The sequence below is a fragment of the Alteromonas profundi genome (genome assembly GCF_010500865.1).
In the GTDB taxonomy this organism is placed as follows: Bacteria; Pseudomonadota; Gammaproteobacteria; order Enterobacterales; family Alteromonadaceae; genus Alteromonas; species Alteromonas profundi.
On record NZ_JAAAWN010000008.1, the window covers coordinates 1 to 57,671 of the forward strand.

A 57,671-nucleotide genomic window follows, 5' to 3' on the forward strand; every position below is an offset into this window, starting at 1 on the left:
TAGACATTTGCGCATATGCTGTAATGAGCAATCATACCCATGTAGTTTTACATGTTGATAAACAAAAAGCCGAAGCATTAAGCCATGAAGAGGTGCTTAGGCGGTGGCATAAGCTTCATAAAGGTACGCTGCTGACCCGAAAGTACGTCGATGTGCGCATGCGTAACACAATGTCAGAGGCAGAGCGGGATAGTGTAATACTGTGTGCGAATATATACCGCAAACGATTACATGATATTAGTTGGTTTATGCGCCATCTAAATGAGTATATTGCGAGAATGGCGAACAAAGAAGATGAATGTACGGGCCGTTTTTGGGAAGGCCGATTTAAATCTCAAGCCTTATTGGATGAGGCCGCATTACTGGCGTGCATGGCCTATGTTGACTTAAATCCAATCCGAGCAGGTAAAGCCGCCACACCAGAAAAAGCAGCGTATACCAGTGTCAAACGGCGTATCAAAGCAGCGAAGAATAACCAACAGCCCCGCAAGCTAATGCCATTTACGGGCAACCAGCGCACCACTAACGTAAAAGGGCTTCCCTTCGTTTTGGCCGACTACCTCGCCCTTGTGGAGCACACGGGGCGTCAACTTCGTTGTGATAAACCAGGCGTAATTCCCTCTCACTGCGCCCCCCTCTTGCAACGAACAGGGTTACAACTGGATTGTTGGGACAAACTCGTCAACGGCATAGAATCAGAATTTTCGACCCGTATAAGCGTCGCAATAACCCACAGCAAGTTAGCAGGTTAGGAAAATAACGCTATATCCTATCAACATTTATAGTACACACCCTCTATCAAGCCTCACACTCAATCGAGATATACACCAAACTCTGTTCCTAAAACGAAGATAAACAATGCACTGCCAATACGAAGCGTTTCAATGAACCGTGTACTTAATAGCGCTAGCTACAGCTAATAGACACCCACCAATCTAATTATTTAACTTGCTCACCAAAGAGAATTTAAGACAGCCACAAACTCCGCCTATGTACAAATAGTTTGTAAGGGGAGGGGGGAGGTGGATGTCCATTGGTGAGGTGGGTGTCTAAGGGAGGGGTGGGTGTCCATGAGGGGGGAGGCGTCCGCGGTTTCTGCCGGACAGTCAAAAGTGTCCGCTGCGGACACTTTTCTATTTCCTGTATTTAAAAAATCACTATTTATCAGTGCTTTAAATTATGGCATGTAAATCGTATTAGTCGTTGTAAGAAAAATAAAACGGCTAATGAGCGTACGTGTTCTTGTGTAACTGGATTGCATTGACTCGCAACAAGGTAAGCAAGGGGCTATGTCTGTTAGCGAACCCATTCACTATTCAGAGGGCTAGACCATGATGATGATGCTTTTTCACTACATAAGTCTTCCAATTTTGGTTTTGATTGTTGGCTTGGTTCTCGCCAATGTCGAAAAACAAGGGATATAGGGCAAAGCGATGATTAAGGATACAAGTAGTCAAGATGTCGTGGTAAAGCAGCAGCGTCGCCGCACGCCTTGGATAGTTTTTAGCGTGTGTGTGATTGCCATTGTCTGCATGGGGTACGTGGCCGTTTCTGCGCCTCCTGCGGCTATTTCTGTAGCGAAATCCTCATTAAAAGTACACAAGGTGTCAAAGGGCGACTTGGTCCGAGATATTGTGACCACGGGTAAAATAATTGCCGCTAACGCGCCGCAGGTTTATAGCCCAGAGCAAGGCTATGTGTTACTCAAAGTGACCCCCGGGGATTTTATTGAAGTGGGAGACACTGTGGCCATTGTTGACTCCCCTGAATTGCAAAGCAACCTGAAACAGGAGCAACTGGTACTTGCAAGCTTACGCAGCGATCTCGCCAGACAGCAATTGGATGTTAGGCGTCAAACGTTGCTACTTAACAAGCAAGCAGATTTGGCAAAAGTTGAACTTGATGCAGCAATGCGTGAAGACAAACGGGCGTCCTTATCCATTCAAAACCACCTTATTAGCCAAATTTATTTTGAAGAGGCACAAGATAATTTAGCGCGAGCGAAAGTGACCCACAAGCATGCGCTTGCCGAAATTGAATTGGCAACCGATACCCTGGCTTTTGAGCTTAAAACCACCGAAGAGAAAGTGGCTAGGCAGGAGCTAGTGGTAGCAGAACTAGCCCGTCAATTGGCCAATTTGCAGATAAAAGCCACTGTGTCTGGCGTGGTGGGGAATGTGCGTATTCAACCCAATGCCCTTGTTGCCAAAAACGAATTACTCATGACACTAGTGGACCTTTCCGCCTATGAAGCACAGCTTAATGTGGCCGAAAGCTACGCGGGCGATCTTGGTATTGGCATGGACGTTGAGCTCACCATGGGAGGGCAAACAGTACTTGGTACCCTGGTTTCTATTTCCCCAGAGGTGGTAGAACGGCAAGTAACAGCAAGGGTTCGCTTTCCTGAGAACAGTGTGCAGTCTATTCGTCAAAATCAGCAGGTATCTGCTCGCATTCTGCTGGAAAGCAAAACAGATGTATTAAAGGTGGCGCGAGGTAGCTTCTTGCAGGCAGGGGGACATACGGCCTATTTAGTGAATGGCGATGTAGCTGAACGTGTGGCTATTCAAATAGGGGCAACCAGTATGCGCGAAATAGAGATTTTAGGCGGCCTGAATGAAGGCGACGAAATAGTCATTTCTAATTATGAAAAATTTAACCAAGCGCCTTCGGTGCTGTTACGCTAAAACAAGGAACACACAATGTTAACCATGCACAACGTAGGCAAAATATACCAAACAGACAGTGTACAAACCCATGCATTAAGAGATTTTTCTCTTACGGTGAACGAAGGCGAATTTATTGCGGTAACGGGGCCATCGGGTTCGGGGAAAACCACCTTTTTAAATATTGCAGGGTTATTAGAACCCTTTACGTCAGGGCAATATACATTAGACGGTATAGACATTGGTGGTTTGTCTGATAATCAGCGCGCGGATATTCGCAACCAAAAAATAGGCTATATTTTTCAGGGTTTTAACCTAATTCCTGATTTAAATATTTACGAAAATGTGGAAGTGCCTTTGCGATACCGTGGGGTACCAGCAAAAGAACGTAAAGTGCGAATTTTAGAATGTTTAGAACAGGTGGGGCTAGCTAGCCGCGCCAGGCACTTACCTCAGCAGCTATCTGGTGGGCAACAACAACGGGTGGCGATAGCCAGAGCGCTCGCCGGAAAACCCCGTTTTTTGCTGGCAGATGAGCCTACGGGTAATTTAGATACCCTTATGGCGCGCCAAGTTATGGAGTTATTAGAAGAGATTAACCAAAATGGCGCCACCATCGTTATGGTCACCCACGACCCTGAATTGGCCCGTAGAGCCCCTCGCAATATTCAAGTGGTAGACGGGGAATTGGCCGATTTAACCTTTTATCAAGGGAAGCCAGCAACGCCTGCCTCAGCCCCTGAAAAAAGCGCCCATGAAAGCGTAGTGGGAGGCTAATATGTTTCTTCACTATATCGATTTAAGCATCAGAAGTATCAAGAGTACGCCTGTAATCAGCGTATTAATGGTGTTTGCCATTGCAATAGGTATTGGCTTAACCATGACAAGCCTTTCTGTGTTTCACATGATGTCGATGGATCCTATCCCTCACAAAAGTCAGGCCATTCATTTTCCTCAGTTAAACATTATGGATGAAGGCGGCGAATGGCATACAGATGATAATATTCCTTACCAACTGACTTATCAGGATGCCATAAACCTCTACAACGCAGACGCAGACTTTCCTAGAAGCCCGAGTTTTCGTAGTGGTTTTTCGGTGCACCTAAATACCCCTGACGTTAAGCCCACCATGGAACCTGCCCGTCTTGTTTATCAAGAGTTTTTCTCCATTTTTGAGCGGCCCTTCATTTTTGGGGCGCCTTGGTCGAAGGAAGAACAACAAAGCAAACCCTATGTCGTGGTTATTTCCGAATCCATTAACAACCGCTTATTCAATGGCCAGAACTCTGTGGGCAAATCCATCTATTTAGACAATAAAAGCTATCGTATTGTCGGTGTGGTTGAAGACTGGGATCACCACATCAAGTATTACGATTTAAATAACGGTGCGTTTAATAGCCCAGAAAAACTTTATGTGCCTTTTTCTATTGCGCCTTTAGAAGAAATAGGGACGTGGGGAAATACCAATGGGTGGAAACACGAAACCTTAAATGGCTACCAAAGCTTATTGCAATCTGAATTGGTCTGGGTGCAATTTTGGGTACAGCTTAATACGGCGGCCGAAAAAGAAGCGTTTAGTGCGTTGATAATGGCCTATATGGAAGATCAGCAATCGAAAGGCCGGTTTAATCGCGATAACTTGCAATACGCCCTTCGTAACGTCACCCAATGGTTAAAATACAATCAGGTGGTCTCAGAGGACAATCGTATTCTCGTTGGCTTGAGCTTTATGTTCTTGCTTGTCTGTGTAGCGAATATATTGGGCTTATTACTGGCTAAATTTCTAAAACGAGCGCCTGAGGTTGGCGTACGCCGTGCCCTTGGCGCCAGTAAGAAGCACATATTTGCGCAGCATATTGTGGAAGTGTCTGTTATTGGCTTAGCCGGTGGCATTTTGGGTATTGTGATTGCGCAACTTGGTCTGTGGGGCGTTCGTACTACCAACAGATATTATGAAGCCCTAGCTACCATGGATGTCTCTCTGCTGTTAGCGGCGCCTACCATTGCCTTAATGGCAAGTTTCATAGCGGGTTTGTACCCTGCATGGCTGGTGTGTAGAACCCAACCTGCCATTTACCTCAAAAGCCAATAGGAGCGTATCATGCTAGAAATTAAACCTATATTTAATGCACTGCGTCGCTCAAAAGTGGGGGCTATTTTATTGTTTTTACAAATAGCGCTAACAACGGCTGTGGTCAGCAATGCCGCATTTATGATTAACGATCACCTGTCGTATTTGAAAGAAGATACCGGCTTTGTGCAGCAGGAGATATTTAGCTTTGGTCTTATGACATTTGGCAAAGACATCGATTTGCACCAACAAGCAGAACGAGATGAAGACATGATTCGCCGTATTCCAGGCGTGATAGATGCCGTGTTTATTCAAGCGGTGCCGTTAACCGGGGGCGGTTCGTCCACCTCAAGTCATCTACGCCCACCGCCAGAAGAATCGAAATCATTGTCACTGGCCTACTATTACGCCGATGAACATACACTTGACACCTTTGGGGTTACCTTGCTGGAAGGGCGGAATTTTCGGCCGGAAGAGGTGGTTATTGGAAGCGATTTTGACGGACATGGTCCCAACACCGTTATTGTTTCTCAAGCCTATGCGCAAGAGATGTTTGAAGGTGAGTCGGCACTGGGTAAAACTATTTATGTGTCGAGCAGGCCGCTAGAAATTATTGGCGTGGTTGAGACAATGAAAAGCCCCTGGCCGAGAGGCGATCGAAGTAGCAGAACCAGCATTATTCCTTTTATTAATGTGCAAAATTTTCACCGCGTGATGGTGAGAACCGAGGCGTCTGAGCGCGACAGTGTGATGAAGGTGATTGAAGACAAAATGCTAAGCCAGTATGACCAGCGGGTGATAATCAATATTGAAGGGCTGGAGGAAAGCAAAAATAGCTACGATGCCACCGATGTGCTGATGATGCGTATGTTGATGGTTTTAGTGGTTATTTTAGTGCTAGTTACGGCGCTGGGTATTCTTGGCCTTACGCAATTCAATATAAGTAAACGGACGAAGCAAATTGGTACACGTCGGGCATTAGGGGCAAGAAAGTCGGATATTATTCGCTATTTCTTAGTAGAAAATGCCATGATATGCACGGTAGGTTTGGTGATAGGGTCATTTGCGGCGTTCTTTTTAGGGCGCGTATTAATGAACGCCTATTCCATTAATGCCCTAGAAATGCAATTTGTTATCGGTACGGCTGTTGGAATATGCGTAATGAGCTTACTCGCCGTTATTGTGCCGGCAATGCGTGCCGCCAATTTTTCACCGAGTATCGCCACTCGTAGTATTTAAGAGCGCAGATGAATGAAAAAAATCTTAATTGTTGATGACAACGCTGCGGTGTTGGAAGCCTTGTCATTACTTTTAGAAATCCACGGCTACCAGGTTGTTACGGCTAGTACACCGAAAGAGGCGTTACAAATCGTAAACTATCAAGCGATTAGCCTAGTGCTTCAGGACATGAATTTCAGCGCCGATACCACGTCTGGCGAAGAAGGCAAAACGCTGTTTTTTGCGCTAAGAGAGCTAAACCCTCTATTGCCGATTATCCTTATTACCGCATGGACCGAATTGGAGCATGCGGTGGCGTTGGTGAAAGCCGGCGCAGCAGACTACATCCCAAAGCCGTGGGATGACGTGAAGTTAATCACCACTGTAAACAACTTAATCGCCCTCGGTGAAGCCTCGGCCACTCATCAATCAGTTAAACAGCAGTCTACCCTTTACGATAGCGCTAAACAGGCCGCTCGCAGTGTGGGATTGGTGTATGAAAGCGCAGCAATGCAGCGAGTGGTAGATATGGCGTTGCAGGTGGCCAAGTCCGATGTACCCGTGCTTATAACAGGGCCAAACGGTAGCGGCAAAGAAAAAATCGCCGAACTCATACAGTCTCAATCTCCGTTGCGTCATGCGGCTTTTGTTAAGGTCAATGCGGGCGCGCTGCCTCAAGAACTGATTGAAGCTGAATTGTTCGGTGCTGAAGCCGGCGCATTTACCAGTGCGAACAAGTCCAGAATAGGGCGCTTTGAAGCCGCTAACGGGGGCACTCTATTTTTAGATGAAATTGGTACCTTACCCTTATCGGGGCAGGTCAAGCTGTTGCGCGTATTGCAAACCGGCGAGTTTGAAAAATTAGGCTCGGTAAAAACTCAGCATACCAACGTGCGTATTATCTCGGCCACGAACGCAGATTTAGCCAGTGATATCGCAAACGGGCATTTTCGTGAGGATTTGTTTTATCGCCTTAATGTTATCGAAATTAATGTGCCCCCACTTAGCGAGCGGGGTGACGATGCATTGGCGCTGGTTCAACACTTTTTGCCTAACCGGGAAATTAGCTTAACGGGAAAGCAGGCCATTACTCAATACCCTTGGCCCGGTAACGTGAGAGAGCTAGAAAATGCATGCCGCAGAGTGGATATCTTACATCCACATGGCCCGTTAAACGCCGACGCGTTTGGTTTACCCAGTAGCCATAGCGAAGACACCGTTTTGGTTAAAGTCGGAAGCGAGCCTACCAAGGCGGAAATTCAAGCCGCCTTAGTGCGTTACAATGGGGTAATTGCGCAAGTGGCGAAACATGTAGGGCTGTCGCGACAGGCGCTTTACCGGCGACTCGATAAATACAAAATAAGCTATAAATCGTGAAATCTATTAGAACCAAGCTGGTAGCAGCGTCACTGAGTGCGACGGCTATAGGGTTGTCGCCTATGCTCTATCTGACCCCGCTGTCTCTAGGGGTTAAGATACTTTGTGTGTTGGGTGCGCTTGGGCTATGTGCCATTGTTGTGTACAAGGCCACTGAATCGATGAGCCAGAATATTCAAGCGTTAGAGGTAGGGTTACTCAACTTTAAAGACGGGGAATATGCCGCCACATTGGCATGTTCCACCACCGACGAATTCGCTCACCTCTGCGCCCTTTACAATGCATCAGCGCAATCACTTCGCAAAGAAAAGCAATGGTTGCATCAGCGGGAATTAATGCTCGATAAAGTATTGCAAAGCTCACCTGATGTATTGCTATTAGTGAACGATAAAAACGACGTGGTGTTTAGTAACCATCAAGCCAGAGACTTTTTTGCGGTAAATCAGCGCCTTGAAGGGCTTTCTTTGCCCCGTTTGCTTTCAAAGCAACCCAGCGCTTTAGTTGAAGTCATGCTAGACAGCCGCGAAGGGTTGTTCACCTTACCGCAAGATGAAAAGGGCGTCGAAACCTGGCATTTGGCGCAGGGCACATTTTTACTTAATAACCAGCAGCACACCCTTTATATTCTCAAGCAAATGACCCGCGAGCTAAACCGTCAAGAAGTATCAGTTTGGAAAAAAGTGATCCGCGTGATTAGCCATGAACTCAATAACTCGTTAGGGCCAATATCCAGTCTGCTGCATAGCGGAAAAATCGTCGCCAATCAAAACCAAGACCCCCGTTTAGAGCGGGTGTTTCTAACCATTGAAGAAAGAATTGCTCATCTTAATCAATTCGTCCAAGGCTACGGAAAATTCGCTAAGTTACCCACACCTGTGTTTGCCCCCATTGAGTGGACAAGTGTGATAGCACAGTTAAAACAGCAATATGAATTTACCCTGGATATGCCAACGCCGGTGAATTTGCACGCCGATGCCGTGCAAATTGAGCAATTACTTATTAACTTGCTGAAAAATGCCCATGAAGCGGGTGGTTCACCAAGAGACATCCACTTAGTCATTAAACAGCAGAATTCCCACGTGGTATTAGAAGTGTTAGATGCTGGCAAGGGTATGAGCGAACAGGTGATGACAAATGCCCTTGTACCTTTTTATTCTACCAAAGCGAATGGCAGCGGATTGGGGTTGGCCTTGTGTCGTGAAATATGTGATGCCCATGGTGGCCATCTTGTTATCCAAAACAGACAACAAAAAGGGCTATGCGTAAGGGTTATTTTCGAGGGCGATGCAGGCAGGTAAATCTAGGTTGCATTAGATTTTAAAAAAAAGGGGGAAGACGGGCGTCTTCCCCCTACGACGCTAAGCCAAGACCGTTTTTTACCCAACGTCGAACAGGCAGGAATCATACTATTGTAAATGATAATTATTTGCAATAGCGTTTGGCCAAGTTTTTCATTTATTCTCTCTTTCTTACTTATTGATTCAGATCAACAGAATAACGGGGGCTAAATAAGATGAATTCCCTCTTTGATCTAGATCAGATTCGTTTCTTTTTACAGTAGCTAACATAGCGATGTCAGCTAATCGAGGAGAACGAATCATGTTGCTAACTATGCTTAAAGACCCTGTGGTATGGGGCTCTCTACTGGGTATTGGCATTATTGTAGGTATGATGGTGTATTATACGTACCTGTTTATGCACAACAGCGCAGATGCAGATAAATAAAATATAAAAGCGGTTACATCAAAGTTTGCTATTGGGCAGGGGAACGTCAATTAGTACTAATAATGAGGCTTGTCCCCCGTATTCTAATGGCGCCTGATGAAATGCTTTTACATAAGGATGTTGTATTAAGTAATGGGGCAAAGCTGCTTTTAATACGCCCTGCCCAAAGCCGTGCATAATGGATACGCAATCGATGAGTTCTTTGCGGGCCGTATGAATAAGCGCAGCTATTTCAGCTTTCGCTGTTTCTCGCGTCATGCCGTGTAAATCCAGCATAAACTCTGGTGAGAAATCACCGCGTCTTAGTTGTTTTAATACATGAGTAGCGACATCTTCGCGGCAATACCGCATAGGCCCTTCAGTAGGTAATGCAGCTTGATACATATCAGAAAAGCTAAAGCTAGCAGCTAAGTGCTTGCTTCGCTTTACATTATGCACTCCTGCTTGGCGCTTCTTCTGGGCCAAGGCCGCAACCTTATCGGGTGATATTTTGTCTTGCTCTATGGGTGTCACGCCTTTCATGGCATCAGCAAACGAAAAGTTGGATTCTTCCACCTTTGTGGGTGTCTGCTGTTTCTTCATGGCTTTTAGTTCTTTTTTAAATGCTTTCATTCTGAACCATTTGGCAAATTAACGTGGGCGCGAGCGTTATCTTTGGGTATGATACCAGTTTTCATATTCCTGATGTACCCAAGCCTCATGACCGACAAGTTTTACTTAGAAGAAGCCATCGAAGATTTGCACACTATACAAGACATGGTGCGATGGGCCACAAGCCGCTTTAATGATGCTGCGTTATATTTTGGTCACGGTACCGACAACGCGTGGGATGAGGCGGTAAGTCTCGTAACACAAGCGTTGCATTTACCGCACCCATTGGTGGTGCAAGAAAGCAGTAATTTGTTTGCTTCTCGCTTAACTAAAAGCGAACGCGAAAAAGTAGCAGAGCTTGTGCTAAAGCGTGTCCAAACACGTATGCCTTTGCCATATATAACCAATGAAGCATGGTTTTGTGGTTTGCCCTTCTATGTAGATGAACGGGTACTTATTCCTCGTTCACCTTTTGCCGAACTTATTCAAAACGAATTTGCCCCTTTTTTAGAATCGTCACCTTCCAGTATTTTAGATATGTGTACAGGCGGTGGTTGTATTGCTATAGCGCTCGCGCATGCGTACCCAGATGCACAGGTTGATGCGGTAGATATTAGCTCTGATGCATTAGAAGTAGCAGATATCAATATTCAAGAGCATGGTTTAAGCCATCGTGTTTACCCTATTCAGTCCGATCTTTTCGCAAGTTTAACGGGGCAAAGGTACAACCTTATTGTGTCTAACCCGCCATATGTTGACGCAGAAGATATGGCAGATTTGCCCGATGAATATCACCATGAGCCGGAACTCGCACTTGCCGCCGGGGAAGACGGGTTAGAGTTGGTTGATATCATGCTACGTGAAGCGCCCACTTACCTCAATGATGGTGGCTGGCTATTTGTAGAAGTAGGCAATAGTGAAGTACATATGAACCGCAGATTCCCTGGTTTAGAGGTTATCTGGTTAGAATTTGAAAACGGTGGTTCAGGTATTTTTGCCGTGAGCAAAGATACACTGGTAACGCATTTTAGTAGTAAGGATTAATAGTTAATTATGTCAGGTAACAGCTTCGGAAAACTTTTCACTGTAACTACATTCGGTGAGAGCCACGGCATTGCCATTGGTGGTGTAGTAGACGGTTGCCCTCCGGGCCTTGAAATTACTGAAGAAGATCTTCAGGTCGATTTAGACAGACGTAAACCGGGTACATCTCGCTACACCACGGCGCGCAGGGAAGATGACGAAGTACAAATTTTATCTGGCGTGTTTGAAGGAAAAACCACGGGTACTAGTATCGGTCTTTTGATCAAAAATAAGGACCAGCGTAGTCAAGATTATGGCAACATTAAAGACCGCTTTCGCCCCGGCCATGCCGACTATACCTATGACCAGAAGTACGGTAGCCGTGACTACCGTGGTGGCGGGCGTTCCTCGGCCCGTGAAACCGCGATCCGCGTTGCAGCAGGTGGTATAGCGAAAAAATACCTTAAAGAAGTTCATGGCATCGAAGTATTAGGTTATTTATCTGAACTAGGCCCTATTGCAGTAGACAAAGTAGACCATAGCATTACAAATACCAATCCATTCTTTTGTCCTGATGAAAGCAAATTAGAGGCGTTAGATGAATACATGCGCGACCTTAAAAAGTCAGGCGATAGTATAGGGGCTAAAGTATCCGTAGTTGTCAAGAATGTACCGGTAGGCCTAGGCGAACCTGTATTTGATAGGTTAGATGCAGAAATAGCCCACGCTATGATGGGTATTAACGCTGTGAAGGGGGTTGAAATTGGAGACGGCTTTGACGTCATAAACCAAAAAGGCAGTGAACATCGCGATACTCTTACACCTGAAGGTTTTTCTTCTAATCATGCTGGTGGCGTATTAGGAGGCATCTCCACGGGGCAAGATATTGAAGTACACATGGCACTAAAACCTACGTCGAGTATTTCAGTACCGGGTAAAACCATCAATAAAGATAATGAGTCTATAGATATTGTTACCAAAGGTCGTCACGATCCCTGCGTTGGTATTCGAGCAGTACCTATTGCCGAAGCTATGATGGCCATTGTACTTATGGATCATCTTCTTCGCCATCGTGCTCAGAATGCTGGCGTTCAGTCTTCAACACAAGCTATCGCTGGCAAAGCGTAAGCCTTTGTCTATTGTTAACGCCATAGGCCTTCGGTCTATGGCGTTTTTGCATACGGAGTTGTGCATTGTCTCTCGTTCGTTCAAAACACCTTATTATTCTCGCCTTAACTTACTGGCTGTATTTTGGTCAATTAGGCGTGCTCGTTCCCTATTTAGGCATTTTTCTCGATGGTAGAGGGTTCACCTCTGCCGAAATAGGCGAATTGTTCGCGGTCATTACTCTTGCGCGTATATTAGGGCCTGGCCTCTGGGCCGGTATAGCAGATAAAAACGGTAACACTGTTGCCGTGTTGCGCTTAGGCTGCTTTTTAACCGTGGTGACTTTCTGTAGTGTTTTCTACTTCTCTGGCTTTTGGGGGTTAACCCTATCGTTCGGTTTAATGATGATGTTTTGGACGGCTGTATTGCCTCAGCTTGAAGTGATCACTATGCAGTCTGTGGCTACAAGCCGCGCAACGTATGGGCAGATAAGATTGTGGGGAAGCGTTGGGTTCATTTGTCTAACCATGGCGGTAGGCAAAGCGTTAGACGTATTTTCAAGCGAAACACCTGTCTATGCGAGTGTTGGCGTACTATCGCTGTTATTTATCACTGCCCTGTTTATACGCGCGCCACAGGTAAAAAACACATCAACGACGGGCAGCGGCCATATCTGGCAGTATTTACGCCAGCGCCCCTTTGCCGTTTTTATTTTCGCATCGGCCTGCCTTCAAATTAGTTTTGGTGCTTACTATGGTTTTTTTGCGCTTTATCTACGGGACTTAGGATACAGCGGACAACAAACCGGTATTTTCATCGCGTTAGGCGTGTTGGCCGAAGTGGGCATATTTTTGCTGGCCAGCCGCCTTATACAAGCGTTTGGTGTGTGGAATCTACTTTTTGCGAGCTTGATATTAACCGGTGTACGCTGGTATGCGCTGGGCGCATTAGCAGAATCAATGTGGGTAATATTAATAAGCCAACTCGTTCACGCTCTTAGCTTTGGCTTAACCCATGCGGTATCGGTACACTTTATTCATCAATTCCTGCCCCCTTCGTTTCATAGCCGCGGCCAAGCTATTTACATTAGCGTCGCCTTTGGGTTTGGCGGCGCTCTTGGTAACTATATGGCAGGTCAACAGTGGGATCAGGGGAATAATGCTTTTGTTACCTTTACCACCGCCGCGGCGTTTTCTGTCATAGGAGCTTTATCTTTGCTACTTTGTAAGAAAAAAGAGATGGGCTAATTGCCAGGCACCTAGCTTTCCGCTCGCTTACATTCAGCGAGCGGCTTTATGCTACCATCGGCCATCTCTTGCTCTAGCTTCACATCAAACTTCCAAAGCCGGTGTAAGTGCCGCATTACTTCATCTTTTGAAGACGCTAAAGGAATATCGTTTTGTGAAATATACCGCAAAGTAAGTGAGCGATCGCCTCTTACATCAACACAATACACCTGAATATTAGGCTCAAGGTTACTTAAGTTATATTGCGCTGATAACTTTTCTCGAATGTACTGATATCCTCTTTCATCGTGAATCGCTGAAACATTAAGGTGGGGCTGGTTACTGTCATCTTCAATCGCAAAAAACTTAAAGTCGCGCATTAACTTAGGCGATAGAAATTGGCTAACAAAGCTCTCATCTTTAAAGTTTTCCATCGCAAAGTGGACGGTTTCCAACCAATCTTTTCCTGCAATGGTGGGCAAGTAGGTATAGTCTTCATCAGTGGGTGTCTCGCATACCCGCTTAATATCCATGAACATGGCAAAGCCTAGTGCATAGGGATTAATCCCTGAATAGTAGGGGCTATTATATTCAGGTTGCATGACAACACTGGAGTGGCTATGTAGAAACTCCATCATGAACCGGTCGCTAACTAAACGTTGGTCGTACATTTCGTTAAGTATGTGGTAATGCCAGAAACACGCCCACCCTTCATTCATTACTTGGGTTTGTTTTTGCGGATAAAAGTATTGAGACATTTTGCGCACAATGCGAACCAATTCGCGCTGCCAAGGCTCCAATAAAGGTGCATTTTTTTCAATAAAGTACAATAGGTTTTCTTGGGGCTCTTGAGGAAAGCGAGGGGCAGAGGTTTTTTTTATATCGCGATGCTCAGGCAGGGTACGCCAAAGTTCATTAACTTGAGATTGTAGATAGCTTTCACGTTCTTTTTGCCTATTTTGCTCCTCTTGTAAGGATATTTTTTGCGGCCTTTTATACCTATCAACACCATAATTCATCAACGCGTGACAGGAATCTAAGATACTTTCCACTTCCTCCACACCGTACTTTTGCTCACATTTACTAATGTACTGTTTAGCGAAAACAAGATAATCAATAATCGAATCAGCGTCTGTCCAAGTTTTAAATAGGTAGTTACCTTTAAAAAATGAATTATGCCCATAACAGGCATGAGCCATAACCAGCGCTTGCATAGTGATGGTATTTTCTTCCATTAAATAGGCAATACACGGGTTTGAGTTAATTACAATTTCATAGGCTAAGCCCATTTGTCCGCGACGATATTGTTGTTCTGTTTGAATAAACTTTTTGCCAAAAGACCAATGCGTATAGTGCAGAGGCATGCCTATGCTAGCGTAAGCATCCATCATTTGTTCGGCGGTAATCACTTCTATTTGGTTAGGATAGGTGTCGAGTTTGAAATCTTTAGCAATACGGTCTATTTCAGCCTCATATTGTGATAATAATGGAAACGACCAGTCTGGTCCGTCATCAAGCATGTGAATAGCGCCTTTTCCCCCTTTAGGGCGATGGGGGTCCTGTGAGGGACGGGATGCTGTTTGATAGGTGGGAGATGCTGCCATACTAAGCTCCTTGGTTGCTCGATAACTCGGTTCGCTTGAATAACTCTCTAAATACAGGGTAGATGTCGTTTTGCGATTGAATGTGTTTACATACAAAGTTATCGAAAACCCGCGCTACACTTTCGTATTCCCGCCATAAGCTTTGATGCTGGCGCTCAGTAATTTCTATGTAGGCGAAGTAACGTAGCCTTGGAAGGATATGTTTGACCAGTAATTCGCTGCAGTGAGGAGAGTCGTCCGCCCAGTTGTCGCCATCTGATGCTTGGGCTGCATAAATGTTCCAATTAGCATCGCTGTATCTATCGCGCACTATCTCATCCATTAGTTTTAACGCGCTAGAAACAATGGTGCCGCCGGTTTCCTGCGAATAAAAGAATTCTTGCTCATCTACCTCTTTCGCTTGGGTATGGTGGCGAATGTACACAACCTCCACGTTTTCATAGGTGCGGGTTAAAAAGAGGTAAAGTAAAATATAAAAACGCTTTGCCATGTCTTTGGTGGCTTGATCCATAGAGCCGGACACATCCATTAAGCAAAACATAACCGCTTTACTTGATGGGATAGGGCGTTTGTCATAATTTTTAAAGCGTAAGTCAAACGTATCGATAAAGGGGATCTTTGCGATTTTCGCTTTAAGCTGTTCGATTTCTTTTGAAATGCTAAGGTAGTAATCGGTATTTTCCATTCCCTTAGCGGCCAATTCATCCCGTTCTTCTTCAAGGGCTTTTAATTTCTTTCTATCACTACCACTAAGCGCGATGCGCCTGGCCACCGAACCTTTCAGCGATCGTACTATATCTAAATTGCTTGGCACCCCATCGGTTTGAAAGCCCGCCCGGTAAGTTTCATATAGCACCGCTTTATCAAACTGATTTTTCTTCAAGTTTGGAAGCGCTAAGTCATCGAACAATAAGTCTAAATATTCATCTTTTGAAATAGAGAATATAAACTCATCTTCTCCTTGTCCACTGTCTGAGGCATCGCCGTCGCCGCTTCCTTGTCCCTGTCCTTCTGGGGGGCGGGCTATTTGATCGCCCGCGATAAACTGGTCATTACCAGGGTGCACCATTTCTCGTTTGCCCCCTTTACCGGTATGAAAAATAGGCTCAGAAATATCCCGGGTGGGAATACTAATTTTCTCACCGGTTTCCAAGTCTGTAACCGAACGATTACCCACAGCGTCAGATACCGCACGCTTTATTTGCTGTTTATAGCGTTTTAAAAAGCGTTGTCGGTTTACCGTGCTTTTGCCTTTGCTATTAAGGCGTCTGTCAATAAAATGTGCCATAAACACCTGCTTATCGTAAGGTGAACTACTTTCTACATGTATTGGGCCATCCGTGGCTGATCGCGATGTTATTCACGATGCTTTGCGAACACGCAGGTACCACTCGCACAGCAGTCTGACTTGTTTTTGCGTATAGCCTTTCTCTTTCATGCGATTTACAAAGTCGTCGTGTTTCTTTTGCTCCTCGGCAGAGCCTTTCGTATTAAAGGAAATAACAGGAAGTAAGTCCTCTGTGTTAGAGAACATTTTTTTCTCAATTACAGTTCGCAGCTTTTCATAACTGGTCCAAGCTGGATTTTTGCCCTCATTATTCGCCCGTGCGCGCAGCACAAAATTAACAATTTCGTTCCTAAAATCTTTCGGGTTGCTAATCCCAGCGGGTTTTTCAGTTTTTTCTAATTCGGCATTTAATGCGCTACGGTCGAATAATTGGCCAGTTTCTGGGTCGCGATATTCTTGGTCTTGTATCCAAAAATCGGCATAGGTAACATATCGGTCAAATAAATTTTGACCGTATTCAGAGTACGATTCTAAATAGGCGGTTTGAATTTCTTTTCCAATAAACTCCACATACCTTGGGATAAGGAAACCTTTTAAGTACTCCAAATACTGATCGCTGATATCTTGTGGAAATTGTTCGCGCTCTATTTGCCGTTCGAGTACGTAGAAAAGGTGAACAGGGTTGGCCGCCACTTCTTGATGGTCGAAATTAAACACCCGCGATAAAATTTTAAATGCAAAGCGGGTGGATAACCCTTCCATACCTTCATCAACGCCAGCATAGTCGCGGTACTCTTGATACGATTTCGCTTTTGGATCTGTGTCTTTTAAGCTTTCCCCGTCATACACCCGCATTTTTGAGAATATGCTAGAATTTTCTGGTTCTTTTAAACGTGAAAGCACAGTGAATTGGGCTAAGCACTCCAGGGTGTCGGGGGCGCAGGGCGCGCCTTTTAATTCGCTCGTGTCCAACAGCTTTTGATAGATGCGGATCTCTTCACTTACCCGTAAGCAATAGGGCACTTTGACAATATAGACTCTGTCTAAAAAAGCTTCGTTATTTTTATTGTTTTTAAAGGTTTGCCATTCAGACTCGTTAGAATGGGCTAAGATGAGTCCGTCAAAAGGAAGGGCAGAAAAACCCTCAGTGGGATTATAGTTACCTTCTTGGGTGGCGGTAAGGAGTGGATGTAGTACTTTTATCGGCGCTTTAAACATTTCCACAAATTCCATTAGCCCTTGGTTCGCCTTACACAGCGAGCCTGAGTAGCTATATGCATCAGGATCATTTTGTGCAAATTGCTCTAGCCGTCGAATGTCTACTTTACCCACTAGCGCAGAAATATCTTGGTTGTTCTCATCCCCAGGCTCGGTTTTCGCAATACCCACCTGATCAAGGATAGAAGGATACACGCGTACGACTTTGAATTTTGTAATATCACCATTGAACTCATGCAGGCGCTTGCGTGCCCATGGCGACATAATCGTTTTTAAATAACGTTTTGGGATGCCATATTCTTGCTCTAAAAGATGTCCATCTTCTTGTGCATCAAAAAGACAGAACGGATGGTCATTAACCGGCGAGCCCTTCAGTACGTAAATAGGCACTTTTTGCATTAATGCTTTAAGTTTTTCCGCTAGTGACGATTTACCGCCGCCCACTGGGCCTAGCAAATAAAGTATTTGCTTCTTCTCTTCTAGCCCTTGCGCAGCGTGCTTTAAATACGAAACTATCTGCTCTATTGACTCTTCCATGCCATAGAATTCGTTGAAGGCTGGATAGCGTGACACCACACGGTTGGAGAAAATACGACTAAGTGCAGGGTCGGTGGACGTGTCCACCATTTGCGGCTCGCCAATGGCTTTCAGTAAACGTTCCGCAGCGCTGGAATAGGCTGATGCATCTGACTTACAAATATCCAAGAATTCTTGGATTGTGAACTCTTCTTGCTTTCGCTCTTCATATCGGTTTTGGTAGTGTTCAAAAATCCCCATAAATACCTCTAAAAAAACGGTCACCCGTAATTTCAGCTTAGACGGTATTGGAGAAAATGGGAGGAATTTACATAAGACTTGCGATGATTGACATGAAAAAGCCCGTTATGTAAACGGGCTTTGTAATTCGGTTAATCTCTGATTAACAGAAGATTATTTTGCGAAGTTCTCGCTAGCGAATTCCCAGTTAACAAGCGCCCAGAAATTTTCTAGGTACTTAGGACGTGCATTACGGTAATCAATGTAGTAAGCGTGCTCCCACAAATCAACAGTAAGCACTGGCGTGTACTCTTCACCAGAAATCGGTGTTTCAGCGTTGCTGGTGTTCACGATGTCTAGGCTGCCATCAGTGGTTTTTACTAGCCACGTCCAGCTTGAACCAAAGTTGTTTACCGCTTTGTCATTAAACGCTGCTTGGAAATCAGCGAACGAGCCCCATTTAGCGTTAATTGCATCAGCAAGTTCGCTACTTGGCTCACCGCCACCATTTGGGCTTAGACAATGCCAGTAGAATGTGTGGTTCCAAACCTGTGCCGCGTTATTGAAAACACCACCTTCAGAAGATTTGATAATTTCTTCAAGGCTTTTGTTTTCCATGTCTGTACCTTCAACTAAACCGTTAAGTTTAGTGACGTAAGTCGCGTGATGCTTGCCATAGTGGTAGTCCAGCGTCTCAGAAGAGATATGCGGTTCAAGTGCATTTTTTTCGTATGGTAAAGCTGGTAGTTCAAAAGCCATATCGGTCTCCGTTTCGGTTTTGTGTTGTTTAGCTCGCTATGCCTGTCCGGCGAGCCACAGATGCTCATAATAGTACAACATTCTCATCGTTGCACTCACACTCTCGTGTCATATATGTAGGGATGAAATTTTATAACTCAATGACAAATTTATGAAAAATACATAAAAGCTGCGATTTTAGTATTACACAGTTTAGCTGTATCATTCTATAGGTAGCGTTAGCGTCTTTGAACAGATCACACTCGCCCCCTTATTCTGGCTTATTTTGTTTCCTTCAAATGCAGGTATTTGCTCCTGGGGGCGGTGAATCCCCATGCACTTTTGTGTTAAACTGCCTTGAATTCACATTCGTCGACTCCCATATAGTACGAATAAAATTTCCGCTGAGAGGATCCTATGGATAATACTGAAAGCCAATCCACTGTTGATAGAATTAAACAACAAATCGAAGAGAACCCTATTCTCCTTTATATGAAGGGCTCACCTAAACTACCAAGCTGTGGTTTTTCTTCACAGGCCTCACAAGCGCTTATGTCCTGTGGTGAAGCGTTTGCCTATGTTGATATTTTACAAAACCCAGATATTCGTGCTGAGTTGCCAAAATATGCTAACTGGCCTACGTTTCCACAACTATGGGTAGACGGTGAACTAGTGGGCGGGTGTGACATCATTATCGAGATGTTTCAGCAGAATGAATTGCAGCCCCTAATTAAAGAAACAGCTGAGAAGTACAAGCAAGAAGATGAAGAAAGTTAAGCCATCGGTTAAACTTTAAATGAGATTAAGAAGCCGGCTTTTAGTCGGCTTTTTTGATGAAAACGCCTCAAAATCTGCTGTGAAAATCTTCCGTAAATAGTAATAGACAGTCCACAAATCAAAATCCTCTACGCATTTAAAATATATTTTTAATTTTGCTAAAAGTGTTTGTTTTCCCTAATTTTACGCTCTATAAAAGATCTGTGCTGGCGTATCTCAAGTCAGTGTTGAAGGTATAAATAACAAACAACCCTGGGCTCATTTTCATGTCATAAAACGCTGAATGACCTAAAGGGTAAATCCGGGAAATCACCATGAATACAAACTTGTCATTATTGACTAAAAACGTACGAAGTGTACTTGCGGCTTCTGCCGCATTTTCAGTCTTCGCTTTTGCGCCCGCACAGGCGCAGGAAGCTGAAAAAGAATCCGCTGAAGATTATGAACAAATCGCCGTAGTAGGTTCACGTTCTGCGCCACGCTCAATCGGCGATTCTGCGGTACCTATCGATATTATTTCAGATGAAGATTTTAAGCAGCAAGGTGCCACCGATATGGTATCTATGATGCAAACAGTGGTGCCCTCATTTAACGTAAACGATCAGCCTATTAATGATGCCTCTACTTTGGTGCGCCCCGCTAACCTTCGCGGTATGGCATCCGACCATACTTTAGTTTTAGTTAATGGAAAGCGTCGTCATCGTTCAGCGGTTATTACCTTTCTAGGGGGAGGTTTATCTGACGGAGCACAAGGTCCAGATATTTCCGTTATTCCCGCTGCCGCATTAAAACAAGTCGAGGTCCTTCGGGATGGCGCCGCGGCCCAATATGGGTCAGATGCTATTGCCGGCGTAATTAACTTTGTACTTAACGATGCTTCAGAAGGGGGATCATTTGAAGCGCGTTATGGGTCTTACTATGAAGGTGATGGTGACATGATTCAGATGGCGGGTAATATAGGCTTGCCACTATCTGAAAATGGTTTCATTAACCTTTCTGCAGAATACCGTACTGCCGACGATACTTCTCGCAGTGTCCAGCGTGATGATGCTGCGGGCCTAATTGCCGCAGGCAATACGTTTGTTGCCGATCCGGCGCAAATATGGGGCTCACCTGAAATAAAGCACGATATTAAGCTTTTTGCTAATTTAGGATTAGCTTTGTCCGATTCTTCAGAGGCCTATATGTTTGGTAACTACGCCGAACGTGAAGTAGAAGGCGGCTTTTATTACCGTAACCCGCATAATCGTGGTGGCGTAAATGACGGTGGTATCGAGCCGGCAGATATCGACGGTGACGGTGTAATTAGCGAAGATGAAGGTTATCAGTTGTTGTTGGTGGGCGATCTTACGGGTGATATGTCTGGCAACTGCCCAACAGATATACGGGTTGGCGACAACGTGTTAGAAAACCAAACCTATATTAATGAAGTGCAAAACAACCCAGATTGTTTTGCGTTCAATGAAATTTTACCCGGTGGCTTTACCCCTAGGTTTGGCGGTGTGGTAACTGATATGTCCTTGGTTTTTGGTACCAAAGGTGAGTTGGCTAACGAAATTACCTACGATGTTAGCGTTAACTTGGGCGAAAACGAAGTTGATTTCTTAATCAGCAACACGATTAACCCGTCCTTAGGCCCAGATACGCCTTTCGAATTCAGCCCAGGCCGTTACATCCAGTCTGAACAAACCCTTGATATTGATTTTACTAAGCCTTTTGAGATTGGCTTGTTTGAACCCTTGTTTGTTGCCTCGGGGTTCCAACACCGCCATGAGAGCTATGAAAGCATCGCGGGAGACCCAGCTTCTTATGAGATTGGTCCACTGGCCACCCAGAACTTTGGTATTGGCTCTAACGGCTTTCCCGGGTTAGCGCCAAACAGCCAAGGTGAAGTGTCTCGTCACAATATTGCGTTTTACGTGGATGCTGAAGCCTATATTACGGAATCATTTATGTTAGCAGGTGCGCTGCGCTACGAGGACTATTCTGATTTTGGCGACACCACTAAAGGTAAAATTGCGTTTCGTTGGCAAGCCCTTGAAAACATCGCGTTTCGCGGTGCATTCTCCACCGGCTTTAAAGCTCCTACGCTTGGACAAAGTAATGTTCGCAACGTAACCACAGCGTTTGGAACTAACGGTGAGCTTATTGACCGTGCAACCCTGCCTCCTACCGACCCGGTATCGGAACTTAAAGGGGGCGAGCAGCTTACTCCTGAAGAGTCTGAAAGCATTACCTTTGGTGTGGTTGCAGAGTTTGATAATGGCTTATTCATTACCGCAGATTACTACAATATCGAACTAACCGATCGTATTAGTACGGCCTCTGGTATTGAGCTAACCGAGGAAGACATCGCAACATTGTTAGCGCAAGGTATTGATGATGCATCAAGCTTCTCAGAGATTAGCTTCTTCACCAATGATTTTGATACAACAACTGAAGGGTTAGATGTTGTCGCCAACTATAGTATGGAAATGCTCGGTGGTGATACTAAGTTCTCGTTGGCTTACAACTGGACCTCGACAACAGTAGACAAAGCGTCTGATAATATCTCTGCTGAACGTATTCGTATGCTTGAAGACAACTTACCGGCAGTGCGTTATAGCGCTACGGCTAATCATACGAATGGTGATTGGCGTTTCTTAGCGCGCTTAAACTATTACGGGAGTATCTTTGAAGATCACCTAGATTCAGCACTTCCTATTGATAAAGTAGGTTCTGAATTTACCGTTGACCTTGAAGCGGCCTATAACTTCACGGAACAATTTACTCTTACGGTAGGCGCGAAAAATGCCTTTGATGAGTACCCTGATGAAAATACGCAATACGCAATACGCAATACGCAGGTATTGCAGGATCATTGTACCCAACAACTTCGCCTATTGGTATTAACGGTGGCTTCTACTACGTAAGAGGGGTTTATACCTTTTAAGTTAAACTAGCCTCAATAAAGGGAGCAATTGCTCCCTTTATTTTCATTTAGCAAGGCTATGGGATTTTTTATAATGCAAAAACGCCCATAAGTTGGCATGATGAATGCCAATATGTAAGCAAAACACAACACCTAAATAAAACAAATATGACCACAAAGTCGACAGTCGCAGAAACTTTCTTAAAATATCGCTCCAAGCTCATGCGAGCAGTGAGCTCTATTGTCGGCGCTGATGATATAGAAGACATAGTACAAGAAGCCTTCATTAAAAGTTATGAAGCTGAATTAAAACAAGAGATACGTTACGAACGTACTTATATGGTGAAAACAGCCCGTAACTTGGCGTTAAATCATATCGCTAAAGCGGAAAATAAAAATAACCAAAGCGTTGATGATATGGATTTTTTACCCCACGAATTAGTGGGGTATAGTTTAGAAAAAAATGTAGAAAGTAAAGAACGCTTTATTCACTTTTGCCGGGCTACCGATACCTTGTCGGCAGACGTGAAGCGCGTGTTCTTATTGAAAAAAGTGTATGGCATGCGGCAGAAAGATATCGCTGAGTTGGTGGGACTGAGCGAAAGCACAGTAGAAAAGCATGTCGCCAAAGGATTAATGTTGTGCTCGCGCTATTTAGCCGAGTTAAACAAGGATAATACGCCCTCCCGATTATCTGGTAATGCGACTCAGGACATAAGCCGTAGTTAACATGAATAATATTCGTCAATTTTCCAGTAAAGAAGATATTCAAGAGCAGGCATGTCTTTGGATTAGCCGTCTTGATCGTGGGTTAACCGACAGCGAGAAAAATACGCTTGGCAATTGGTTACAAGCGAGTAAGTCACACCGTAAAGCACTGCTTGAGGCAGCCAGTTTATGGGACGATATGTCAGTGCTCAACGAACTCAGTGGGCTATTCCCACGCCACAATACAAGTAAAGAAGCGAAAGCCACGCGTCAATTAAGAAACCGTGCTAAATGGAGTATTGCCGCTGCGTTTCTGGTTATGACTTTAGCGGTAGGCGTGTTGGTTCAGCAGGTTTGGCTAGATGATAGCCAAGCAATTGCTAGCGTAAGTGAAAAAGTAGAGACGGGTATTGGTGAGCAAAAAAATATTGTACTCGCTGATGGCTCAAGTTTACTGCTTAATACAAATTCTACGGTAACAATAAATTACACCGCCGACGCCCGTCAAATTGTATTGCTAAAGGGAGAGGCGCATTTTGATGTGGCTCACGATACTTCACGGCCCTTTACCGTTACCGCTGGCAATAATGCGGTTACGGCAGTAGGTACTGCGTTTAATATGCAATTTGTTGACGACAACGCATTTGAATTGGTCGTCACCGATGGCAAGGTTCTGGTTGCCGACCGATTTAACCCTTACCCCGATGGCCAACCTTTATTCGGCAGTAAAACAATTGCTGAACAAGGGCTTTTAATGTTTGCAGGCGAAAAGGCGATAGTGAAAGGCAAAGTTGAGGCAAAAGAAAACCTTACCGAAGATGCTATTGAAGATGATTTAGCGTGGCAAAAAGGCATGATTGTCTTTAAAGGCGAACCGTTAGAAAAAGTGCTTGAAGAAATAGGCCGTTATACGCAAGTTCGTTTCTCAATTTCAGACGAAGCGTTGAGAAAGCGGCGCGTTGCCGGTTACTTTAAGGTAGGCGATATTAATGGCCTTCTTTCAGCCCTCAGAAATAGCTTTAATATAGAATATGAGAAAGTTACTGAAACCAGTATTCAGCTTTCAGTTGCTGAGGGGTAAAAAGTTTTAATGATGCATAAACCTCGTTTGGCATAAAGACACCCCTTGTGACACTATAAAATAATAACAAGACACCTGACGTCGAAACTTGCAATTTAACTATTTAAGATTAGCAAATATACTTTTAGCGCGGCGAGTTCAGCACTCTTGTCGCGTGGCTGTGTGCCTCTCGCTTTTATTATTGAGCAGCAGCGTCGTGCACGCCCAGTCTTCCTCTTCACAATCAGATCAAAGCACTACATTAAGCACGGTTATAACTTTTTCCATTCCTGCACAAAACGCAAATAGTGCGCTTACGGAACTGGCGAAACAGGCCAATACCACGTTGTTATTTCCGTTTGATTTAGCAAAACGGGTACGCACAAATACGTTAAACGGCACATTTACTCTAAATGAAGCATTGGCGCGCCTGCTAGATGGCACTGAACTAGCGGTGGTTACTGACGAAAATGGGCAAGTCAGTATTCGTTCACGAAACGCCTTAGCGGCTAAACAAGTACCGAAGCAAGCATTACAAGAGAAGCAGCCTGAACAAGAAGAACATGGGCTCGAACGCATTGCAGTAGTGGGCACGCGCAGTTCTCCACGTAGTGTGGTGGAGTCGCCAGTACCTTTAGATATTATCGGCGCCAACGCACTACAGTCCCAGGGCAATACAGATGTTTTGTCGATGTTAAGTAGGTTGGTGCCTTCGCTTAATGTTAACGACCAGCCAATAAATGATGCGACGAGTTTAGTACGACCGGCTAATTTAAGAGGTATGGCACCGGATCACACGCTACTGCTGGTGAATGGAAAACGACGTCATCGCTCTGCGGTTATTACGTTTTTAGGAGGGGGTGTCTCCGACGGAGCGCAAGGGCCAGATATTTCCGTTATTCCAGCGTATGCTTTAAAACAAGTCGAAGTGTTGCGCGATGGTGCAGCTGCTCAATATGGTTCAGATGCCATTGCCGGGGTTATCAATTTCGTTTTAAAAGATAGCCCAAGTGAAGGCAGTATCGCACTTAAAACTGGGGGCTACTCCGAAGGGGACGGCGAGCTATTTCAATTGCAAGCGAACAAAGGGTTTGCAATTGGAGACAAGGGTTTTTTCAACGCCACAATCGAATATCGTCAGCAGCAAGGCACTTCGCGTTCTGTGCAGCGGGGTGACGCGTTAAGGCTAGGTGAATTGGGAAATACTTTCGTAGATAACCCCGCACAGGTGTGGGGAGCCTTAGATGTAGATGAAGACATAAAAGGGGCCATTAATAGCGGCTGGCACGTTGCCGAAGATATTGATGCTTACACCACTATTACTTATGCCCACAGAGAAATATCCGGTGGCTTTTATTATCGTAACCCTCAAACTCGAGAGGGAGTATTTAGTTACACTGATCAGACAACCAATGCATCTACCTTGCTAATTGCCGATTTAGACGGCCTAGGGCAGGGCATTACGTGTCCAACCATATTGCTTGAAGACACGAATGTTCTGACTATCCCTCTTTACCAACAGATCGCTGATAATACTACCGATGTTGGCCAAAACTGTTTTGCCTTTAATGAATGGTTTCCGGGGGGCTTCACACCTCAATTTGGCGGAGTAATCACTGATGCTTCCATTACCTCTGGGCTTCGTTTCGAACTAGATAGCGGCTGGGCGATGGATATAAGCGGTAGTGTTGGGTATTCCAATATCACCTATTCGCTGTCACAAACGGTTAATCCATCATTAGGCCCTGATACACCCTTGTCGTTTTCACCTGGCGCAGTGAGTCAGGTAGAACGCACCTTTAACTTAGATCTAGCGCGACTGGTGCAAACAGTGTTCGAAGAGCCTGTCAGCATAGCTGTGGGCGCAGAGTGGAGACGGGAAAGCTATTATCAAGGGGCGGGCGATGAAGCAAGTTATATGGCGGGCCCTTTCGCATTTAATGAACAAACCGGATTATCCCAAGGTTTTTCTATTGGCTCCAACGGTTTTCCCGGTTACCAGCCTCAATCTGCGGGGCATTGGAACCGCAATAACTGGGCGCTATACACAGATCTAGAGTTTTATTTGCAAGAGCAATGGCAGTTTGCGGTTGCGGTAAGAGTGGAGCACTTTACCGACTTCGGGGCGACCTTTGACGGTAAGCTAAGTACCCGCTATACGTTTAATGATGTGGTAGCGCTTAGAGGGTCGGTAAACTCAGGATTTAAGGCCCCCACCGTTGGCCAAAGCAATGTAATTAATGTTACCACTGCGTATGCAGCTAATGGCCTTGAAGATCAAGCTACGCTCCCGCCAACAGACTTAATATCGCAACAGCTAGGCGCTGATGCCCTCAAACCTGAAGAGTCTATTAATTTTAGCCTTGGCCTGGTTATGCAAATAAATGAGCGCGCCTTTGCAACCGTGGATTATTTCAATATTCAATTATCCGATCGAATCAGTACCACATCTGCCATTCCGCTTACTGCCGAGGATATCGAAATTCTTACCTAGTTAGGTCGCAGTGATGCGGCGCAATACAAAGCGGCAAAATACTTTACGAACGACTTTGATACCCATACTCAAGGTATTGATGTGGTAGTGAATTATGGATTTGATGCGCTAGACTGGCAGAATACTTTGCTGTTTGCTTACAACTGGACTGACACGAAAGTAGAGCGGGTTAGTTTATACCCCACCTTGGTTGGCGGTGAAATGGTGATGCAGCCAAATCTTACGCCGCAGCGAATACGCATGTTAGAAGATAATTTGCCCGCTCACCGGGGAAGTATTACGCTTGAACAGCAAAATGAAGCGTTTAACTTAACCTGGCGGCTAAATTACTATGGCGAGTTTTATGAAGACCACTTAGATGCATCGGCCGGCATGGATATTATGGGAAGTGATACGCTTACAATGGATGCGCAGATAGCCTGGCACTATTCACCTACACTGCTTTACACCTTAGGTGCACAAAATTTGTTTGATAGCACGCCTGATGTGAACCCTTATCGTTATGAAGTAGGTTCGTTATACCCGCCTACGTCTCCGGGCGGTATTAATGGTGCTTTCTATTATTTAGGTATGCAATACCGTTTCAACTAGATTGTTGCTAAGACTAAAAGACACTAAATTTGCTATTTTGTGTGTATGAACGGCGAAGAGGGGATAACGGGGTATAAACTATAGGGGGGGGATTCTGGAATTCCACTCTATTACGAGGTAAAAATAGCAGTGCTAGATTTACCCTACATTCTTGAACATGGAGTCGTCAATAATAGTTTGGTCAATAATCTGTTGCGCCATTTGGATGCATTTACCGCATTGAGAGCCTAGCTCTAACTGCTGACGTAACTCACGCATATTGCCTACGCCATCTTCTTGTACCGCAGCGCGTATGCTTTTGTCGGTCACTCCGTAGCACATACATACAAACATGAATTCATACTCCAAATAAGTCTGTAAATGATAATAATTGCTATTTCGTATCAATGCAAGGGCGTTTGGTTAATTTTTATCGCTCGGGCGGCCTAAAAATGAACTATATCAACGTGCAATAAACCCGTTATAAAAAATGCCCAGCGCTTCTGTTTTGCGAAACCATTGGTACGATGAGTGAGGATTGTTCTATAAGCCGCTTGTTATTTGATAAGCGCGCACCAATTTACTTACTAGGTACTTATACGCCTTCGTAAACACGCGTTTGTTTAGTTAGGTAGCTAAAAGCCCGCACGCGGTTGCGGGCCCCTATTTGCAAAAATAAAACTAAAGGAATTAATAATGAGCGTACTTGTAGGTCGTCCGGCACCAGATTTTACTGCCGCTGCTGTATTGGGTAATGGTGAAATTGTTGACAGCTTCACCTTAAGCGAAGCTATAAAAGGAAAGAAGGCGGTGGTGTTCTTTTATCCATTAGACTTTACCTTCGTATGCCCCTCGGAGCTAATTGCGTTTGATAAGCGATTAGAAGAATTTAACAAACGTGGTGTCGAAGTTATAGGCGTATCCATCGATTCTCAGTTTTCTCACTTTGCTTGGCGTAACACCCCTGTAAACGAGGGCGGTATCGGTCCGGTAAGATACCCACTGGTCGCCGATGTTAAACACGAAATTTGTCAGGCCTATGACGTTGAGCACCCAGATGCGGGGGTTGCCTTTCGTGGTTCATTCTTGATTGACGAAGAAGGTATGGTGCGCCATCAAGTAGTAAATGACTTACCGCTAGGTAGAAATATAGATGAAATGCTTCGAATGGTTGATGCTTTGTCTTTCCACGAAGAGCACGGTGAGGTTTGCCCAGCAGGGTGGACGCAAGGTCAAGCAGGCATGGACGCATCGCCAGAAGGGGTAGCCAAATACCTTTCAGAAGAAGCGGATAAGCTGTAATAGTTTCAAACGCTAAAAAGTGCCGTAAGGCAAACCAAGGCTTATACATGGCGCTCACGAGGGGGTTCGAAAGAACGCCCTCGTCGTATGTTAGTGAAGGCCCCAATATACTTCTGTATTCTCGTTGCGGTAGCATCCTTCCAAATCAGCGTCATTAATTATTTTTGTCATTTTATCACCGTTACCACAGATAAAAGTGCAGTAGCTATCCCAATGCCTTCTGCAGGGCGTTTTCTCTATACTTGCTCGGAAAGCGGCCAGCCGCCTAAAGCCTTATAGCGGTTTATCATATAACAAAATAACTCAGTGGTTTTTTGTGCATCATAAAGCGCGCTGTGGGCTTCTTTTTGATCAAATTCAACCCCTGCCGCGCGGCAGGCTTTCACTAGTACAGTTTGCCCCAAAGAAAGCCCCGCTAGGCTGGTGGTATCAAACGATACGAAAGGGTGGAAGGGTGTACGTTTTATATTGCAACGTGCTATAGCAGCGTTAACAAAGCTTTGGTCAAATGTGGCGTTGTGAGCAACGATAACAGAGCGTTGGCAATCGGCTTCTTTTTGTGCTTTTCGTATCCCTTTGCATAATGCTTTCATTGCCTCACTTTCTTCAATCGCGCCACGCAATGCGCAGTTAGGATCTATGCCGTTAAATTCTAGCGCAGCGGGTTCTAAATTGGCGCCTTCGAACGGTTCTATATGATAATGAAAGGTTTGGTCGGGATGAAGAATACCCTCGTCATCCATCTTTACTGTCACGGCGGCAATTTCCAATAGCGCATCGCTCTGGGCATTAAACCCAGCAGTTTCAACGTCGATAACTACGGGGAAATAACCTCTAAAGCGGTGAGATAAAGAATGAGAAGACTCTGACATATTGACTCTTTATAGCTGAACGGGTGTGAGGAAACATACACTAAGACAATCCCAGCGCATATCAATGCAAGGCTGGATTATCGCAAGGAAAACCAAGGGTATCCAGTTTTGATTGGTATTCACAGCGGTTCTTTTTAAACATTGATGGTATATCAGGCTAAACTTTTCGAAACTGAAGACGATATAGACAATACAAGTGCTTTGATAAAAGTATGTATTTGGTTAAGTGAGATAGAGTTGTGCAACGTAAATTATGTTTTCTTCTTAGTATCATGTTCACAGCGTCTGCAGGTGCAGCGATGCGTCAGTATGCCGCCACGGTAGAAACATCCACATGGGAAGTTGAAAATGCTTCGCGTTTAGAATGTACCCTAAATCACGATTTACCTGGCTACGGAGAGGCACTGTTTACAAGTAAAGCGTCAAAGCAGCTGAATATGGAATTTGAGTTAGATATGCATTTATTGCCAAATAACGTTGGCATGGCTGCCGTGTATTCAGTGCCACCAAAATGGATGCCTGGGGTAGCGCCTAAAACTATCGCAGATATGACCATTCGAAAACAGTATAATGGCGACCTGCCGCAAGATGCTGCATGGACCATGTTGTCTGAATTAGAAAAAGGGTTCTGGCCAACCATTTATTATAAAGATTGGTATAATAAATACGATGACGTAAGCGTAGCGCTTAATGCAAGTAATTTTGCCAACGTTTATCGCGAGTTTGTAAGCTGTGTTTCTAATTTACTTCCCTATAACTTCGACGACATCGCGTATACTGTTTTATCTTATCAAAAGAATTCCACTGAATTGTCTAAGTATTCGCAAAAAAGATTAACTATGATTGGTGAATACTTAAAAGAGGATGCTGACTTAGAGCTAATTTTGTTAGACGGATACACAGACAGTTATGGCGGCAGATGGAACAACGAGCAGTTGTCTATACGCCGTGCAAATGAAGTGAAAACCTACCTAAGTACCCTTGGCGTTCCCGAAGATAGAATTCAAATTACCGGTCATGGCGAAAAACGTCACATTGCTTTAAATGATACTCGGGAGTCTCGCGCCCAGAACCGCCGCGTGATAGTAAGGCTTTCGAAAGGGTAGCCGCTTCAAAGAGTAACCTTTTGAACAGATACGGCTTACCTATAGGGTAAGCCTTTTCAATGAAGCCTCTGGTTTTAAAAAATGAATTACCGGTTAGTATTGAGCCTATTTTTTACCGGCGGTATATGGTCGGTAAACACACCGTCGGCCTTAACGGTGTTTATTAAAATTGTGAGTAATTCTTCCTCACTTATGCCCGGCAATAGCGCATCTTTACGAAATGTATAGGGATGTAGTAACAATTGCTGCTCGTGGGCAAAAGCAAGCCAGGGTTGTGCTTTCACTGTGCCTTGCTTTAACGCGTTAGTATCGATTATGTGGCCCAACCAAGGGCCAATGCCATCCACGTATTTCGCTGCCTCCCTCATACCCGCTTCGCTTCGTATGTAATTAAAATCTGTGGCAGACTCTTGCCAGCTATTTTCGCCAATTAATAACACCAGTTTCCCCTTATAACCTAGTTCATTTCGAAGCCGTTTTAATTCATCAAAATCGAAACTTTGAACATAGCTATTAGCATTAGAACCAGCAAAATTAAAACGTTTTAAAGTCGATAGTACGAGCGCACTGATATCGATGCCTTGCGCTTGATGCCATGCTGGTGACTTTATTTCAGGGTAGACGCCAATATTGGTACTGAATTGACGGTTTAACTCGGTGATAAGCTCTAGGTGCTCGGCAAAGGTAGCTACAGTAAAATTAGCGTGTTGGCCCTGGTAGCGTGACGTGAATACTTGCTCACCCTTGCGATCCGTGCGTTCATGTACGCGCAACCGGCGTAGCTCTGACAACGTAAAATCCACTGCATAGTACCGCCCGTCGCTTCTGGCGCGCTTAGGATAAACCGTTTCTACATTGGTCACGGTGTCTAAGTGGATATCGTGCAATACGATAGGAACGCCGTCCTTGGTGGCAACCACATCCTGTTCTATAAAATCGGGTTGCTGCGCGAAGGCCAAGGTCGCGGCTTCTAATGTGTGTTCAGGTAAATAGCCAGATGCGCCTCGATGGGCAATGATATCGAAATCATTGGCGAGGTTATATGAACTAAAGAGTAGCGAAGAGGCGAGTAGCGAATAAATAGTGCGTTTTCTCATGGTCGTTCCTTGGCGTTATTTTGCTTGAATTAACTCAATAGCATAACCATCAGGATCACGCACAAAGGCTATGACAGTGGTCCCGCCTTTTACAGGCCCTGGCTTACGGTAAACGTCTGCACCGTGCTTTTCTAAGTTGTCACAAAAATGGTAAATATCGTCAACTTCAATGGCAATGTGCCCATACGCATTCCCTTTGTCATATTTATTCTCGCCCCAATTATAGGTTAACTCTAATACCGTGCTGTCTGCTTCTTCACCATAGCCAACAAAAGCAAGCGTATATTCATACGCCTCGTTATCGCTGCGGCGTAACAATTTCATGCCCATAAGCTCGGTGTAAAAGTGTAAAGAGGCGTCGAGGTTTTCAACACGAAGCATGGTATGTAGCATTCTCATTGGTAGCTCCTTATAAAATTAAAGACAAGTAGACATGGCGCTAGGCGTAACATTTATTCGCCGGGTTCACCGACAAGCGCGCCCTTCAATCGGGCCGTGCTAAGTTACAATAGTGGTCAGATTACTCAAGTTCAAACTAAACGCTAAAAACGCATGATGCATAGCACAAAGACATGCGGATAGAGAGTTTGGATAACACAAGGTATGCCATGGCGTGCTCGTTTCTCTTAGCTGTGTTTTTTATGATTTTGTTACCTCGTTGCTGCCTAATTATAAAATAATAGTGAAAATAGGTTGGACATGGTTCGCCAATATGTGTATTCTACACGGGCTTTAGATATTCAAAGCTTTTTCTACTACTGCGTTGTACCCTCTTAATTCCTTCTATCTGTAATTGAAGTTTTAATAGATATACATTTGCGTTACTAGCTAAGTCCAATCTATTGCTTTTCTGGTGATATTCACCAATTTACTTTAATTACAAAAGGTTACAATTATGTCTAATACAGTTAACGGTACAGTTAAGTGGTTTAACGAAGATAAAGGTTTTGGTTTTCTTACTCAAGACGGTGGCGGTAAAGATGTATTCGTACATTTCCGTTCAATTGCGTCTGACGGTTTTAAAACTCTAGCTGAAGGCCAAGCGGTTAGCTTCAGTGTAGAACAAGGTCAAAAAGGCCTTCAAGCTGCAAACGTTGTTGTTCTTTAAATAGAACTTTAAAATACAACGACAAAAGGCTAAGTTTTTACTTAGCCTTTTTAATATCTGCAATACTAGTATTTTTATTTATTTTTGGTTTGATAAGAACAGAATTTTGAAAGGAATTTTAAAACGAATAAAAAAATAGCAACATTATTATAAAAGAAAAATTATATGTCTCATTCTATTAACGGCGCTTTGCTCCGTACACTTCCCCCCATTTCGACAATCTCAGTAAATAAGTTTAACGTTGTATTTACCGATACAGAATGTCAAAAATCAATTCAGTTTCGAAATAATAAAGATACGAAAGTATTTTTACATTGGTTGCTTAATACCACTGTGGAAAGTATATATTCGTAATTCCTAAGTGCTGTAACGCGATAATTTAGCGAAGTAGCAGCAAACGAAACATTGCCAAAATACCGTATAGAAAAATTTGGGTGTAAAAATACCAAAGGCAATATTTTGGCTGCCTATCCTAATGGCGTATAGCCGAATATTGTTATTTCACTAAGATATGTATATATTTCGCTTGGTCGCATTTTCAGCGGAATGAATAGCCCAGTTAATTTATGGGCAGTTACCTTGGTAGGTAAAAGGAATTAGCGTTTGCTTTCGTATCTTAGAATATCATGGGCCCTATGCTTTTTTAGTTTAGTTACATGTTTTACTGTGCTTGCTGAAGATGATCTGCGCCTGAGTGTCGGTAAACAAATTGTTCAAGACACCCATTTGTGGCGACAGGTTCACCCAGATATTGACCTTAGCGGTATCGATAATGCCGCAGCATTTAAGCGCCTACGGCAAGACTATGAAACGCTTCCGGCTTCCTCCTCGTTAGGGGCAATGTCAGGGGCCTATTTAACTAAGCTAGTGTTACTACCAACACGTAGTGGGCGTTACTTCGTGGTTATTAATGCTAATTTTATCGATGTTGGGGTGGTTTCCTATACTCAGCCACAACAACAAACACCCACGTTTGAAGTATTCTCTCAACTAGCTGACGATACCACGCCCCATTTATTGCATTTTCAAGGTGTAGAGATTCAAGCGCAATTCAACAAACCTATAGTGTTATGGGTGCTTATTGCAGCTAAACACTTTCCTACACCGGTTTCTCTTTCCATATACGATGCTGCCGCATTTCACGAGTTCCAGATTTATAATAACGGGCTAACCATTGCCGCTATTACAATAATGACTTTGCTCGCCTTGCTTGCACTACTGGTATTTGTAAGTACGAAGCAAAAAGTAGCGCTTACGTGTGCAGGCTATCTTGGGCTGCATGGTATAGGTTGGGGGGCAGCATCCGGGCTCATCGACGATATGTTCAATATATCTATCAACAGTACCTATTGGGGAGTGATGCTTTTTCCATTCGCGATAGCGTGTGCCAGTGAATTCGTGTCAGATCTTTTTGATTGTAAAGTAAACCATAAAAAGCTGTTTCGAATTCTGCGTACATTTAGCATAGCAAGCTTAGGAGTGGGACTAGTTATGTGGCTATTGCCCTTTTCTACGGCTTTTTTCCTTTCCCATCTGCTGGCTGTTATGTGGGTGGTGCTAACTCTCACTATTGGCATTAAAATGCTTAAGTTACGAGACTTTCGTGCAAAATACTTTCTCACCGGAAATTTACTTTATAGTCTTGCACTGGTCTATTTCACCGCTGCTCACAGCCGGAATTTTGGTGATCTTCCTTACTCAGAATTGACTGTTGTTTTTGCCCTATCGGTAGATTGTATCTGTATCTTATTGTGCCTAGCCGAGTGGTTTAAGCTCCAACAAATAGAGTTTAATCGTAATTTTCATATGTCTCGCACTGACGAGCTGACTCAATTGGGAAACCGTTTCGCACTTTCTGAATGCGTGACCCAGTTAAAGGGCTATTATGTCGTTGTGTATGTTGACTTAGATGGCCTTAAAACCGTAAACGATTTGGCCGGGCACCAAGAAGGCGATAGGCTTATTGTTGAAACAGCAAGATTAATGCGGCAGTCATTTGCGCGAAGTGGCGATGTATTTCGTTCGGGAGGGGATGAGTTTATCGGTATTCTAAATGTCTCCTCAGCCGAAGAAACAGAAGATGTAACGAAGTTCGCACATGCACGTATGCAGGCAACATCCATAGTCTTAAACAAAGAATGGCCAGGCGCAGGGGTTAGCTTCGGCACTGCAACCAGTGTAGAGCGTAGCACAGCGAACGACTGCATCTCTTTGGCAGATAAACGTATGTACCAATACAAATCAAAAAATAAGAAAATGGCTTAACAGGTTCATGTTGCTCACACAGTATTATTACTGGGTTGGTACGCGATAGGTTTGATACAGGTCGCTACTGTTAGCGGAAGAAGACTTTTGACTGGTTAGTACAATGTTTCCGTTCAACGAAAAATGCCCCTCTTGGCTCTGTATTGTGACAAAGGGCTTTTCCGATTGGTTTTTATAAAATTGAATTTGGTTCTGTTGCCTATCATAAAAGGCAATATGTTGACCACTTTTTCTCACGTTAAATTGCCTACCGTAGAAGGCGGGGACGTTTTCTTTAGGCATTGTAAAGGGAGTAGCGTTACCTCCGCTGTACCATTTGTCGTCCTGGTCTACCCATAACCAATTGTCTGCGACTGCGTGGTACTGAATACTTTTCCATTTAGGGGGTAAGCGCACCATTGAGTTATCTTCCAAATGGTACTCAACTACTTGCCATGTACCATCCAGTTTCACACTAAAGGCAATAACCTTAGGAGACTTAAAAGACACCCCTCTATATTCTTTTTGCGGCAACGGTAACGGTTTGGCTTCCCCCGATTTCACATCTATCACATGTATGGCGTTTAAGGTCAGCGCCGCTATTTTCATTTGATCCGGTGACCACGCTAAATCTAAATAGTGTCTGCCATCTTCAAAGTGTGTAATTTTGCTTCGCTTTTGCGTATTACGGTTAAATAACCATAACTCTTCGTTGCCAGAGCTTAAATTTACATAGGCAGCGTGGTTAGCGTCAGGCGACAATACGGCGAGCCTTTCATCAACACTATCGTTTAGCATCGACACTGATTGTTTGTCTGCCAAATTGTACTCATCTACGTTGACGTTATACGTAAAAGCGGTGAACACATAGTCCACCCCGTTACTGTGGCGCTCAGGTCTATGTAATTGAAGGGGGCCAGTAAATAGAACGGTTTTCTCTCTGCCATCAAGGGTATATTGAACAATGTCTCGGGAAGGGTGCTCTCCCATCAACACAACATGTTGACCATCATGAGACCAAATTCCGCAACAAATATAGGCGTTAAGTTTAAATAACAGGCTTAATTGCTGTGTTTCTAAATCGAGCTGATAGAAGCCTTCCCATTGTTGTTTGTCAGGTGAAGAAATAAGCAGTTTGTTTTCTGTCGGGTGGATATCAAATTGATTATTGCCGGCTAGGTGAATATCAGGCTGAGGGAGCCATTGCGTTGTATAGTCGTCAAGGGAGAGCGAATATAGAGAGTAGGGCATGCCTTGTGCCTGAGACTCAGCAAAAATAAGTAAATTGTCGTTGTGGGTGAATTTTATTCTGCCATAACTGCCTGGGTTACAGGTATAGATAAGCTTTGGGGCAGACATCGACATACCATTAAACTCGCGAATGAAATATTGGCAGCTTTCCGGGTTACCCACTAAATAAACCAATTGAGTACCCGTGTCGTTCCAACTGGCTGGCCCAACGCCTTTTTCTTGTTCATGCTCAATTTCTACTTGTTCGCCAGACAGGGTGTTTTTCACATAAAGCCGAAACTTTTCACCATCATGGTTCATGTAGGTGAGGCGGACGCCATCGGCAGCAAAGCTTGGAAAATACTCACTGCCTTTATTCGATGTTATGGCTTTCGCTGATAGAACGGCGGGTGCTACAGACGGTTTCAAAAAAGAAAACCAAGCCAGAATGCATATAGCGCAAAGCAGAAATATAAAGAGGTAACGCTGGGCTTTTGATTGTTTAGGTAAATGGGGCGTTTGCTGAGTGTCGCCGGTGTGAGCTGCAGTGATTTGGCTCGCGCCTGCAACAAATCGATAGCCTCTTTTGGGCACGGTGACAATAAACGCTGGATTACGCGCATCATCTTTGAGCGCTTTTCTAAGTTTAGTTACGAGTTTGCTAACGGTATTATCACTAACAAACCGACCCCGCCAAACCTCTTCCAATAATTGTTCTTTACTGACAACAAGGTTTTGATGGCGACAAAAGTAAGCTAAAAGTTCGCTTGTCATTGGCTCTAGTCGAACCGCACCATGTTCTTTGGTTAAGGTTTGTTGATGTTCACAAAACTCAAAACCTTTTATTTTCCAGCGCATACTATTCCATTGTTGCCAAAAAAGTTCTTTTAAATCAAAGAAGTCACAAAAAGTCATAACTATTCATTTCATAGTCAGGACTTCACCTTACCCACTTTATACAGTGAAACCACAATTACACTTTATAGAGATAGCACACGAATGAAAAAAATAAGTCTCATGAGAGCGATGATCTTTTTGATCAGTATATCACTAAACTTTTCGCAAAATACTTACGCTGATACACACCCTGAAAACACGTACACAATGTCTGACATTATCGCATCTACCGATTTAAGTCAGGCAGATAACATTGAAAAAATACTGTCATCAGAAGAACTGAAAAGAGATTTACGTGCATTTGCACGATCTCTAACCCAGGGTGATATTGTGAAGCAAAGCCTGTTCAACAGAATAGCCTTGCTGTCTTTAAGGGATGAATTAGATCACATCAATGAAACGGTTACCCAATCTAACCTTGGTGTCGAATTTATTCACTATCAGTTATTTCATCAAACCCGTTTGGCACTAAAAAACAAAACACGAACACAGCCAGCCTTCGCTGACGATACGCAGGGGTTGCAGGGGTTAATAACACATCAATTTGAACGTCTCAGTGACGAGGAGTTTGTGCAGATGTCGTTGGCCCTTGGGTGGTCAGTGCCCAATGCTGAAAGCTATGTGGTGAACGTATACAAGCAGCTTCAGGGTAAGCGTTTATTGTCACAAAGTGACATGATGAATATTGCGGTGAATACCCATTTGTATCATGTGCTGAATAGGGTGATCCCCGTTGCCAATAAAGTGATTAAGCAAGAGCAAGATAGGCGATTTATTATTCAACCTGACGTGTTGATAACCCTTGAAAATGACATCGAATTGTCGGCCACTATTGTCAGGCGCCGAGGCCAAAAAATGCCTAATACCACAGCGTTGCAATTCACTATTTATGCTGACGAAAAGGCGCATATAAAAACGGCCATGCACGCCGCTGCACATGGATACATTGGTATGGTAGCCAATTCACGGGGCAAGCGTTCAAGCAGTAATGCTATTGTTCCTTGGGAGCACGAAGGAGAAGATGCGGCCGCGCTTATTCATTGGATAACCAAGCAGCAGTGGAGCAATAAGAATGTGGTTATGTATGGCGGCAGCTACAATGGTTTTACGCAATGGGCGACGGCTAAGCATATGCCAAAAGGGCTGAAAGCAATGGCACCTTATGTGGCGGCAAATTTGATCACTGGCTTACCTTATGAAAATAACATTGCCTTAACCGGAAATTTTCAATGGCCGCTATATGCAACCAATAATAAGACGTTAGACAATAGCGTTTATAACGATTGGCAGCGCACAAACGCGGTTATCTCTGAGTTATACACCAGTGGTCGGCCCATGGTAGATATTGATGACATAGCAAACAGGCCTAGCCCTTGGTTACAAAAATGGTTAGCACACCCAGAAGATGATGCCTTTTATCAGCGTATGGTTCCCCATCAGGAGGAATACAAAGCGGTAGACATCCCGGTATTAACCATTACTGGGTACTTTGAAGGGGGGCAAATTTCAGCCCTTAACTATTTAAATGAACACTATAAATACAATGACCAGGCCAACCACGCGTTATTAATTGGCCCATATAACCATTGGTCGGCACAAAATAAACCCCGCTCGCATCATGGGAATTATAAGCTTGACCCTGTGGCACTTGAAAAAGACACGGAAGAAGTGGTTTTTGCGTGGTTTGATCACCTCTTGAAGGGAGCAAAAAAACCAACGTTAGTGCAAAGTAAGGTGAATTATCAAGTTATGGGGGCGAATGAATGGCGGTTTGCCGACTCGCTGCGTGAGTTGAATCAACACACGGTAAGCTTTTACATACAAAAAAACACGCCGAATAAGATGCAAACATATTCGCTAGGCCGCGTTGTGCCATTACGCTCGCAGCAATACATCGAACAGGTTATTGATTTAGCTGACAGAAGCGAGCAACGAAACCTGGCGCCTAGACAGGTTATTGGCAGCCGCATCGACAAGCAAGGTGGGATACAAATAGAAACCGACGTGTTCGAACAAGATATGGAATTAACCGGGGCTATCACAGGCTATTTCGATATTGAGGTTAATAAACACGATGTTGATATTGGTTTTAATTATTATGAAGTGACCAGAAATGGCGAAGTATTTCACCTCAATAATTATCGCAGTAGAGCGAGTTATGCCGACGATATGGGCAGCAGAAGGTTGCTTACTCCCCACAAAAAGCGGCGCGTTCCAATTGTGAATGCACGTTTTACGTCAAAGCTTATCGAAAAAGGCAGTCAACTCGTTTTGGTTTTAAATGTGAATAAGAATATGGACGCTCAGGTAAACTTAGGGACGGGGAAATCAGTCAATCACGAGGATATTTCACAAGCGGGTGAACCATTAACACTGAAATGGTATTTATCGTCACAAATCAATCTTCCCCTTAAGCCATGGGTGAAGAGCGAATAAATCGTACTTCACCCATGGCTGTTGGATGAAATAAATGTTTATCGCTTCATTGGTGTAATTTGAGGTTTAGCGGGTATTGCTAGACGCGACACGTTCAAATTTTGCTCCCCCGTGTTTTGCTTGTTTTTAACATGATGAAAAAAGTTGTGATTATTTCTTGGCCGCTGCGAATAATGAGATAACAAGGTTTGATAAGGGGGATCTGGCGGCTAAAAAAGTCGTAGTGGAGAAGTGTATAAAGAGGGGGGCGAGCCCACATATTCATAAATACGAGTATGTGATTGGATTATGGTAACGGATGGAGTGGCGAGCGTGAATGAACAAACCTAAGAAAACGCTTTTTGCTGAAGCTATGGAGCAACATAAGGGCATTGTATTTAAAATTGTGAATTCATATTGCCAAAATCGAGATGAGCGGCAAGACCTTGCGCAAGAAATACTTACAACCATGTGGCTTGCTTATGATAACTACGACAACGAACACAAATTTTCTACCTGGATGTACCGCATTGCATTAAATGTCGCCATTTCTTACTACCGCAAAGACAGTAAGCGAGTAGGCAGAGCAAGTGAAGATGAAGAATGTCTTGTTCACATTGCTGACTTCTCACAACAAGAAGAGCGAGGCGAGGAGGTGATGTTGCTATATCGATTCATAGGGCAACTGGATACGTTAAATAAAGCCATCATGCTGCTTTATTTGGAAAGTGAGCCGTATGACAGCATCGCACATAGTTTGGGAATGAGTAAAACCAATGTCGCTACACGCATTAGCCGAATTAAAGAGACATTAAAAAAACAGTTTGAATCACAGGATGTTTAATATGAATTTAGATAACTTCAAAGAAACGTGGCAGCAGCAAAATAGCGATACAGCAGCCATTACGATTAACCAAACAATGCTGACCGATATGAAAGTAAATAAACAAATGAAAGCGCTCAATAATATGAAGTGGGCGCGAATTATTGAGGGTGTCGCGTTCTTCGCTATTATTGTTCTTTTGGGGCAGTATATCGCTACTGACTTTAGTCTTTCAGCGCCCACCATATCGGCCGTTGTTTTAACTATTTTTGCTATTGTTGGGCTGGCGGGAAACATTGGTCAAATCGTGCTAATTTCAAAAATTGATTACGCCAAGCCGGTTAGCCAGCTGCAAAAAGATATTTACCGAGTCTGTTCACATAAACTACAACTGACTAAGCTGTTACTGATGTCAGTACCTTTTTATCTGGCGTATGTATTTATAGGGTTCGATGTACTGGTGGGAATTGACTTGTTTCCACATTTAGAGCAACACATGATTTGGATTTATTCTTTATTATCACTACTGCTTTTGGTTGTAACCACCACGCTGCTAACTAAATTACACTACGACAATATTGAGATTTCATGGGTTAAAAACACCATTAGAGTTATTGTGGGAGAGCGTTTAGTCAATATGGCTCAATTTATTAATAATATTGAATCTACCCACCGCTAACCGCCACGCTGTGGTTCTACTCTTCTAGCCTTAACGCCAATGCAGTACGCAGACAGCTTAAGGCTGGGTTTATTTTTTACCACATGAGATTAGGCGTTGAGGCTCAGTTGCCAGTACCCAACATCTAACCACTGATTAAATTTAAAGCCTACCTTAGAAAAATGCGCAACTTTTTCCATACCTAGTTTTTCATGCAAGCCAACACTCGCTGGATTTGGCAAGGTTACGCCACCAATGACACTGTTTATTCCGAGAGTTTTCAGCTTATTAAGCAGCGACGTGTATAACACTGTACCTAAGCCTTTTCCTTGAAACTCATTAGAAAGGTAAATTGTTGACTCTACAGAAAAGCGATAAGCGCTTCGTTCCTTCCATTTCGTAGCATACGCATACCCAATAATCGTCTCGTCTATCACTGCCACAATCCAAGGCAAATTAGCCTCTACTACTTTTTTTAGCCGAATAGACATATCTTCATCTGAAACATAGCCCTCTTCAAACGTAGTGCATGTATTAACAACATAAAAATTGTATATTTCGGCAATGCGTGAGGAATCATCTAAAACAGCATCTCTTATTATCATTTAACGAACCTTGTTGCTTAAATTTCTGAGGTGGCCTTATTCTTAGACATCACACAAATGGTGAATAATGCACGAACTAGAGCGTGGTTTGCGCGCAATACACGTATAGCGGCTATTTAGAATAAGCCAAGGGAATACGTCTACTTTAAACACTTTAGGTAGTATTTTCAGTAGCTTTTCTTCTACTTTTTCTACGGTTTTACCCATTGCTAACTTTGTACAGTTGTTTACCCGATAAATGTGGGTGTCTATGGCGTTGGTTCGGCTTGTTTCGACCGCCAAACATCAACTACCCTGAATATTCAAAATTGTGGTATTTTTGCTGAACGCTCATCTCCTTGTGTATTTCTTATAGAAATGTGTTAATTCAGTAGCGTGTATCTGGTAACGAAGCACTAATTATCATAACCCTAGTTGTAGTTGTGATTTATTTACCTTATCTTTTCCGTCCTCATAGAAAAAAGTGGGCTTCACAATATATAAAAGGTAGCGCTTGGAAGCGCTAATCAGCGACCTGCTAGTTTAATCTCTAGCAAACTAACTCGTTTCTAGCAGCAGTTAAAAAGAAACCAAAGGAAAATTTGTGTTGAGAAGTCTCCTCCCACCTAAGTTTACCGTTAAATTTGTAGTAATTTTCATTAGTTGTTGCGTAGTTAATGGTATTGCGTCTGCGGATAATGTTGATGACTTTCTGCTGGCCAAGATGAGAGAACATGATATTCCTGGCTTGCAACTTGCCGTTATCCAACACAATAAAGTGGTAAAATCCGCGAGTTATGGTATCGCTAATATTCAAGATGGTGTCAAAGTAGACAAGGATACTGTCTTTAACATTGCATCGATGACGAAAGCGTTCACTTGCGTGGCTGTAATGCAACTGGTTGAACAGGGTAAGGTTGATTTACATGCTTCTATTTCAACGTATATTGAAGGTTTACCCACGTCGTGGAAAAAAATCACTGTTAATCAAATATTAACGCATAGTTCTGGTTTGCCAGACGTTATGAATGAGGGCTTTTACCTCATTGATAGCGCCGGTGAAGAACCATCATGGCAGGCGGTAAAACAAAGAGAAGTCTTGTTTGAACCGGGAGAGGCATTTCATTACAACCAAACTAATTATCTGCTAGCAGGACAAATTATCCAAAGGGTGAGTGGCAATAGTTATTCTACTTTGATTGAAGGGTTTCAGCTAAAAAAAGTAGGCATGATTAGAACACAAGCCGCAGGTTTTGCTCATTTTGAGAATGTTAATCAGCATCAAGCAATAGATTATAGATACAACCAGCAGGGCAGTTTGACTAATGTATTAACTTATTTTCCAGCAATGATTCGTGCAGGAGCAGGGATGAGTTCTACTGCCAATGAGCTAGCTGCTTGGAGTATTGCCTTGAAAAAAGGTTTGTTTTTCGAAAACAAAACGAGTTTACAAACGTTATGGCAAGAAGCTGCGCTCAATAGCGATCTTTGGACAAAAGAGAATCCTAATATGCACCCTTATGCATTGGGATGGTATAGGGTAAATAGACCATTAAACAAGAAAATGGTCACCGCTGGAGGTGGGCAGTCAGCCCTAGTAATTTATCCCGAAGATGCTCTGTCGATTGTGATTCTAACTAATCTTGCAGGCACAAAACCAGAAAACCTGATGGATGAAATTGCTCAGTTTTATCTAGAGGACTTTGGCTTATCGAAAAAGATGAAGCTGCTTAAACATCAACTTGAGCTACAGGGGTATGAGAACCCGTTAGAGGTGGCTAAGGCACTTAGCATTAAGCAAAACATGCATTTTGAGTCAGGCGAGTTACACCATTTTGCAGAATTGCTGGTCAAACATGATAGGAGCAAGCAAGCCCACGCAATATTTAGCCTTAACAATCAGTTATTTTCTAACGTCATATTGAATGAAGAAACCCTTAATGAGTATGTTGGTGTTTATGAGTTAGCTGATTTCTCAATACATGTTAGCCGCAAGAGTCATGCGCTGTTTATCACTGCAACAGGCGAGGCTACCGTGCCTATTTTCGCAGTGACAGATAGCCAATTTGTGTTAAAGCAGGTTAATGCATCGATTACCTTTGAGAAAGATGACAGAGGTAAGGTAAAAGGGCTGACATTAAATTTAAATAATCAAGATTTGCCAGGGAAAAAAGTTAACTAACAAGGATAAATTACTTGCTACTTCCTCCTATCGCTAACAAAAATAAGTAGGGCAGTCACTCTTTTGAAAACGTTGTTTTAATTCACAGCCTCGCATTCGAGAGGCTTTTTTGAGTACAATTCATGCAAAGTTTACTCGCCTAGCTATACTGCTAAGGTTTTGTATTTATTATTTTTTATCGAGCAGCTATTATGGCTCGTAGTGTCGTTGAATGTATATGCAGGCACGATACTATGATCCAGTTATCGGTAATACCCCAATAATCCGGTAGGTCTTATTTAGTCGCATATCTTTGCGAATATTGAATTACTCAGTTTTATCTTTAAACTCACACAAATCTTCGATAATACAAGAACCACAGCGTGGTTTGCGCGCGATACAGGTATAGCGGCCGTGCAAAATCAGCCAATGATGTACATCTACTTTAAATTCTTTGGGCACCACTTTTAAAAGCTTTTCCTCTACCTTTTCGACGGTTTTACCCATAGCAAATTTGGTACGGTTGCTGACGCGGTAAATATGCGTGTCTACGGCAATAGTAGGCCAGCCGAAGGCAGTATTTAAAACAACATTGGCTGTTTTTCTACCTACTCCGGGTAATGCTTCGAGTGCTTCGCGGCTTTCTGGTACTTCACCGTTGTGCTTTTCAACTAAAATCTCACTCAGTCGATGCACATTTTTGGCTTTGGAATTATAAAGGCCAATAGTTTTTATATATTGAGTAAGGCCTTCTACGCCTAAGTCGGCGATGGCTTGTGGTGTATTGGCCACCGGAAAAAGTTTGTCAGTTGCTTTATTAACACCCACGTCGGTTGATTGGGCCGATAAGGTAACGGCGACTAACAACTCAAAGGGCGTAGAGAAGTTAAGCTCTGTGGTGGGGTGCGGGTTAGCATCTCGTAGGCGAGTCAATATTTCCCGGCGTTTAACGTTGTTCATTTAGATCTAAATTCCTACCTGACTACTATTTTTTGTGCTTTATTATTTAGGTACTTTCAGCTGTAACCCGAGCGCGGGTGGCTTTTGGTGTAACGGCGCTACTTTTTGCGGCGATACGCGCATCAATCATATTTTTAATGGCAATCAGTAACCCCATGCCTAAAAATGCGCCAGGGGGAAGAATGGCGAGCAAAAAGGGTGAGTCAGTTGTAAATAACTGAATACCCCATTGATCTGCTATCGGGCCAAATAAGCGGTCGGCGCCGCTAAACAAGGTACCAGCACCTAATATTTCACGCATTCCCCCTAGTATAACCAGTACAAGCGTGAAGCCGAGCCCCATCATTAAACCATCAAAAGCAGCAGGCACTGGCCCGTTTTTTGAGGCATAAGCTTCCGCTCGGCCAATAATGGCGCAGTTTGTAACGATCAGTGGAATAAAGATACCTAGGGCAAGATAAAGCTCATAGGTGTATGCATTCATCAATAATTGAATAATCGTAACAAACGCAGCGATAATCATGACAAACACTGGTATACGTATTTCGTTACGCACTACATTTCGAACCAGCGATACGGTGATATTGCTGCCCACGAGTACTAAGGTGGTGGCAATGCCAAGACCTAATCCGTTAATGAATGTAGCGGTTACTGCAAGCAATGGACATAACCCTAGCAACTGCACAAGCGCTGGGTTGTTTTTCCAAATACCTTGTAAGCTTAAGTCTTTAAATTCATTCATTAACTTTCACCGTGTTGGGACACTTCGCCTTGCTGGCATACGTTGGGAGCTGAATAGAGTGAGGTTTGCTCGTTTTCAACAAATAGCAGCGCATTTTTTACGGCACTCACTACTGCCCGAGGGGTGATGGTTGCGCCGGTAAACTGATCAAATTCGCCACCATCTTTCTTTACTTGCCAAGAACTTAGCGACTCTTCATCAAAAACTTTACCGGAAAACTGCGTAATCCAATCACTTATTGCTAATTCTATCTTATCGCCGAGGCCCGGCGTCTCTTGGTGTTCGATAACCCGTACCCCTAGCACTTGCATGCTGGTGTCCACACCAATAACCATGTGAATATTGCCGCTGTAGCCATTAGGCGCTGTCGCTTCTACAACTAACGCCTGAGGCTTATCACCGGTTCTAGCGCGGTAAATAAGGTGTGGCTCTAGATTTCCTAGCAAAGGAGAAACTACTTCAGCACAGTCGGCATATAAAGTGTTATCGTGCAATCTGCTAGGCACGACTTCGTTTAGTACGCTAAGTAGCTTTTGTTTTTGCTGTTGCTCTATGCGAGGGGCCGTGGCGTAAAACGTTACGGCAATAAGAGCAGTAGTAACTACTGCAAACGCGCCCAACATAAAACCGTTTTTTGTAAGAGTTTGGTTCATTGCTTACTCTCTTGATGTTTTGGTGCGTTTTACTCGCCCGTAAGTGCGTGGTTTTGTGTAGTAGTCGATAAGAGGCACCGTCATATTCATAATTATCACGGCAAATGCCATAGCATCAGGATAACCGCCAAAAGTACGGATTATTATTACCCAAAAACCAATAGCGGCCCCAAAAATAAGCCGGCCGCGGGGCGTTGTAGAGGCCGAAACAGGATCAGTGGCAATAAAAAAGGCACCGATCATAACCGCCCCGTTCATCAGGTGAAAAACGGGGGAAGCAAAGTGATCACTATCTACAAGGTATAGCAAAAAAGAAAACAAGCTAACCGCGGCCAATAAACTGCCTGGAATATGCCAGCTAATTACTTTAAGCCTTATCAAGGCTAACCCACCTAATAAATAGGCTAAACTCACATAACCCCAGCCCGCTCCGGCTGCGTCAAACCAGCCACCATCAAAAATGGGTTTAGTTAAGGTTTCCGAATAGGTTAAGCCTTGCGTAAGATTCGTTCTTAATGTGTCTAAAGGTGTTGCCATGGTTACCCCATCAGCCACAGTTCTTAACTGTGCTACGTCATAGCCACTGGTGGTGAAGCCGGTAAAAATAAGTGAAACGGCGTCAAAAAACGAGGGGGTAATGCTGGCATGTGTGACAGGCACCAGCCATAAACTCATGGCAGCGGGAAATGATATTAGCAATACTACATAAGCGATCATCGCCGGATTAAAAATGTTAAACCCTAGCCCGCCATAGACTTGCTTGGCTACACCAATAGCAAAGAATACGCCTGTGACTGTCATCCACCATGGGAGAGTAGGGGGAATGCTAACCGCTATGAGTAACCCAGTGAGTACTGCAGAGTAATCGGTAAGCGTTCGTTCAATAGGGCGTTTTCGAAGCCATAAAATTACACCTTCGATAACCACAGCGCTTACTACGGCTAGCAAGGATTGAATGAGTACACCCCAGCCAAAGAAATAGGCCTGCGTTAAAATACCTGGCACCATAGCGTAAATAACTAAGCGCATAATTTGCCCAGTGTCTCGTCTTACGCGTTGGTGAGGGGAACTCGATAAGGTTAGTTTCATGATTCTTTCTCGCGTTCAGCCTGCGCCTTTTTTGCTTTCGCTTTTGCTATAGCTGCGGCAATACGTGCTTTTTTCTCTTCCGCCTGATTACGACTATTATTCTCGGTCTCGCTGGTAGGCTGAGAGGTGTGTATGGCGTCACTGTCACTGCCGCTAGTATCTTGGGTTGTTTGCTGTTTTTTAGCCTTTGCTTTTGCTACTGCAGCGGCAATGCGCGCTTTCTTCTTAGTCGCTTCTTCATCGTGGCTCTGCGTCGAAGTATCGTCAGTTTCCATCGCGGATTCCTCCTCAGCTAATTGCTTTTTCGCTTTCGCCTTGGCAATTGCTGCGGCTACCCGTGCATTTTTATCGTTTGTTTGAGCCTCGGGTGTGCTTCCAGGCTCCCTTTCCAAAGTATCTTCTTGTTGAGCGGCTTTCTTCGCTTTGGCACGTGCTACAGCTGCTGCGATACGGGCTTTTTTGTCTTCTTGCTGCACATCGGCTTTACCATCCGTGTGTGTATTGTTTTCGTTGGTTTCTCTTCCTGACGATGGAGCGATACCTTGTTGAGCGGCTTTTTTGGCTTTCGCCCGTGCCACCGCTGCCGCTATGCGGGCCTTTTTATCATCTTGCGGTGTACTCGTCTCACCATCTACCTGAGGTTGGCCTTGGTTTGGGGCATTTTCGTCCACATCGTGGGCAGGGGAAGTGAGGCCGGAGTGCGGTTGCGTTTGTTGCTGGGCCTTGGCTGCCTTTTTAGCTTTAGCACGAGCGATTGCCGCGGCTACCTGCGCTTTTTTATCGTCGGCTTCATTGGCCTTGGCAGCCGCTAGCTTTTCTCTCTCCGCGCTTTCTTCGTTCGCTTTAGGGGCATTTTGCTCTGCTTGTAATGCCGCTTTTTTAGCTTTAGCGCGAGCTAACGCCGCGGCAACCTTATCTTTTGCATTGGTGGGCGTTGAACTTTCACCCTGGGCAGAAGCCGTGGTGCTAGTACTATTAGCTTTATTTTTATTCGCTGCTAAACGTGCTTCTTTGGCTTTGCGGTGTTTTTCTTCACGTTCGCGTTTTTCACGTTCTAAGCGTTCTTTTCGCGCTTCAAATCGCTGTTTCGCTTTTTCGGCTTTATTACGTTCATCTCGCTCTAGGCGAATCTCAGATTTCGCCTTACGATAATAGTGAACTAACGGTATCTCGCTTGGGCAAACATACGCGCATGCTCCGCATTCTATACAATCAAATAAATCGTATTCTTCAGCTTTGTCATATTCTTTGGCCTTTGCGTGCCAAAATATTTGCTGAGGTAGTAGTGAAGCTGGGCATGCGTCGGCACATGCACTACACCGAATGCAAGGGCGTTCAGCGTCCTCCGGAGCCAGTTCTTTTTTACCCGGAACTAATAAACAGTTTGTGGTTTTAATAATAGGAATAGTGGCGTCTGCTAATGCGAACCCCATCATCGGGCCACCCATTATAACTCTGGGGCTCGATTGTTTTTTAGCCACGTAATCAGCGGCAGTTAACAAATGTTCTACCGGGGTACCTAGCAACGCCCTAAAATTCTTTGGTTGCTTTACGGCTTCACCTGTAACGGTGACAATTCGCTCTATAAGCGGCTTTCCGTTAAGAATTGCATCAGCTACGGCATAGCAGGTTCCCACGTTAAACATGAGTACACCAACATCTGCAGGCAACCCATTTCTTGGTACTTCGCGTCCGGTGAGCACTTGAATAAGTTGCTTTTCGCCCCCAGCAGGGTACTTAGTTTCAACGCTGATAACACGGTAGTCATCTTTATCTTGGCAAGCAATATTTAGCGCTTCTATTGCTTCGGGTTTGTTGTCTTCAACAGCGATAACAATCGCTTTCGGGTTAATAAGGTGGCTTAGCACATCAAGGCCTTGACGAATTTGCCATGCATGTTCCCGCATTAAGCGATCGTCAGAGGTAATATAAGGCTCGCATTCCACCCCATTTATCACGAGAAATTCAATTGGCTTGCTACTCGCCGCTTTAATATGAGTAGGAAAACCGGCCCCCCCCATGCCTGAAATGCCTGCCTGACAGATAGCTTCGACAATTTTGTCTTTCTCTAACGCTTGGTAGTTAGTTAATGGGGTGAGTTCGCCCCAGGTGTCTTTACCATCAGGCTTTATGCTTACGCACATTTCAGTAAGGCCACTGGGGTGCGCCACCACATGGGGTGCTATAGCAACAACTTCACCCGATGTGGGGGCGTGAATGGGCACCGAATAAGGAGTAGTGGTAGTACAAAGTGGCTGGCCTTTATATACGTAGTCGCCTACATTTACGCTACACATTCCTTCTGACCCCACGTGTTGGCGTAAGGGAAGGGTTAAAATCTGTGGCAAAGGAGGCTGCTCAATTATTGCTGTATTCGATAATGCTTTCTTATCGTCTGGATGCACGCCGCCGGGGAAAGAAAAGAGCTTTCCAGCGTTAAGGGCATCGATGATGTGGTCAAAACTTGGATACTTCAACGCTTAAGACACCATTTTAATAGGAATGTCACCTTTAGGTGACGAGGAGAAATCCCACTTCCATGTAGCCGTAGTTTCCGTAACCGGAACCATATCTATACAGTCGACAGGGCAGGGGTCTACACATAAGTCACAACCTGTGCATTCTTCAGTAATTACTGTATGCATGTGTTTCGCAGCGCCAAGAATGGCATCCACCGGACAGGCTTGAATGCATTTTGTGCAGCCAATACATTCATCTTCACGAATGAAGGCTACTTTTTTAATATCTTCCTCACCGTGTGCGCCATCTAAGGGCTTAGGTTCAACACCCATTAAGTCGGCAAGTTTTTTTATGGTACTTTCACCACCGGGTGGGCATTTGTTGATCTCATCGCCATTAGCGATAGCTTCTGCATAGGGACGGCAGCCTGGGTAGCCGCACTGGCCACACTGTGTTTGTGGCAGTACGTCATCAATCTGGTCAACCAAGGGGTCGCTTTCCACTTTAAAGCGAACACTAGCGTACCCTAATATAAGGCCGAATATAAGCGCCAAGGCGCCGATAGCAACAATAGCGTAAGTCATCGTCATTATACGTTCACCAACCCACTAAAGCCCATGAATGCTAACGACATAAGGCCTGCCGTAATCATTGCAATCGAAGCGCCCCTAAAAGATACAGGAACGTCGGCGGCGGCTAATCGTTCCCGCATTGCAGCAAATAGCACAAGTACAAGGGAGAACCCCGCTGCTGCACCAAATCCATATATAAGGCTTTCGATGAAAGTATGTTGCTCGGTAAGGTTCAATAAGGCTACCCCTAAAACCGCACAATTAGTGGTAATAAGAGGAAGAAAGATGCCCAATAGGCGGTAAAGTGTTGGACTGGTCTTATGTACCACCATTTCGGTAAACTGCACGACCACAGCAATAACCAGTATAAATGCTAATGTGCGCAGGTATCCGATACCCAATGGGGCAAGAAGGTAGGTTTCTACTAAATAACTCGTTGCTGAAGCGAGGGTAAGCACAAAGGTGGTAGCCATTGACATGCCCATGGCGGTCTCAAGTTTACTGGATACGCCCATAAACGGGCATAGTCCGAGAAACTTCACGAGCACAAAGTTGTTTACGAGCACCGTGCCTATTAGTAACAATAAAAAATCAGTCATGAATATAACAAGTCCGATTAGGAGCGTTGTGGGCTAAGCCAATATGAATTTACATTTACGTCGCTATTATCGCTTTTTAGAATCAGATTAACAACTTGATCGAATTAGGGTTATTTAATATTTTTAATTAGGAATTTGTGCGCTAGGTATAGCTGAAGAGATAATGCATATTTGTGAGCCAACTAAGTGGCTCCCCCTCCCCGACTCGAACGGGGGACCTGCGGATTAACAGTCCGTCGCTCTAACCAACTGAGCTAAGGGGGAAACGACACCTAAGTTGTTGAAGAAAAGTTGGCTCCCCCTCCCCGACTCGAACGGGGGACCTGCGGATTAACAGTCCGTCGCTCTAACCAACTGAGCTAAGGGGGACCTGCTTTTCAACGGGGGCGAATGTTAAAGAGGTCGGCGGTTTCTGTCAACAATCTTCCGCACTTTTTTGTGTTAAATGGACAAAAAATAGCTTTTCGCGGGTTTTGTGCTTAATTATCCACCAAGCGTTAGAAAAATACGCTTGTTTAATGAACAGAGGCCGCGAAAAGTTGATTACACAGCGTTTGAGAGAAACGACATTCCCGAGAATTATACTTTTTAAAGTTAATGCTGCTTTCTTTTGAGTCCTATAACAAAAAAGAATAATAAACATTTTGATTACTGGTATTATATACAGCTATTCATGAATCTGTAACCTAACGCTACGTAGCACAAGGTTAGTCCTTACTTACCTAAAGTTGTGAACAGAGGCGAAAGAATAGCGCCACTACTGGCGTGTAGCTAGTTATCCACTAAATCTGTGGATAAGTGTGTTGATAGCTGAGATTAACCGTTCAATTGGTCATGATCATAAGTGCAATGATCGAGCGTCGGGTACTGATTGGATAAGGTATTTCTTAGCAATATCAGTTGTTTATTTTATTTTAAATGATCGCCGCGATAGATCTTCTACGATCCATTGGATAAAAAATATCTTGTGTGTTAATTCAGCGAATGTGTACTGGCTTATCAACAGCGTAACAGGAATAAAACCGATTTTTACAATAACTTAACATGCTTAAGGGGTTGTAGGGTGAAATCGTTTAACGAATAAGCACGCTAACGGTGTCGTATAGCCGAAATGAATATGTCATTAATATGTAATGCTTTCACTACGTCATTAGGTCGCACCTTAGCGATACGCGCGTGACGTTTACCACAATAAAAGGCGCCTTTTATCCATCTAAGGCAAGTAAGGGTATCAACAGGGTCAAATACACACTTGAAGCGGGGAAATACCTTTTTCTACGCCATCTTTCTCTACTAAACCCCGGTTGGTCTAAATTCCATAGCTTATTTAAAGCGCCTATCTTAGACTAGCCGCATAGTGTAGAGAGTGTGCTATAAACCTGTTGAGCCCTATGTCCGCGTGTTAACGTGCGCAACTCAACACATTTGTAATTGGGAAATATACGAGAGGAAATGTGAGCATCGAGAAGCCAGCCAGAAAAACATCCAACTTGGTTGAGGGGAATATCGCTTCAACACTAAAGCGAATGACCATTCCCATGATACTGGGCATGGTTATGATGATGAGCTTCGGATTAATAGATACCTTCTTTGTTAGTTTGCTGGGCACAGAGCAACTTGCGGCCATTAGTTTTACATTTCCGGTTACTTTTACTGTAATAAGTTTGAATATCGGCTTAGGAATAGGCACTTCTGCGATTATAGGAAAATTGCAGGGGAGTAAGGAGATAACGCAATCGCAGCATTATGCTACGGGCTCGTTAATGTTGTCTGCGCTGCTAGTGGGAAGTTTAGCGTGCGTGGGTTACTTTTCAATTGACGGGGTGTTTTCACTACTAAATGCTTCGCCCCTTCTAATGCCTTATATCACCGATTATATGAGTCTGTGGTATTTATCGAGTGTTTTCTTATCCTTACCTATGGTGGGCAATAGTGTATTACGTGCCTGTGGCGATACACGTACGCCTAGTTTGATTATGGCAACCGTCGGTGGCTTAAATGCAGCGCTAGATCCCTTGTTTATCTTTGGCTTTGGTCCTGTGCCCGCCATGGGTATAAAAGGCGCGGCATTGGCTACTCTATTGGCCTGGATAGTGGGCGCTTGTTGGATTTTGTATTTATTGGCAATACAGCGCAAATTAATTTTACCTCGGCTACTAACCCTTGCTGAACTTAAAGAAAGCAGTGGCGATATCTTACGCATAGGATTACCTGCAGCGGGGGCTAACATGCTTACGCCAATCGCGGGTGGCGTGATGACCGCCGTGGTGGCCAGTTATGGCCCATCAGCGGTGGCGGCATGGGGGGTGGGCAACAGAATGGAGTCCATTGCCAGTATTGTGGTGTTAGCGTTATCGATGACATTACCGCCTTTTATTAGCCAAAATGTAGGCGCAAATAAGTTCGAGCGAGTAGAAAGGGCCTATTCGATTACCTTAAAATTTGTGCTTTTTTGGCAGTTTGCCGTATTTGTATTTATGTGGTTGTGTGGTGGCTGGATTGCTGCTGCGTTTGCCAAAGAGCCTCAAGTATCATCGCTCATTCAGTTGTTTTTGATGATAGTACCTTTAGGGTATGGCATGCAGGGCGTGGTTATTTTAACCAATTCATCGCTTAATGCTATGCATCGACCGATGGGGGCGCTTGGCTTAAGTGTTATTCGATTATTTGTGTTTTTTGTTCCTATTAGTGTGTTAGGCAGTTACCTGTTCGGTTTGAAAGGTTTGTACTGGGGTACGGTAATTGCCAATATCGCGATGGCCAGTGTATCGGTTGTAGTTTTTAAACGGGCACTTGCGAATCATAAACACGATGTGGTGGACAGTGAAACAGTAGTAGATGAAAAGGGTAGTGTTAAATGAGTAAGGGTTTTGAACTTCATTCCGCGTATAAGCCTGCAGGCGATCAGCCCGTTGCAATAGAAACGCTTGTTGATGGGCTGGAAAGCGGGCTTGCTGCACAAACCTTGCTGGGGGTTACCGGGTCGGGGAAAACCTTCACTATGGCTAATGTTATCAACGAAGTACAAAGACCTACTTTGATCCTTGCGCACAATAAAACGTTAGCAGCACAACTGTATGGCGAAATGAAGGATTTTTTTCCTAATAATGCCGTGGAATACTTTGTTTCTTATTATGATTATTATCAGCCCGAAGCATATGTGCCAAGTACTGATACCTTTATAGAAAAAGATGCTTCGATTAATGATCATATTGAGCAAATGCGCCTATCCGCCACCAAAGCGCTAATGGAACGAAGAGACGTAGTCATTATTGCAAGTGTGTCTGCTATCTACGGTCTTGGCGATCCTGAATCTTATATGAAAATGCTATTGCACCTTCGCCAGGGCGATACGATGGATCAGCGAGATATCTTGCGTCGGCTTGCCGAATTGCAGTATAAGCGAAACGATCTGGCTTTTGAGCGCGGTACCTTTAGAGTACGCGGCGATGTTATTGATATTTTCCCCGCCGACTCGGAAAAGCAAGCGGTTCGTGTAGAGCTGTTCGATGATGAAATTGACAAGATAAGTCTATTTGACCCCCTAACCGGCGCGGTGGAAAAGTCAGTGGTGCGTGCCACTGTATTTCCAAAGACCCACTATGTAACGCCGCGGGAAAAAATTCTTAACGCTATCGAGCGTATAAAAGAAGAACTAAAAGAGCGTAAAGCCCAACTGCAAGAGAGTAATAAATTACTCGAAGAGCAACGTATCTCTCAGCGAACCCAGTTTGATATTGAAATGATGATGGAGCTTGGGTATTGCTCGGGTATCGAAAATTACTCGCGATATCTATCTGGACGTGCGCCCGGTGAGCCACCCCCTACGTTGCTAGATTACTTTCCCGCGGATGGATTGATGTTTATTGATGAATCTCACGTTACCGTGTCACAAATTGGGGCCATGTATCGCGGAGATAGGTCGAGAAAGGAAACCCTTGTGGAATTTGGCTTTCGATTACCTTCTGCATTAGACAATCGGCCGCTGAAATTTGAAGAGTTTGAACAGATTTGCCCGCAAACCATCTACGTGTCTGCTACCCCTGGCAATTACGAATTAGAAAAAACCCACGGCGATATAGTAGAGCAGGTAGTTAGGCCTACAGGGCTATTAGATCCAGAAATTGAAGTACGCCCTGTGGCAACCCAAGTGGATGACGTGCTATCTGAAATCCAAAAACGAGTAGCGGTGGATGAAAGGGTGCTTATTACCACGCTAACTAAGCGTATGGCGGAAGATTTAAGTGAATATCTCAATGAGCATGGCGTTAAAGTTCGTTATCTTCATTCGGATATCGATACGGTTGAGCGTATTGAAATAATTCGCGACCTGCGGATCGGAAAGTTCGATGTGCTAGTGGGTATTAACCTGCTAAGAGAAGGTTTAGATATGCCCGAAGTGTCACTTGTTGCCATTCTTGATGCCGATAAAGAGGGCTTTTTGCGGGCCGAGCGCTCGCTTATACAAACCATAGGTCGGGCGGCACGACATATTAATGGGCGTGCTATTTTATATGGCGATTCTATTACTAAGTCGATGAAAAAAGCGATAGATGAAACTGAACGTCGACGTGAAAAACAAATGGAATACAACACGGAAAATAACATTACGCCCATGCGCCTAAACAAGCCCATCACTGATATTATGGACTTAGGTGACGGGGCACATCCCGCGTCAGGAAAAGTGCGGTTACGCAAAGTAGAAGAGAAGAAAAAACAGAAAAAAGCCGCTAACGCTACCGAGCTTATGGAACAGATTAGTTCACTAGAAAAGCAAATGTTTGAATTGGCCAGAGAGTTAGAGTTTGAAAAAGCCGCCTCAATGCGAGACGAAATAGAGGCGTTAAGAAAACAAGTAGTGGCACTTTCCTAGCCCTGAATGGGCTGTTATAGGTTGTAGGAAGTATGAATAAAGATAACTGGGGGGGGGCAGTTTTTGTCAAACCCTTGTTAATTTTACGACAAAAAGCCGTATTTTGTCGTTGTAATAAATTACTTACTTGAATATAGTGCTTATTAAAGTATCTATAACTATACCTAAAAAACGGGTGCCTGTATGTTAAACCGTCTCCAGGAGTCTGACATTAAGCTATTACGTGTATTTTACGCGGTAGCAAGCTGCAATGGATTTACTGCCGCAGAGCCAGTATTGCGAATGCAGCGTCCTAACATTAGTGCAGCAATTAAAAAACTTGAAGAACGCTTAGACCTTGTGTTGTGTCATCGAGGTCGCGGTGGTTTCCAAATGACAAAGGAAGGCGAAGTCGTCTTTCAAGAAACCAAGCGTATTTTTAACGCTTTCGATAATTTCGTGTTTAATTTGAAATCGTTACACGATGATTATTCCGGGCACATAACCCTAGTATTAATGGCAGGGTTACCTCTGTCTATTCATCTCGCTGTCAGTAAGGCAGTAAAAAGTACGATGAAAAAGTTTGACGATATTCACGTAAATATCCAAACACGTTTATATAACGAGGTTGAGCACGTTGCATTATCAGGGGAATGCCATTTGGTTGTTTCTACCTATGATATGGTTAAGCCAGAATCGGTTACCTTTCACCCGGTAGGTATCGCGACGGAAGGGCGACTTTATTGTGCGCCTACTCACCCTCTTGCTAAATATCGCGATACCGAATTACCCAAAGATATCAATATAGAAAATTATCCCGCTATTGGTATTTCAGGGCTGTCATCGGCAAATTATATTGAAGATGAGTCGCGTCTTGCCATTCAAACCTTCTCTGATTCTTTTGATGCTGCTATGTCGGCTATTATGACCGGGGAGTATGTTGGGTTATTGCCTGATTACATGGCGCGCGAGCAAGGGGCAGCACTTGGATTAGTTCCCATTGCTAACGGTAGCTTATTTAACTTCAATCACGATTTGTTCGTAATGAACGGCAAAAATACACGACTAAACCCAGTGTTACGCCACTGTATTAAAGAATTAACCTATTTTATTGCCGAAAGCCAAAAGTAGCCCACCGGTTCTCCTCGTTAATTGTTTTGTGTCATAATAAGTGCCCTAATTAATAGGGCATTTTCGTTAAGGTATACGTATTTTTTTTCTTAATAAACTACTGGCGTTTTTCGTCGGGATGACAAGCTGCTATGTGCTTCATCAGTTTGCCGCACTTCCGGTAGTGTTAAGCGCAGCCTTGGTGGGCTTCGCCGCTAGCTTTTGGTCTATACCTCGGGCCTATGGTAATCACACTCAGGCTGCTGTCTACGCAGGCGCTTTCGCGGGCATGTGCTCAAGTAGTTTCATATCCACGTGGCAAGCGTTTGCAATAGTGTGTGTATTAGGGGCACTATTTTATACTCTCACGCGTTCTATGTTTGAAGGTATCGGAGGCCGTCTTGGCGCTATTGCGTTCGCTGCAGTGGGTAGCGTAGTACTCGTACGTGATTTGCTATGACCCTATTGCAGCTTTTTAGTATTAGTGTGTTTGGCGCGCTTGGAACATTCTACCTCGGCCAATATCGCTACTTTAATCCGGTACGCGCATCGAGTTTTTTAACGTTGGTTTTTATTGCTTTCGCTTACATTCTAACGAACAATGTCGAGCTATGGTCGGCCGCATTTTTTGGCGGAAGCTTTATTGGCATGAGCGCGCCTCATCGACTATCTGTACTAACCTTGACCCTAGCTACTTTAATATTCGTTGCATTCTTTGTTTGGCTGCTGCCACTACTTGAGGGGGTAGGAGGTGCACTGGGGCTAAGTGCGTTCTTATCTGTGGTGGTAATTCGTATGGTAGTGTTAATTATACGCAGGTTAGCGCCCAAACGCGCATAATAGGGTACACGTTTGGGAAGATTTAGGTGGGAATTTGTGTATATAGCTTGCTAGAAAGCTATCAACTTGCTTATTTACCCGGTTACCTAGCCAGTTCATTTACCGGTTCTTTAGCGAATGCCTATTCATAATCTAGAGGATCAGTGGCGTTATTATCGCTAAACGCTTC

Annotated in this window: 49 protein-coding genes, 2 tRNA genes and 1 pseudogene (1 of these 52 running past the window's edge); 30 read left to right on the forward strand and 22 right to left on the reverse strand. The window is 44.0% G+C overall.

Annotated features, from left to right (window positions below):
• The 8 genes from GTH32_RS07620 to GTH32_RS07655 form a co-directional block, all read left to right on the forward strand.
• Positions 1–752: transposase (locus GTH32_RS07620; protein WP_246223177.1), on the forward strand; the 752-nt coding region annotated here is incomplete at its 5' end.
• A 681-nt stretch (positions 753–1,433) separates the two neighbouring features.
• A complete protein-coding gene (locus GTH32_RS07625) occupies positions 1,434–2,687 on the forward strand; it encodes an efflux RND transporter periplasmic adaptor subunit (RefSeq protein ID WP_163084649.1) in 1,254 nt (417 codons plus the stop codon).
• A gap of 15 nt (positions 2,688–2,702) precedes the next feature.
• Positions 2,703–3,443 (forward strand): ABC transporter ATP-binding protein, encoded by a 741-nt coding sequence (locus tag GTH32_RS07630; RefSeq protein ID WP_163084650.1) that lies wholly within the window; start codon positions 2,703–2,705, stop codon positions 3,441–3,443.
• A 1-nt stretch (position 3,444) separates the two neighbouring features.
• Positions 3,445–4,758 (forward strand): ABC transporter permease, encoded by a 1,314-nt coding sequence (locus GTH32_RS07635; protein WP_163084651.1) that lies wholly within the window; start codon positions 3,445–3,447, stop codon positions 4,756–4,758.
• Positions 4,759–4,767: 9 nt separating this feature from the next.
• Positions 4,768–5,976 (forward strand): ABC transporter permease, encoded by a 1,209-nt coding sequence (locus tag GTH32_RS07640; RefSeq protein ID WP_163084652.1) that lies wholly within the window; start codon positions 4,768–4,770, stop codon positions 5,974–5,976.
• Between the two features lie 12 nt (positions 5,977–5,988).
• Positions 5,989–7,332 carry a sigma-54-dependent transcriptional regulator gene (locus tag GTH32_RS07645; RefSeq protein WP_163084653.1) on the forward strand — a complete coding sequence of 448 codons (1,344 nt, stop codon included), beginning with the start codon at positions 5,989–5,991 and terminating at the stop codon, positions 7,330–7,332.
• The gene (locus GTH32_RS07650; RefSeq protein ID WP_163084654.1) at positions 7,329–8,630 is read left to right on the forward strand and encodes an ATP-binding protein; all 1,302 of its coding nucleotides are present in this window, start codon (positions 7,329–7,331) and stop codon (positions 8,628–8,630) included. The genes GTH32_RS07645 and GTH32_RS07650 overlap by 4 nt, the downstream gene beginning before the upstream one ends.
• Positions 8,631–8,931: 301 nt before the next feature.
• Positions 8,932–9,057: a DUF3149 domain-containing protein gene (locus GTH32_RS07655; protein ID WP_163084655.1), complete on the forward strand. Its 126-nt coding sequence runs from the start codon at positions 8,932–8,934 to the stop codon at positions 9,055–9,057.
• A gap of 18 nt (positions 9,058–9,075) precedes the next feature.
• Here the strand turns inward: GTH32_RS07655 and smrB are convergent, their stop codons facing one another.
• Positions 9,076–9,669 (reverse strand): endonuclease SmrB, encoded by a 594-nt coding sequence (gene smrB / locus GTH32_RS07660; protein WP_163084656.1) that lies wholly within the window; start codon positions 9,667–9,669, stop codon positions 9,076–9,078.
• Between the two features lie 87 nt (positions 9,670–9,756).
• Here smrB and prmB point away from each other — a divergent pair, with 87 nt between their 5' ends.
• From prmB to GTH32_RS07675, 3 genes are all read left to right on the forward strand, one after another.
• Positions 9,757–10,692: a 50S ribosomal protein L3 N(5)-glutamine methyltransferase gene (gene prmB, locus GTH32_RS07665; RefSeq protein WP_163084657.1), complete on the forward strand. Its 936-nt coding sequence runs from the start codon at positions 9,757–9,759 to the stop codon at positions 10,690–10,692.
• 9 nt (positions 10,693–10,701) lie between these two features.
• A complete protein-coding gene (gene aroC / locus GTH32_RS07670) occupies positions 10,702–11,799 on the forward strand; it encodes a chorismate synthase (RefSeq protein WP_163084658.1) in 1,098 nt (365 codons plus the stop codon).
• Positions 11,800–11,864: 65 nt separating this feature from the next.
• A complete protein-coding gene (locus tag GTH32_RS07675; RefSeq protein ID WP_203565411.1) occupies positions 11,865–13,025 on the forward strand; it encodes an MFS transporter in 1,161 nt (386 codons plus the stop codon).
• A gap of 11 nt (positions 13,026–13,036) precedes the next feature.
• Here GTH32_RS07675 and GTH32_RS07680 read toward each other — a convergent pair whose 3' ends face one another.
• The 4 genes from GTH32_RS07680 to sodB all read right to left on the reverse strand — a co-directional run bounded on the left by GTH32_RS07680 (position 13,037) and on the right by sodB (position 18,629).
• The gene (locus tag GTH32_RS07680) at positions 13,037–14,524 is read right to left on the reverse strand and encodes a SpoVR family protein (protein WP_246223186.1); all 1,488 of its coding nucleotides are present in this window, start codon (positions 14,522–14,524) and stop codon (positions 13,037–13,039) included.
• Between the two features lie 85 nt (positions 14,525–14,609).
• Positions 14,610–15,896: a YeaH/YhbH family protein gene (locus GTH32_RS07685; RefSeq protein WP_163084660.1), complete on the reverse strand. Its 1,287-nt coding sequence runs from the start codon at positions 15,894–15,896 to the stop codon at positions 14,610–14,612.
• Between the two features lie 72 nt (positions 15,897–15,968).
• A complete protein-coding gene (locus GTH32_RS07690; RefSeq protein WP_163084661.1) occupies positions 15,969–17,891 on the reverse strand; it encodes a PrkA family serine protein kinase in 1,923 nt (640 codons plus the stop codon).
• Positions 17,892–18,044: 153 nt separating this feature from the next.
• Entirely contained in the window at positions 18,045–18,629 is a 585-nt protein-coding gene (sodB, locus tag GTH32_RS07695) for a superoxide dismutase [Fe] (RefSeq protein WP_163084662.1), read from the reverse strand.
• Between the two features lie 396 nt (positions 18,630–19,025).
• Here sodB and GTH32_RS07700 point away from each other — a divergent pair, with 396 nt between their 5' ends.
• From GTH32_RS07700 to GTH32_RS19715, 6 genes are all read left to right on the forward strand, one after another.
• The gene (locus tag GTH32_RS07700; protein WP_163084663.1) at positions 19,026–19,385 is read left to right on the forward strand and encodes a Grx4 family monothiol glutaredoxin; all 360 of its coding nucleotides are present in this window, start codon (positions 19,026–19,028) and stop codon (positions 19,383–19,385) included.
• 314 nt (positions 19,386–19,699) lie between these two features.
• The gene (locus tag GTH32_RS07705; protein ID WP_246223178.1) at positions 19,700–22,297 is read left to right on the forward strand and encodes a TonB-dependent receptor plug domain-containing protein; all 2,598 of its coding nucleotides are present in this window, start codon (positions 19,700–19,702) and stop codon (positions 22,295–22,297) included.
• 167 nt (positions 22,298–22,464) lie between these two features.
• Complete coding sequence (locus GTH32_RS07710) at positions 22,465–23,025, forward strand: RNA polymerase sigma factor (RefSeq protein ID WP_163084664.1); 561 nt, start codon at positions 22,465–22,467, stop codon at positions 23,023–23,025.
• 1 nt (position 23,026) lies between these two features.
• The gene (locus GTH32_RS07715; RefSeq protein WP_163084665.1) at positions 23,027–24,085 is read left to right on the forward strand and encodes a FecR family protein; all 1,059 of its coding nucleotides are present in this window, start codon (positions 23,027–23,029) and stop codon (positions 24,083–24,085) included.
• 196 nt (positions 24,086–24,281) lie between these two features.
• A complete protein-coding gene (locus GTH32_RS07720) occupies positions 24,282–26,558 on the forward strand; it encodes a TonB-dependent receptor domain-containing protein (RefSeq protein WP_343033400.1) in 2,277 nt (758 codons plus the stop codon).
• 81 nt (positions 26,559–26,639) lie between these two features.
• Positions 26,640–27,149, forward strand: a complete 510-nt coding sequence (locus GTH32_RS19715; protein ID WP_343033401.1) for a porin family protein — start codon at positions 26,640–26,642, stop codon at positions 27,147–27,149.
• Positions 27,150–27,287: 138 nt separating this feature from the next.
• On the opposite strand, the gene GTH32_RS07725 is transcribed toward GTH32_RS19715, so the two are convergent.
• Entirely contained in the window at positions 27,288–27,482 is a 195-nt protein-coding gene (locus GTH32_RS07725; RefSeq protein WP_163084666.1) for a bacterioferritin-associated ferredoxin, read from the reverse strand.
• Positions 27,483–27,824: 342 nt separating this feature from the next.
• On the opposite strand from GTH32_RS07725, the gene GTH32_RS07730 reads away from it, so the two are divergent.
• Positions 27,825–28,430 carry a peroxiredoxin gene (locus tag GTH32_RS07730; protein WP_163084667.1) on the forward strand — a complete coding sequence of 202 codons (606 nt, stop codon included), beginning with the start codon at positions 27,825–27,827 and terminating at the stop codon, positions 28,428–28,430.
• Between the two features lie 236 nt (positions 28,431–28,666).
• Here GTH32_RS07730 and rnt read toward each other — a convergent pair whose 3' ends face one another.
• Complete coding sequence (rnt, locus tag GTH32_RS07735; RefSeq protein ID WP_163084668.1) at positions 28,667–29,302, reverse strand: ribonuclease T; 636 nt, start codon at positions 29,300–29,302, stop codon at positions 28,667–28,669.
• Between the two features lie 272 nt (positions 29,303–29,574).
• Here rnt and GTH32_RS07740 point away from each other — a divergent pair, with 272 nt between their 5' ends.
• Entirely contained in the window at positions 29,575–30,408 is an 834-nt protein-coding gene (locus tag GTH32_RS07740) for a flagellar protein MotY (protein ID WP_163084764.1), read from the forward strand.
• Between the two features lie 86 nt (positions 30,409–30,494).
• Here GTH32_RS07740 and glpQ read toward each other — a convergent pair whose 3' ends face one another.
• Together glpQ and gloA are read right to left on the reverse strand one after the other, a co-directional pair.
• Complete coding sequence (glpQ, locus tag GTH32_RS07745) at positions 30,495–31,505, reverse strand: glycerophosphodiester phosphodiesterase (protein WP_163084669.1); 1,011 nt, start codon at positions 31,503–31,505, stop codon at positions 30,495–30,497.
• A 15-nt stretch (positions 31,506–31,520) separates the two neighbouring features.
• Positions 31,521–31,904, reverse strand: a complete 384-nt coding sequence (gene gloA, locus GTH32_RS07750; protein WP_163084670.1) for a lactoylglutathione lyase — start codon at positions 31,902–31,904, stop codon at positions 31,521–31,523.
• A 496-nt stretch (positions 31,905–32,400) separates the two neighbouring features.
• Here gloA and cspE point away from each other — a divergent pair, with 496 nt between their 5' ends.
• Together cspE and GTH32_RS07760 are read left to right on the forward strand one after the other, a co-directional pair.
• Positions 32,401–32,613: a transcription antiterminator/RNA stability regulator CspE gene (gene cspE / locus GTH32_RS07755; protein WP_163084671.1), complete on the forward strand. Its 213-nt coding sequence runs from the start codon at positions 32,401–32,403 to the stop codon at positions 32,611–32,613.
• A gap of 666 nt (positions 32,614–33,279) precedes the next feature.
• On the forward strand, positions 33,280–34,878 hold the full coding sequence (locus tag GTH32_RS07760; protein WP_343033402.1) for a GGDEF domain-containing protein: 1,599 nt from the start codon (positions 33,280–33,282) through the stop codon (positions 34,876–34,878).
• 27 nt (positions 34,879–34,905) lie between these two features.
• Here GTH32_RS07760 and GTH32_RS07765 read toward each other — a convergent pair whose 3' ends face one another.
• Positions 34,906–37,002, reverse strand: a complete 2,097-nt coding sequence (locus GTH32_RS07765; RefSeq protein ID WP_163084672.1) for a winged helix-turn-helix domain-containing protein — start codon at positions 37,000–37,002, stop codon at positions 34,906–34,908.
• Between the two features lie 84 nt (positions 37,003–37,086).
• On the opposite strand from GTH32_RS07765, the gene GTH32_RS07770 reads away from it, so the two are divergent.
• From GTH32_RS07770 to GTH32_RS07780, 3 genes are all read left to right on the forward strand, one after another.
• Positions 37,087–39,420: a CocE/NonD family hydrolase gene (locus GTH32_RS07770; protein ID WP_163084673.1), complete on the forward strand. Its 2,334-nt coding sequence runs from the start codon at positions 37,087–37,089 to the stop codon at positions 39,418–39,420.
• Positions 39,421–39,736: 316 nt separating this feature from the next.
• Positions 39,737–40,243, forward strand: a complete 507-nt coding sequence (locus GTH32_RS07775) for an RNA polymerase sigma factor (RefSeq protein ID WP_163084674.1) — start codon at positions 39,737–39,739, stop codon at positions 40,241–40,243.
• A gap of 1 nt (position 40,244) precedes the next feature.
• Complete coding sequence (locus GTH32_RS07780; protein WP_163084675.1) at positions 40,245–40,901, forward strand: hypothetical protein; 657 nt, start codon at positions 40,245–40,247, stop codon at positions 40,899–40,901.
• Between the two features lie 89 nt (positions 40,902–40,990).
• Here the strand turns inward: GTH32_RS07780 and GTH32_RS07785 are convergent, their stop codons facing one another.
• Entirely contained in the window at positions 40,991–41,485 is a 495-nt protein-coding gene (locus GTH32_RS07785; protein ID WP_203565412.1) for a GNAT family N-acetyltransferase, read from the reverse strand.
• 42 nt (positions 41,486–41,527) lie between these two features.
• Positions 41,528–41,746 (reverse strand): annotated as a pseudogene (locus GTH32_RS07790) (endonuclease III); the annotation flags it as partial.
• Between the two features lie 322 nt (positions 41,747–42,068).
• On the opposite strand from GTH32_RS07790, the gene GTH32_RS07795 reads away from it, so the two are divergent.
• Positions 42,069–43,646 (forward strand): serine hydrolase, encoded by a 1,578-nt coding sequence (locus GTH32_RS07795; RefSeq protein ID WP_163084676.1) that lies wholly within the window; start codon positions 42,069–42,071, stop codon positions 43,644–43,646.
• Between the two features lie 306 nt (positions 43,647–43,952).
• Here the strand turns inward: GTH32_RS07795 and nth are convergent, their stop codons facing one another.
• The 9 genes from nth to GTH32_RS07840 all read right to left on the reverse strand — a co-directional run bounded on the left by nth (position 43,953) and on the right by GTH32_RS07840 (position 51,069).
• Entirely contained in the window at positions 43,953–44,585 is a 633-nt protein-coding gene (gene nth / locus GTH32_RS07800) for an endonuclease III (protein ID WP_163084677.1), read from the reverse strand.
• 46 nt (positions 44,586–44,631) lie between these two features.
• Complete coding sequence (locus GTH32_RS07805; protein WP_163084678.1) at positions 44,632–45,327, reverse strand: electron transport complex subunit E; 696 nt, start codon at positions 45,325–45,327, stop codon at positions 44,632–44,634.
• Entirely contained in the window at positions 45,327–45,980 is a 654-nt protein-coding gene (gene rsxG, locus GTH32_RS07810; RefSeq protein WP_163084679.1) for an electron transport complex subunit RsxG, read from the reverse strand. The genes GTH32_RS07805 and rsxG overlap by 1 nt, the downstream gene beginning before the upstream one ends.
• Positions 45,981–45,983: 3 nt before the next feature.
• Positions 45,984–47,069: an electron transport complex subunit RsxD gene (gene rsxD / locus GTH32_RS07815; protein ID WP_163084680.1), complete on the reverse strand. Its 1,086-nt coding sequence runs from the start codon at positions 47,067–47,069 to the stop codon at positions 45,984–45,986.
• Positions 47,066–49,546: an electron transport complex subunit RsxC gene (gene rsxC / locus GTH32_RS07820; protein WP_163084681.1), complete on the reverse strand. Its 2,481-nt coding sequence runs from the start codon at positions 49,544–49,546 to the stop codon at positions 47,066–47,068. Before rsxC ends, rsxD begins: the two co-directional genes overlap by 4 nt.
• Before the next feature lie 3 nt (positions 49,547–49,549).
• Complete coding sequence (gene rsxB / locus GTH32_RS07825; protein WP_163084682.1) at positions 49,550–50,119, reverse strand: electron transport complex subunit RsxB; 570 nt, start codon at positions 50,117–50,119, stop codon at positions 49,550–49,552.
• Positions 50,119–50,700 carry an electron transport complex subunit RsxA gene (gene rsxA, locus GTH32_RS07830; RefSeq protein WP_163084683.1) on the reverse strand — a complete coding sequence of 194 codons (582 nt, stop codon included), beginning with the start codon at positions 50,698–50,700 and terminating at the stop codon, positions 50,119–50,121. Before rsxA ends, rsxB begins: the two co-directional genes overlap by 1 nt.
• A gap of 187 nt (positions 50,701–50,887) precedes the next feature.
• Positions 50,888–50,964 (reverse strand) — tRNA-Asn (locus tag GTH32_RS07835).
• 28 nt (positions 50,965–50,992) lie between these two features.
• Positions 50,993–51,069, reverse strand: a tRNA-Asn gene (locus GTH32_RS07840).
• A 1,085-nt stretch (positions 51,070–52,154) separates the two neighbouring features.
• Between GTH32_RS07840 and GTH32_RS07845 the strand changes: the two genes are divergently transcribed.
• The 5 genes from GTH32_RS07845 (at position 52,155) to GTH32_RS07865 (ending at position 57,502) form a co-directional block, all read left to right on the forward strand.
• A complete protein-coding gene (locus tag GTH32_RS07845) occupies positions 52,155–53,561 on the forward strand; it encodes an MATE family efflux transporter (protein WP_484476982.1) in 1,407 nt (468 codons plus the stop codon).
• Positions 53,558–55,573: an excinuclease ABC subunit UvrB gene (uvrB, locus tag GTH32_RS07850; protein WP_163084684.1), complete on the forward strand. Its 2,016-nt coding sequence runs from the start codon at positions 53,558–53,560 to the stop codon at positions 55,571–55,573. The genes GTH32_RS07845 and uvrB overlap by 4 nt, the downstream gene beginning before the upstream one ends.
• 183 nt (positions 55,574–55,756) lie before the next feature.
• Positions 55,757–56,683: a LysR family transcriptional regulator gene (locus tag GTH32_RS07855; RefSeq protein WP_163084685.1), complete on the forward strand. Its 927-nt coding sequence runs from the start codon at positions 55,757–55,759 to the stop codon at positions 56,681–56,683.
• 118 nt (positions 56,684–56,801) lie between these two features.
• Positions 56,802–57,122 carry a hypothetical protein gene (locus GTH32_RS07860; RefSeq protein WP_163084686.1) on the forward strand — a complete coding sequence of 107 codons (321 nt, stop codon included), beginning with the start codon at positions 56,802–56,804 and terminating at the stop codon, positions 57,120–57,122.
• The gene (locus GTH32_RS07865) at positions 57,119–57,502 is read left to right on the forward strand and encodes a hypothetical protein (RefSeq protein WP_163084687.1); all 384 of its coding nucleotides are present in this window, start codon (positions 57,119–57,121) and stop codon (positions 57,500–57,502) included. The genes GTH32_RS07860 and GTH32_RS07865 overlap by 4 nt, the downstream gene beginning before the upstream one ends.
• Positions 57,503–57,623: 121 nt before the next feature.
• On the opposite strand, the gene queC is transcribed toward GTH32_RS07865, so the two are convergent.
• Positions 57,624–57,671, reverse strand: the 3' portion of a protein-coding gene (gene queC / locus GTH32_RS07870) for a 7-cyano-7-deazaguanine synthase QueC (protein WP_163084688.1). 609 nt of this gene lie beyond the right edge of the window; 48 of the gene's 657 nt are visible here — the last part of the coding sequence; its start codon lies off the right edge, out of view; it ends in the stop codon at positions 57,624–57,626.

Bases quoted from the DNA above. Each gene is read 5' to 3' on its own strand.
- GTH32_RS07625 (WP_163084649.1), top strand. From the start codon at position 1,434: ATGATTAAGGATACAAGTAGTCAAGATGTCGTGGTAAAGCAGCAGCGT.
- GTH32_RS07630 (WP_163084650.1), top strand. From the start codon at position 2,703: ATGTTAACCATGCACAACGTAGGCAAAATATACCAAACAGACAGTGTA.
- GTH32_RS07635 (WP_163084651.1), top strand. From the start codon at position 3,445: ATGTTTCTTCACTATATCGATTTAAGCATCAGAAGTATCAAGAGTACG.
- GTH32_RS07640 (WP_163084652.1), top strand. From the start codon at position 4,768: ATGCTAGAAATTAAACCTATATTTAATGCACTGCGTCGCTCAAAAGTG.
- GTH32_RS07645 (WP_163084653.1), top strand. From the start codon at position 5,989: ATGAAAAAAATCTTAATTGTTGATGACAACGCTGCGGTGTTGGAAGCC.
- GTH32_RS07655 (WP_163084655.1), top strand. From the start codon at position 8,932: ATGTTGCTAACTATGCTTAAAGACCCTGTGGTATGGGGCTCTCTACTG.
- smrB (WP_163084656.1), bottom strand. From the start codon at position 9,669: ATGAAAGCATTTAAAAAAGAACTAAAAGCCATGAAGAAACAGCAGACA.
- prmB (WP_163084657.1), top strand. From the start codon at position 9,757: ATGACCGACAAGTTTTACTTAGAAGAAGCCATCGAAGATTTGCACACT.
- aroC (WP_163084658.1), top strand. From the start codon at position 10,702: ATGTCAGGTAACAGCTTCGGAAAACTTTTCACTGTAACTACATTCGGT.
- GTH32_RS07680 (WP_246223186.1), bottom strand. From the start codon at position 14,524: ATGCTTGATGACGGACCAGACTGGTCGTTTCCATTATTATCACAATAT.
- GTH32_RS07685 (WP_163084660.1), bottom strand. From the start codon at position 15,896: ATGGCACATTTTATTGACAGACGCCTTAATAGCAAAGGCAAAAGCACG.
- GTH32_RS07690 (WP_163084661.1), bottom strand. From the start codon at position 17,891: ATGGGGATTTTTGAACACTACCAAAACCGATATGAAGAGCGAAAGCAA.
- sodB (WP_163084662.1), bottom strand. From the start codon at position 18,629: ATGGCTTTTGAACTACCAGCTTTACCATACGAAAAAAATGCACTTGAA.
- GTH32_RS07700 (WP_163084663.1), top strand. From the start codon at position 19,026: ATGGATAATACTGAAAGCCAATCCACTGTTGATAGAATTAAACAACAA.
- GTH32_RS07705 (WP_246223178.1), top strand. From the start codon at position 19,700: ATGAATACAAACTTGTCATTATTGACTAAAAACGTACGAAGTGTACTT.
- GTH32_RS07710 (WP_163084664.1), top strand. From the start codon at position 22,465: ATGACCACAAAGTCGACAGTCGCAGAAACTTTCTTAAAATATCGCTCC.
- GTH32_RS07715 (WP_163084665.1), top strand. From the start codon at position 23,027: ATGAATAATATTCGTCAATTTTCCAGTAAAGAAGATATTCAAGAGCAG.
- GTH32_RS07725 (WP_163084666.1), bottom strand. From the start codon at position 27,482: ATGTTTGTATGTATGTGCTACGGAGTGACCGACAAAAGCATACGCGCT.
- GTH32_RS07730 (WP_163084667.1), top strand. From the start codon at position 27,825: ATGAGCGTACTTGTAGGTCGTCCGGCACCAGATTTTACTGCCGCTGCT.
- rnt (WP_163084668.1), bottom strand. From the start codon at position 29,302: ATGTCAGAGTCTTCTCATTCTTTATCTCACCGCTTTAGAGGTTATTTC.
- GTH32_RS07740 (WP_163084764.1), top strand. From the start codon at position 29,575: ATGTTCACAGCGTCTGCAGGTGCAGCGATGCGTCAGTATGCCGCCACG.
- glpQ (WP_163084669.1), bottom strand. From the start codon at position 31,505: ATGAGAAAACGCACTATTTATTCGCTACTCGCCTCTTCGCTACTCTTT.
- gloA (WP_163084670.1), bottom strand. From the start codon at position 31,904: ATGAGAATGCTACATACCATGCTTCGTGTTGAAAACCTCGACGCCTCT.
- cspE (WP_163084671.1), top strand. From the start codon at position 32,401: ATGTCTAATACAGTTAACGGTACAGTTAAGTGGTTTAACGAAGATAAA.
- GTH32_RS07765 (WP_163084672.1), bottom strand. From the start codon at position 37,002: ATGACTTTTTGTGACTTCTTTGATTTAAAAGAACTTTTTTGGCAACAA.
- GTH32_RS07770 (WP_163084673.1), top strand. From the start codon at position 37,087: ATGAAAAAAATAAGTCTCATGAGAGCGATGATCTTTTTGATCAGTATA.
- GTH32_RS07775 (WP_163084674.1), top strand. From the start codon at position 39,737: ATGAACAAACCTAAGAAAACGCTTTTTGCTGAAGCTATGGAGCAACAT.
- GTH32_RS07780 (WP_163084675.1), top strand. From the start codon at position 40,245: ATGAATTTAGATAACTTCAAAGAAACGTGGCAGCAGCAAAATAGCGAT.
- GTH32_RS07785 (WP_203565412.1), bottom strand. From the start codon at position 41,485: ATGATAATAAGAGATGCTGTTTTAGATGATTCCTCACGCATTGCCGAA.
- nth (WP_163084677.1), bottom strand. From the start codon at position 44,585: ATGAACAACGTTAAACGCCGGGAAATATTGACTCGCCTACGAGATGCT.
- GTH32_RS07805 (WP_163084678.1), bottom strand. From the start codon at position 45,327: ATGAATGAATTTAAAGACTTAAGCTTACAAGGTATTTGGAAAAACAAC.
- rsxG (WP_163084679.1), bottom strand. From the start codon at position 45,980: ATGAACCAAACTCTTACAAAAAACGGTTTTATGTTGGGCGCGTTTGCA.
- rsxD (WP_163084680.1), bottom strand. From the start codon at position 47,069: ATGAAACTAACCTTATCGAGTTCCCCTCACCAACGCGTAAGACGAGAC.
- rsxB (WP_163084682.1), bottom strand. From the start codon at position 50,119: ATGACGATGACTTACGCTATTGTTGCTATCGGCGCCTTGGCGCTTATA.
- rsxA (WP_163084683.1), bottom strand. From the start codon at position 50,700: ATGACTGATTTTTTATTGTTACTAATAGGCACGGTGCTCGTAAACAAC.
- uvrB (WP_163084684.1), top strand. From the start codon at position 53,558: ATGAGTAAGGGTTTTGAACTTCATTCCGCGTATAAGCCTGCAGGCGAT.
- GTH32_RS07855 (WP_163084685.1), top strand. From the start codon at position 55,757: ATGTTAAACCGTCTCCAGGAGTCTGACATTAAGCTATTACGTGTATTT.
- GTH32_RS07860 (WP_163084686.1), top strand. From the start codon at position 56,802: ATGACAAGCTGCTATGTGCTTCATCAGTTTGCCGCACTTCCGGTAGTG.
- GTH32_RS07865 (WP_163084687.1), top strand. From the start codon at position 57,119: ATGACCCTATTGCAGCTTTTTAGTATTAGTGTGTTTGGCGCGCTTGGA.